This window comes from Corynebacterium accolens (assembly GCF_023520795.1).
GTDB classification, from domain to species: Bacteria; Actinomycetota; Actinomycetes; order Mycobacteriales; family Mycobacteriaceae; genus Corynebacterium; species Corynebacterium accolens.
This window is the reverse complement of the sequence record NZ_CP046605.1, coordinates 1,670,520-1,728,190: the sequence shown is the minus strand read 5'-3', so window position 1 is coordinate 1,728,190 and position 57,671 is coordinate 1,670,520. Positions and strand designations below refer to the sequence as shown.

The window sequence follows — 57,671 nt, the reverse complement described above, 5'->3', positions numbered from 1 at the left end:
GCTGGGCAGGAACGGGATGAGGTGCTCTGCCACCGCTACCGGGCCAACGCCCGGGCCGCCGCCACCGTGGGGAATGGTGAAGGTCTTGTGCAGGTTGAGGTGGGAAACATCGCCGCCGAAATCGCCCGGGCGAGCCCAGCCGGTCAGCGCGTTCATGTTGGCGCCATCGATGTAGACCTGGCCGCCGACCGCGTGCACCTTATCGCACACATCGCGCACCTCGGGGTCGAAGACGCCGTGAGTGGAGGGGTAGGTGACCATGATGCCGGCGATGTGGTTGCCGTGCTTTTCGATCTTTTCTTCCAAGTCCGCGACGTCAATGGAGCCGTCCTCGGCGGTCTTGACCACGGCGACGCGCAGGTTTGCCAGGGTCGCAGAGGCGGCGTTGGTGCCGTGCGCGGAGGCCGGAATGAGCACGACATCGCGCTCATTATCGCCATTGGCCACGTGGTAGCGGCGAATGGCCAATAGACCCGCCAACTCGCCCTGGGATCCGGCATTGGGCTGGATGGAGACCTTGGCATAGCCGGTAAGCTCGGCGAGCCAGCCTTCGATTTCTTCCACCAGCGCGCGCCAACCCGTCGTGGTTTCTTCCGGGGCATATGGGTGGATGCCAGCGAATTCTGGCCAGGAGATGGGCTCCATGGCCGCGGTGGGGTTGAGCTTCATGGTGCACGAACCCAGCGGAATCATGGAGCGGTCCAGCGCCAAGTCCTTGTCCGCGAGCTTGCGCAGGTAGCGCAGCATCTGGGTCTCGGAGTGGATAGAGTGGAAAATCTCGTGCTCCAGCGGCTCCTCGGCGCGCTGCAGGTTCTCCGGCAGGTCAAAGTTCGCTTCCGCCGGGCTGGCGCCGAAGGCCTCTGTCAGGTGTGCGACATCGCGGGCCGTAGCGGATTCACCGAAGGATACGGATACCTTGTCCGTGCCAATCGCGCGCACCAAGTAGCCCGCATCCTGCAGGTCGGCCTTGATCTTCTGCGCATCGACACCGGCGACGGTGACGGTATCGAAGAAGTCCCGAGCCGTAATCTCCAGTCCGGTATCCACGATGGACTGAGCGAAGGAGGAGGCCAAGCCGTGCACACGCTCGGCGATGTCCTTCAGGCCCTTCGGCCCGTGGTAGACGGCGTACATCGAGGCCACATTGGCCAAAAGGGCCTGAGCGGTACAGATATTGGAGGTCGCGCGCTCGCGGCGGATGTGCTGCTCGCGGGTCTGCAGCGCCAAGCGGTAGGCCGGGCGGCCATCTGCATCCTTGGAGACGCCGACGATGCGGCCCGGCATCTGGCGCTTGAGCTTATCCGTTACCGCCATGTAGGCAGCGTGTGGGCCGCCGAAGAAGAGGGGAACGCCAAAGCGCTGGGACGAGCCCAAGACGATATCGGCACCCAAGTTGCCGGGGCCTTCCAGAAGCAGCAGGGACAGTGGGTCAGTGACCACAGAGGCCAACGCGCCGCGGGTGTGCAGCTCTTCAATCAGGGCAGAGGGGTCGAAAATTTCGCCTTCGGTGCCGGTGTAGGCGATGACGGCACCGATGAGGTCTTCACCCACCAAGCCCTCGCGCACGTCCACGATCTCTACCTCGAGGTCAATGGCGCGGGCGCGCTCAGCGGCAACGGTAAGCACCTGCGGGTGGAGGCGGGAGTCCAGCACGACGCGGCGGCCCTTCTTTACCGCGCGCGACATCAGACCGACGGCCTCGGCTGTAGCGGAAGCCTCATCCAACAAGGAAGCATTCGCGATGGGCAGCCCCGTCAAAGACTCGATCATGGTCTGGAAGTTGAGCAAGGCCTCCAAGCGGCCCTGGGAAATCTCGGGCTGGTACGGGGTGTACGCGGTATACCAGCCGGCATCCTCAAGCAGGCCGCGGCGGATGACGGCCGGGGTCAGGGTATCCGAGTAGCCCTGGCCATAGAAGGGCTTCAGTACAGTGTTTTGATTGGCGAACTCCCGCAAAGCGGCCTGTGCCCCGTCTTCAGAGAGCGCTTCTGGCAGGTGGGGAAGTTCCTTAGCGCGGATCTTGGGTGGAATGGCGGCATCGACAAGCGCTTGCACGCTGTCGTAGCCCACCGTCCCGAGCATGGCGGACTGCTCGGCAGAATCCGGCCCTAGGTGGCGGGAGATGTAATCCATCTGTGAGGTCTCCTTCATCGGGTGCAATGGTCTTAACCGCCCCTAAGTATATGTTTAATAACCGGTAAAAACAGCGCCCTTGACAAACTTTTATGCAGTAACTCACCGATGAAAATGTGTCGTAGCCCGCTTACCTCCCACTTAGTGAAATATGTCCTGTAGTGCCGGGATAAAACTCCTCTGATATTTGTGCCGGAAGTTCTCCCGCTACACCCCCGCGGAGTACCCCAGGCACGACAAAACCTCCCGTCCCCTTCGCGTTGAAGGAGTGGGAGGTATGCCAGTTAGCTAACTGCTTTTAGATATCGAGGTCAGCCTCGAAGTCTGCAGTCTCCAGACGGTCCTTGATGGTGGTGATGAAGCGACCAGCGTCTGCACCATCGATGACCTGGTGGTCGTAGGTGAATGGCAGGAAGCACATCTGGCGGATGGCGATGGCGTCCTGGCCGTTCTCGTTGACCACGACGGCGCGCTTCTGGATAGCTGCGGTACCCAGGATTCCGGCCTGTGGCGGAACCAGGATCGGGGTATCGAGCAGGGCGCCCTCGGAACCGATATTGGTCACGGTGAAGGTCGCACCGGTCAGGTCATTCGGCTTCAGCTTGTTATTGCGGGCCTTATCAGCCAGCTCTGCAATCTGCTGCGCGATTTCCGGCAAGGACAGGTCCTGTGCCTTGTGGATGACCGGGGTGAGCAGACCCTTCGGGGTGTCTACGGCAATGGCGACGTTGACATCCTCGTGGTAGGTCATCTCCTTGGTCTCTGGGTCATAGGAGGCGTTCACGTTCGGGTGGGAAACCAGAGCCTCCGTGGTGGCCTTCACAATGAACGGCAGGAAGGACAGGTTGGCGCCGTACTTATCAATGAACGCCTGCTTGCTCTTCTTGCGCATATCCCAGATAGGAGTCATGTCGACTTCCTGCACGTGGGTAAGCTGTGCGGAAATCTGCAGCGCTTCCACCATCTTGGTAGCGGTGATTTCGCGGATACGGTTGACCTTCTTGGTGGTGCCGATAAGCTCCTGCTTTTCCGGATCCACGGACTTGGTGGACCAGCGTGCGCGTGGGGAGTCAGCAGTCTTCTTATCGTCGCCTGCCGATGCCTTCGCATCGCCCTCGCCAGCAGCGGCCAGGACGTCTTGCTTGCGGATGCGTCCGCCTACGCCGGTGCCCTCAATGGAGTTGAGGTCCACGCCGTGCTTATCAGCCAGCTTGCGCACCAACGGGGTGACGTATGGAACGTTATCGCCGTTGTTGACCTTGGCGGAGGTGTTCAGGGAAGAATCCTGCTTCGGCTCTTCCTTCTTCTCCTCCTTGGCAGGCTCGCCCTTGTCTTCCTTCTTCTCGTCAGACTTGGACTCTTCCTTCTTGTCCTCGGACTTGGTTTCTTCCTTGTCTTCGGACTTGTCGTCGTCGGAGTCGTCGGAGGATGGTGCGGCGTTTTCGTCGCCGACGCGGGCGATGGCTTCGCCGACCTCGATGGTTTCGTCTTCTTCGGCGAGGATTTCTACCAGGGTGCCGGCAACGGGGGAAGGAATTTCGGTGTCGACCTTGTCGGTGGAGACCTCGAGTAGTGGTTCGTCTACCTCGACGGTGTCGCCGACGGACTTGAGCCACTGGGTGATGGTGCCCTCGGTGACGGATTCGCCGAGCTCGGGCATTTCGACATCGGTGGTCTCACCGGAGGACTTAGCGGAGGAGTCAGACTTGGACTCTTCCTTCTTGTCCTCGGACTTGGTTTCTTCCTTGTCTTCGGACTTGTCGTCGTCGGAGTCGTCGGAGGATGGTGCGGCGTTTTCGTCGCCGACGCGGGCGATTGCTTCGCCGACCTCGATGGTTTCGTCTTCTTCTGCGAGGATTTCTACCAGGGTGCCGGCAACGGGGGAAGGAATTTCGGTGTCGACCTTGTCGGTGGAGACCTCGAGCAGTGGTTCGTCTACCTCGACGGTGTCGCCGACGGACTTGAGCCACTGGGTAATGGTGCCCTCGGTGACGGACTCGCCGAGTTCAGGCATTTCGACATCGGTGGTCTCACCGGAAGCCTTGGAGCTGGAACCGGACTTCTTCTCGTCCTTGTCTTCCTTTTCCTCGGACTTGGTTTCCTCCTTGTCCTCAGACTTGTCATCGTCGGAGTCATCAGAGTCATCGGAAGAGGAGCCAGCCTCGTCTTCATCACCGATGACGGCGATCACCTCGCCGACCTCGATGGTGTCGTCTTCTTCGGCCTTGATTTCTAGGATGGTGCCTGCAACGGGGGAGGGGATTTCGGTGTCGACCTTGTCGGTGGAGACCTCGAGCAAAGGCTCGTCCACCTCGACGGTGTCGCCGACGGACTTAAGCCACTGGGTAATGGTGCCTTCGGTTACGGACTCGCCCAGCTCGGGCATCTCAACGGAGTTCGCCATGAGTTTTAAGACTCCTCGAAAAGTTGGAAGTATTCTATCGCTACCGCACAATCTTACAGCGTGATGCCCGTCATCGTGCAGTAGTGGGGTTAGTAATACCCTCCATGCGGGTAAACTAGTGGGTTATGTTCAACCTCTTCCGCCGCAATAAGTCCCGATCGCCACTGCGACCGCCCCGCGGTCCGGGAGAAACTATCCGCCCAGAAGATGAACAAGAGCTCAAAATGTGGGCCGCCGATAAGGCATTTATTGAGGCATTTATCGAGCCAGAGACCGTGGTCAATGAAATGTCCGTGGTCGTTGTGGATGAAAAGGGTGAGTTTATTCGCCGGCGCATCGGCGGGCCGAAGGGGATTGGCGCGGTAGGAAAACTGTTGCAATGCGACGTTTTTGATGTCGAAGAAACCGGGTACCCCCAACGCATGCGCGAGCGCATGGAACGCCAACGCATCTTGCGTAAAAGGGAAGAACAGCGCCTTCGCCGCGCCCGCTTTGAGCGCGGCGAAAACCCTGATTCGGGGCAGGACTTAAGTTAATCGGCCTAGACGATGGTGGCGCCGGCCTTTCCTAACTTCGCTAGGGCGGCATCCCCGCGATCTGGATCAACAGGAGAGCAATACTCGCTTAAGACGCGGACGGAAAAGCCTTCCTTTAAAGCATCCGCCGCGGTTGCTTGCACGCAGTGATCCGTGGCAATGCCGACGATATCCACCGCGTCGATATCGTGCTCGCGCAGCCACTCCGCCAGCAATACGCCGTTTGCTGCGCCCTCAAAGCCGGAGTACGCGGCGGTGTATTCGCCCTTGCGGAAATATGCTTGCGCAGGCCCGATGGCCTCGTGCATCTGAGCCCCATAGGAATCGGCGACGCAGTGCACCGGCCAGGAATCGACAAAATCCGGGTCCTCCGCAAAGTGGGAACCCGGATCGATGTGCCAGTCCTGCGTGGCAACGACGGTGTCATACTCGGACTGCAAAGAAGAGATCTTCTCTGCAACCTCGTTGCCGCGATCGGTGCCAAGCGCGCCGCCTGGGCAAAAATCGTGTTGGACATCAACGATGATTAAAGCAGTGTTCATAACTCCGCTATTTTAGGCCCAGGCGGCTACGTGAGGTATTACTTTGATTCAGCAATCTCGCGTAGGGCAGCGATGACGGTGCGGGTGGGAACGCCCGTACCCATCTTTGGCGTATAGCCATAAGCGCCGGTGGTATTGAAGGAAGGCCCGGCGACATCGATATGTGCCCATTCGATGCCCTCGCCCACGAACTGCTTTAAGTAGGTGCCGGCGTATTCCATGCCGCCCTCGCGCTTGGCGTTGATATTGCGGATATCGGCGCTGGCGGATTTCACGGATTCATCGTGTTCTTCCAATAGCGGCATGGCCCAGGCATTTTCGCCGACCTCGCGGCCGATGCCCGCCATGCGGTCACGGAAGTCTTCCGAACCCATGACGCCCGCGGTGCGCTCGCCTAGGGCGACCATCTGGGCGCCGGTTAGCGTGGCGGTTTCGATGAGGAAGTCGGGCTTATCCTCGCTGGCGCGCGCGATGGCATCGGCAAGCACGAGGCGGCCTTCCGCATCGGTATTGAGAACCTCAGAGGTAATGCCGCCGTAGTGGGTTATGACATCGCCTGGGCGGGTGGCGTTATCGCCCGGCATGTTTTCTGCCAGCGGCAGGGTAGCGGTGATCTTCACCGGCAGGTTGAGCTTGGCCGCAGCGATGATGGAGGCGGCCATGGCGGCGGAACCGCCCATATCGGAAATCATGTCCCACATGCCAGAACCCGGCTTCAAGGAAATGCCGCCGGTATCGAAGGTGATGCCCTTGCCCACGAGCGCCACGTGCTTCTTCGCCTTCTTCGGGTTCCAGCTCAGGCGCACCAGGCGCGGCGGGCGAGCGGAACCGCGGCCAACGGCGGTAATGCCGCCAAAGCCCTGCTTCTGCAGCGCCTTTTCATCCAGGATTTCCACCTCGAGGCCAACTTCTTTAGCCTGGGCGGAGAGGAAGTCTGCATAAGACTCCGGGTACAGCAGGTTGGACGGGGTATTGACCAGGTCGCGGGCAATCACCACGGACTCCGCGGTGATCTTGGCCGCCTCGAACTCCTCGCGGGCGGACTTTTCTGCCACCACGGTAAAGGCGGCTGGCTGCTCGGAATCCTTGCCAGGCTTAGAGCGCAGCCCCTGGAATTTGTAGCCGCCCAAGATGAGGCCTTCTACCGTGGGAGCGATTCCGAAATCGCCCAAGGAAGTGGCTACCTCTTCCACCTTGGAAATCGAGCGTGCGGCGCTGCCGGCGGCGCGGCGCAAGGTTTCTGCATCGAGGTCCTCGGCATCGCCAAGGCCGACGGCGATGATGGAATCGACCTCTGCCTTCTTAGGCGCTGGGATGCGGGTGACCTCATTGGCCTTGCCGGTTGCTCCCACGGCGATAAGGGACTCGTATGCTTCGCGCAGCGCGGCCGACTTGAGCAGCGAGGTGCCCGGAAGCTCAATGCCCTCCTCGCCCTTAAATGCGGCGATGAGTAGGGCCTGCGCGTTCTTCGGGGCCTTCTTTTCTAGCTTAAGCTCCGGAAATGCCCCACGTGCGGGTCCAGTGTGCTGAGACATAAAGTCCTCCTTTTTAATTGGTACTAATGAAACTTCTGCCCATGATACCGCGCTAGAGTGAACATATTCCTACCCGGCTATAGATAAAAGGAGTAGATTGTGGGCATGCTTGATTACACGATCACCCGTACGAATCAACCAACGGCGGCAGCAGATTTAGATAAAATCCTGGCCAATCCCGGCTTTGGCCAGCACTTTACGGACCACATGGTTACCATCGATTGGTCCACGGACAAGGGCTGGCACGACGCGCAGGTCCGCCCCTACGGCCCGCTGACGATGGATCCAGCGAGCAACGTCTTCCACTACGGCCAGGCCGTCTTCGAGGGCATTAAGGCCTACCGGCAGCCCGATGATTCCATCGTTACCTTCCGCCCCGAGCAAAACGCGCAGCGTTTTATCAATTCGGCGCAGCGCTTGGCGATGCCCGAGCTACCGCAAGAAGAGTTCATCGAGGCGCTGCGCCAGCTGGTGGACATCGATAAGAGCTGGGTTCCAGAGGCAGGCGGGGAAGCATCGCTCTACCTGCGACCCTTTATGATTTCGACCGAGGTATCGCTGGGCGTGCACCCGGCCAATGCGTATCGCTTCATCCTCTTGGCCTCGCCCGCCGGTGCGTATTTCAGCGGCGGCATCAAGCCTGTTTCGGTGTGGTTATCTACCGACTTTGTCCGCTCCGCGCCGGGCGGAACCGGTGCCGCGAAATTCGCCGGCAATTACGCCGGTTCCTTGTTAGCGCAAGCACAAGCCGAAGAAAAGGGCTGCGATCAAGTGGTCTGGCTGGATGCCATCGAACGCCGGTATATCGAGGAAATGGGCGGGATGAACCTCATGTTCGTCTACGGTACCGGCAGCGACGCCGAGATTGTCACCCCAGCCCTTTCCGGATCTCTGCTGCCCGGCATTACCCGCCAATCCCTGCTGCAGGTCGCCGAAGACATGGGCTACAAGGTAACCGAGCGGCGCATCACCGCCGAAGAATGGCAGCGCGATGTGGAATCGGGCGAGATGACCGAGGCCTTTGCCTGCGGTACCGCCGCCGTCATCACGCCGGTGGGACGCGTGCTTGGTGAGGACACCGATTTCAGCGTCAATAATAATGAGGCCGGCGAGGTTTCCATGGCTTTGCGCGAGCGCCTAACCGGTATCCAGCGCGGCGCCGTGGATGATGCCCACGGCTGGTTGCACACTTTGGTCTAGCACGCCACAGTGAAACGCGGCGTGAGGCGGACCTGCGCCGCGCAGTTAGGCCTCTGCCTGCGTTGTGTCCGCAGTAACTTCTACGCCTAGCAATAATAGGGGTAGGGCAGCCAAGGCGCCGAGTGCCGGTACCGGTTCCATCTGTAAATCCAGCAGGGGCTCTAGCCGCAGCTTCTTTAAAGCCAGCCGGTGAGCCGGCTGCGGCGCGATATTGGTGGCAAGAAGCCAGTCGTGGATCCGCGTGTCGGTAGCGGCGCATGCGGCGGCGGTGGCGGTCAAGGGGGCATCGACAAGCAGGGGCGTGCGACGCCTAGCCGCCTGGGACATAAATCCCACCAGCGCGGCCAATACGGGGGAGCCACAGGCCTTTATGAGCTCCCGCCCAGTCAGGCCGCGCATCCGAAACATGGAATCGCGAATGGCCGCAACCTCGGCCTTCCAGTCCTCGACGCTCGGCTGCTTGCCGACGACCACCACCGGCTCCTCCTGCGCCATCACCCCCATGGCGGCCGCGGCAACCTGCGTGGTGTCGATGCCGCCCGGAATGAGCAGATCCGCACCGCCATCGATTTCCGCATCCGCCGCCTGCACGCCTAAGTCATAGGCCGTGGAGCAATCCGTCACCGTGACAGAAATAATGCTGGCCCCGACCCGCCGCGCCGCGGTCTCCGTGGCCTGGGGGATCCCTTCACCGTCCTCGGCGAAAATTACGGCCCGCACCCGCTGTGGCTCGGAAGCGGGGGATCGATCTTGGCAGGCGGCGAGCCACTGTGCGGCATCGCTTAGCCTGCCGTAGGGATAAAGCTGCGGGGAATCAGCCATGAGCGTGCTTCCTTAAACGTCGGCACCGCGCTCGACGCGCGGGCGAGGAATGCGCCACTTGCGGGGCTGGCTGGCGCGGGAAAATGCGTAGAATCCCAGTCCAAAGCCGGTGGCGGTGGTGCCGGGGAACTTCTTGCGAACCGCATTATTAGCACGGCGGCCCAGCCAGATGCCGTCGATGGCGAAGATGAGGATGACCACCATAGCAATCGCATTGATGAGGCCGGCGATGCTGGGGGCCGCATAAGTCACAAAGACCACAACGATAAGGGCAAGCGCCATCGGCATTACCCATTCCGAAAGCGTGCGGCGGGCATCGATCCAATCGCGCACGTAGGCGCGCTCTTCGCCCTGATCGCGGGCTGGGAGGAAGCGCGGATCGCCTTCGGCCATGCGCTCCTGGCTTTCGCGATTGCGCTGGTTGCGCTCCTTGCGCTCCTGTTTTTTATATTCTTTCCACTCGTCCTTGCTCATGGACTTTTTGAGTTCCTTGCGGCGCTTATAGCGCTGCGCATCGGATACCCCATGTGGATCGCGCTTCACGCCGCGCGCGATTTCTTGTTCCTGGCGCTTTGGCGTGGGACGACCCTTCGGCGGGGTATACCCCTTGCGGTGGGTTTCTTCCTGAACTTCTTCCTGCACGGGAGCGGGTTCAGGGGAGGTCTTGTCATCTTTTTGCCACGGAAGTTTCACGCTGATCAGACTACAAGGTTTCGACCCCAAGAGGGGAATAGGCCCGCCCACGGCGTTGTTATTACTATGGGCTACCTTTTCCCTCCTTGTAGATGCGGGTAGGGTAGTGGCTACGCAACCAAGACACATTTGAGGAGAAGTGATGACCGCTCCAGTTTCCGAAACCGGCGTCATTCTGACCGAGGCCGCAGCCGCAAAGGCAAAGGGCCTGCTTGATCAGGAAGGCCGCGACGATCTCTCCCTGCGCATCGCAGTACAGCCCGGCGGCTGCGCTGGCCTGCGCTACCAGCTCTACTTCGATGACCGCAGCCTTGATGGCGACAAGGTCGACGAGGTGGGTGGCAACAAGCTCGTCGTGGACAAGATGTCCGTGCCGTACCTTACCGGCGCCAAGATCGACTTTGCTGACACCATCGAGTCCCAGGGATTTACCATCGATAACCCGAATGCCACCGGCTCCTGCGCGTGTGGCGATTCCTTCAACTAAACAGAGGGATAAAGAAAAAGGGTGAGTGCTTCGCGGCGCTCACCCTCTTTTTATGTCTTTAAAGCTCTGCGTGGAGCTTTACCCAGTGCGGCTTAAAGCTTGACCGGGTACTCGCGCTGCTCGATCTGCGGGTCGATGCGCTTTTCCACAAAGATACCGTGCCAGATCATAAAGGACAGCACGGTCCACAGGCGGCGAGAGTGATCGGAAACGCCATCGCGGTGCTCCTTGAGCATCTCCAGAACTTCCTTCTTATTGAAGATGTCCTCCGTCTGGGAATCGTTGATGGTGTCTTGTGCCCAGCCGTAGAGCTCGTCGCCAGCCAGCCAGTGGCGCATGGGTACAGGAAAGCCCAGCTTCTTGCGGTTGAGGACGTGCGCGGGAACGATCTGCTCCATGGCCTTACGCAGGGCATACTTGGTGGTGCCGTGGGAAATCTTCAGATCGTGCGGAATGGATTCTGCGACCTTGAATACTTCCTTATCCAGGAATGGCACGCGCAGCTCCAAGGAGTTGGCCATGTTGATCTTATCGGCTTTGACCAAAATGTCACCGCGCATCCAGGTAAACAGATCAAGGTGCTGCATGCGGGCTACCGGGTCAAAGTCTTCCGATTGCGCATAGATGGGTGCGGTGACCTCGCGGTGATCCCATTCGCGCTTGGCCCATGGGATAACGCGCTGCATCTCCTCAAAGTTAAAGGACCGCGCATTGCCGTAGTATCGCTCCTCCATGGTCATGGAGCCGCGGTTAAGTAGGGACTTGCCCTTCATGCCATCAGGCAGTACGCGGGAGAGCTTGCCCAGGCCCTGGCGCAGGGGAGAGGGGATCTTCTCAAATGGCGCGAGGGACAGCGGTTCCTTATAGATGGTGTAGCCGCCGAAGAGCTCGTCGGCGCCCTCACCGGAGAGGACCACCTTGACGTGCTTGCGGGCCTCTTGGGCCACGAAGAAGAGCGGTACGAGGGAAGGATCGGCCACCGGATTATCCAGGTACCACATGATCTTAGGGATCGACTCAGCATATTCTTCCGGCGAGACGATCTTGACGATGTGCTCTACGCCGATAGCTGCCGCCGATTCTGCGGCCACGTCCACCTCGGAATAGCCTTCGCGCTCGAAACCAGTGGTAAACGTCAGCAGATCCGGGTTATGGCGCTTGGCCAGGGTAGCGATGGCGGTGGAGTCGATGCCGCCAGACAGGAAGGAACCCACGGTGACATCGGCACGCATGTGCTTAGCGACGGAATCCTCCAGCGCTTCTGCAATCCGGTCAAAGAGCTGTTGTTCTTCGCCTTCTGGAACCTGCTGGACCGGAAAACGCGGCATGAAGTAGCGCTCGGATACGACCTCGTCACCCGGCTTCAAGGTCACCGTGCAGCCGGATTCCACGCGGCGAATATTGGCGTGCAAAGATTCCGGTTCCGGCACGTATTGCAGGTCGACGTAGTGCTCGATGGCGCGGCGGTCAAGGTTGAGTTCTAGACCAATGTCCTCGGCCATGTCCAGGATGCACTTCATCTCGGAGGCAAAGACCGTGCCGGCGTCCGTAGTGGCATAGTAAAGCGGCTTGATGCCAAACTGGTCGCGCGCGGCAAACATGGTCTTGGTCTTGGTATCCCAAATGACGATGCCAAACATGCCGCGGAGGTGCTCGACGACATCCTTGCCCCAGTGGTGGTAGCCCACCGCAATGGGTTCGCCATCGCCTTCCGTATAGAAGGTATAGCCCAAGGCCTTGAGTTCTTCGCGGAGCTCAACGTAGTTGTAGATCTCGCCGTTAAAGGTAAGGGCATACCGCTCTGGTTCATCCTCAGGGCCCCAGCGCAGGGGCTGGTGGGAATGTTCCAGGTCGATAATGGACAGGCGGTTAAAGCCGAAGGCGGCGTCGCCATCATGCCAAGTACCGGCTGCGTCCGGTCCGCGGTGGTGCATGCAAGGAAGCGACCGCTCCAGCGCGTCGACATATTTGTCCACGTCACCGGTGGCCGCGAGCATGCCAAGAAGTCCGCACATGTAAAGATAGCTCCTTTTAATTAAGCGACTAGTGCTCGGTGTCCTACTTTACGGTGCATGGGGTGGAAACCAGAAAGCGCCACGGCTTGGAAGAAGCTGCGGAAAAGCTTAAATTCAGCTTCCCCGTAAGGGTGCGAACTTTCGGATGATGGCCGGAATTGTTCCCTGTGAGTTAAGGCACATGGCGAAGGCGCAGACTGGGGGTACGGTTGGAACATTGTGCAGGTGGGGCGGTAACCTACTGATTCGTGGATATTAATTGAGCGCGCTGGGTCTCCTTTAAAGCTTCAAAAAGGCTGGGAACCAAGCATTTATCCATTATTCTGATTGGGTAAGGGTGCTCTGTGAGTATTCGAGAAGTTTGTGTGGACAGAAAGGCAGAACACACGTGGGACAGCGTAATAAGCGCACCTTCGCCCGTAAGGCGGGCGTAGCTGGCGCACTTGCCCTAGGCGGTCTCGCCCTGGCTGGTTGTGACGTTCAGGCGCCAACTGCTGTAGAGAACCTCCTGGGATTCGGTTGGCCAAAGGGTGTGACCCCTGAGGCTGAAGCAATGTATAACTTCTGGATCTGGGTCTGGGTTGCAGCTTGGATCGTCGGCTTCGTAATGTGGGGCCTTTTCCTTACTGCGATCTTCCGCTGGAGCGCGAAGAAGGCAAAGCGCGATGGCAAGGGTGAATTCCCGCGCCAGACGCAGTACAACGTGCCATTGGAGATGGTGCTGACCATCGTTCCAATCCTGATCATCATGACCTTGTTCTTCTTCACGGTGCAGACCCAGCAGAAGGTCACCGCATTGGATAAGGATCCAAAGGTCACCGTTGACGTCACAGCATTCCAGTGGAACTGGAAGTTCGGCTACGCCGAGAACCGCGTCAACGGTGAGAACTACAACGGTGCGGACGAAGCGCGTCAGGCTGAAGCAGAAAAGACCGCCCATGACCCTGAGGGTGTGGACAACCCCAACCCAATTCACGGTAAGTCCAAGGGTGACCTTTCCTACCTCAACTACAACAAGATTGAGACCGTAGGCTCCACCGAAGAGGTTCCGGTTCTGGTACTTCCTTCCGATACCGCCATCGAGTTCCGTCTGGCTTCCGCTGACGTTTCTCACGCGTTCTGGGTACCGGAGTTCTTGTTCAAGCGCGACGTATACGCGCACCCTGAGGCCAACGCCCAGGAGCGCAGCTTCCAGATCGAATCGATTGATAAGCAAGGTGCCTTTGTTGGCCGCTGTGCTGAGATGTGCGGTACCTACCACTCCATGATGAACTTCGAGATTCGCGTTGTGTCTCCAGAGGACTTCAATGCCTACATGGACTTCCGCGAGAAGAACCCGAACGCCACCAACGCCGAGGCGTTGAAGGAAATCGGCCAGGATCCGTACGCAGTTACCACCCACCCGTTCTCCGGCGAGCGCGACACCGCCGATGGTGACAACTACGTTAAGACCGCGGCATAAGAGATAAGGACATTACACAATGCGTGCTACATCGAAAGTCTTTTACTCAATCGCGACCTACCTTTTCGTCTCGCTGATTGTTTATATCTTTGGCGTCACCCTCGTGAAGGATGATGGTTACCTCTACGGTGCCGAGTGGGTTGGCATCGTGGGCATGTTCCTCTCCGTCGTGCTCTGCCTCATGCTGGGCGGCTACCTGCACTTCACCGATAACCGCAGCGACGTTCTGCCGGAAGACTGGGAAGAAGCAGAGACCGAAGACTCCGCTGGTATCTTGGGCTTCTTCTCTCCAAGCTCCATCTGGCCGCTGGCCATGGCCGGTGCCATCGGCTTCTTGGGCCTGGGCGTCATCTTCCTGTACTACTGGCTCATCGCTTTGGGCGCCGTGTGCTTGATTGCTGCCTGCACCGGCCTGTCCTTGCAATACGGTCTGCCTAAGGAAAAGCACTAGAAATTATCTAGTCGCAGCCACTGCCTAAACTTCTCAGCCCTCCTCACCATTCCTCGGTGGGGAGGGCTTTGGCGATCTGCGTCGGAAATCGACGGGTAAAGTTCCCGCGGTTCCTAAATTTTTTTAGAGGAGGGGGAGAGGAGTTGCGTCCAGGTTTTAAGTGGGCAGCAAAAGCGCATCCCAGCACGTAAACGGCTATTTCTGCGGGGGTCAACCGAAAGTTGCAAAGCGGCCATTTTCCCCGAAAAGCACCGTGTGATTTATCTCTCTAAGAAACTTGCCGAAACCGGTTGCGGACGAAGGGCAGATCATCGTGCATCGGCTAGGTCGAGTCGTAGGAATTGCGGCTATAGCCGGAGTTTAAGTGTGTCACCTGCGTTGATGTCTCGTCGGATAAGAATACAAAAAGTTCCCAGGTATTTATTGTTGACGGATCTCGTTCGTTTCCTTATTGGTAGCTGGCAATTTGGTGAAATCCGAATAGAGAAAGCGGGGGGAATTGAAGTGACTTTAGGATCCAGAACGGCCATAATTACCACTGTGACGAGCGTAGTTTCTAACCAAGGTATGACAGCACCACGTGTTGCCTCGCTGAACCGACCCAATATGGTCAGCGTGGGCACCATCGTGTTCCTGTCTCAGGAATTGATGTTCTTTGCCGGACTGTTCGCGATGTGGTTCACCTCGCGAGCGAACGGCCAGGAAGGCGATTGGGCAGAGCACACTGCCCATATCAACCTGCCAATGGGCTTTCTCATTACTGCAGTGTTGATTTCTTCCTCCGTGACCTCGCAGTTCGGCGTGTTTGCCGCAGAAAGGGGTGACGTTTACAAGCTTCGACTCTGGTACACCATCACGCTGGTATTGGGTGTTGTCTTCCTGGGCATCATGGCGTTTGAGTGGGCTGAGTTGATTCACGCAGGCGTGACGGTACAGTCCAGCGTCTTTGGTTCGGTGTTCTACATCATCACCGGCTTCCACGCTGCGCACGTAACCGCCGGTTTGATTTCCTTTGCAATCATCCTGGCGCGTATCGCTAAGTCTAAATTCACGCCGGCACAGGCCACCGCCGCGATGGCAGTGTCCTACTACTGGCACTTCGTTGACGTTGTGTGGATCGGTGTGTTCACCGTTATCTACTTGATTCAGTAGTGTCGGCGACCCTCTCCCCAAAACAGTCCTCCCGTGTTCGAGTTATCTAAAGGAAAATGATGGATAACAATTCGCAGTCCGCGGCAGTGGAGCAGACCACTGCCTCGGCTAAGAAGACCCGCCGTCGCCGCAAGGCGAAGCGTACCCTTGCAGGTGGCTTTGCTTTGGCCATCGGTTTGACCGGCGCTGGCATCTTGGCCTCTGCCTTGACGCCTGACGCTCAGGTCGCTACGGCGGAAAAAGATGATCAAGCCCTCGTGCAAGAGGGTAAGGACATCTACGACACCGCTTGTATCACCTGCCACGGTGCCAATCTGCAGGGCATCGAAGGCCGTGGCCCCTCTCTCGTAGGTATCGGCGCCGGCTCTGTGTACTTCCAGGTTCACTCCGGCCGCATGCCGATGATGTCCAACGACGCACAGGCAGAGCGCAAGGCTCCTCGTTACACCGAGCAGCAGACCTTGGCGCTGGCCGCTTATGTCGCTGCTAACGGTGGCGGCGCAGACATTGTCTACAACGACGATGGAAGCATCGCCCAAGAATCCCTTCGCGGCGCCAACTACAACGGCCAAATTCAGGCCGAAGACGTTGCCAAGGGCTCTGAGCTTTTCCGCATGAACTGCGCATCCTGCCACAACTTCACCGGTCAGGGTGGCGCGCTGTCCTCCGGTAAGTACGCCCCGGAGCTGGCACCTGCTAACGAGCAGGAAATCTACCAGGCAATGTTGACCGGTCCGCAGAACATGCCAAAGTTCTCTGACCGTCAGCTGACTGCAGATGAAAAGAAGGACATCATCGCCTACTTGAAGTCTGCAGAAGAGACTCCGTCTCCTGCCGGTTGGGACCTTGGCGGTCTCGGCCCAGTGGCTGAAGGCCTGGCAATGTGGATTATTGGTATCAGCGCACTGTGCGCCGCTGCTATGTGGATTGGATCGCGCTCATGAGCAATGTGAAAAAGAATTACACTGACGCAGAGCTCGATAAGATGAGCAATGATGAACTTGCTGCACTTGGTACCGAGCTCGATGATGTCACCGTAGCGTTCCGCAAGGAGCGTTTCCCGGTTGAAGGTGACCCCGCGGAAAAGCGCGCGGGTCGCAATGTCGCCATTTGGCTCGCACTCTCCGTTATCGGCGGATTGGCTTTCTTGGGCGTCTACCTCTTCTGGCCTTGGCAGTACAAGCAGCTAGGGGAGGACGGCCTTGTCTGGCACACTCTCTACACCCCGCTGCTTGGTATTACCGCTGCATTGTCCATTTTTGGACTCGGCTTCGCCATCGTTCAGTACGTGAAGAAGATCCTGCCGGAAGAAATCTCCGTGCAACGTCGCCACGATGGTCCTTCCGAAGAAGTTGACCGCCGTACTCTTACCGCTCTCTTGAACGATTCTTGGAAGACCTCCACTCTCGGCCGCCGCAAGACCATCCAAGGTCTGCTCGGTGGTGCAGGCGTTCTCTTCGGCCTGACGGTTATCGCACCGCTTGGCGGCGCAATCCGCAATCCATGGAAGGTTCGCCACGAGCTGAACTACGCCGGTGACGGCACGCTGTGGACCTCCGGCTGGACGATGCACGAAAAGGGCGTCAAGCTTTACCTCGCTCGTGACACCGGCACCATCGCTGAGAAGCACTCCGGCGAGTCCGGCGAACACTACACCACCGAAGGCGTTACCCGCCTGGTGCGCGTTCGCCCCGAGGACTTGGCTGCCGGCGGCATGGAAACCGTCTTCCCGCTTGCGGAAGAAGACGTCAACGACGGTGACCAGTACGACGCTAAGCGCGACGTATACGAGCACCACATGCACTCCATCCACGGCAACCGCAACGCGGTGATGTTGATTCGTCTGCGCCACTCCGATGCGCAGAAGGCGATCGAACGTGAGGGTCAGGAAAACTTCCACCACGGCGATTACTACGCCTACTCCAAGATTTGTACTCACATTGGTTGCCCAACGTCGTTGTACGAGGCACAGACCAACCGAATCCTGTGCCCCTGCCACCAGTCGCAGTTCGACGCATTGCACTACGGTAAGCCGGTCTTCGGCCCGGCCGCCCGTGCTCTGCCACAGCTGCCCATCACGGTGGACGATGAGGGCTACCTTGTTGCAGAAGGCAACTTCATTGAGCCTGTCGGTCCGGCATTCTGGGAGCGTAAGTCATAATGAGCAATAAACTCGCCCAAATGGGCAACAACATGGACGAGCGCTACAGCGCCGCCGGCGTGCTAAGGACGCAGCTGAACAAGGTCTTTCCGACCCACTGGTCCTTCATGCTCGGTGAGATGGCGCTGTACAGCTTCATCATTCTTCTACTAACCGGTACATACCTGGCGCTATTCTTTGACCCTTCCATTACGAAGGTCATCTACGACGGCACCTACGCACCGCTGAACGGCGTTGAGATGTCGCGCGCCTATGCAACCGCACTCGATATTTCCTTCGAGGTCCGTGGTGGCCTCTTCGTTCGCCAGATGCACCACTGGGCAGCACTGCTGTTCATGATGTCGATGGTTGCGCACATGCTGCGCATCTTCTTCACCGGTGCATTCCGTCGTCCCCGCGAAGCTAACTGGATTATTGGTTGCACCCTTATCCTGTTGGGCATGATCGAGGGCTTCCTCGGTTACTCCCTGCCGGACGACCTGCTTTCCGGTGTTGGTCTGCGCATTATGTCCGCCATCATCCTGGGTCTGCCGATCATTGGTACCTGGCTGCACTGGGCCATCTTCAACGGCGACTTCCCGTCCGACTTGATGCTGGACCGCTTCTACATCCTGCACGTTCTGGTCATCCCTGGCATCATCCTGGGCCTCATCGCGGCCCACCTGATCATGGTGTGGTTCCAGAAGCACACCCAGTTCCCTGGACCGGGTCGCGCAGAGAACAACGTGGTTGGCGTCCGTATTATGCCGGTCTTCGCCACCAAGGCGATTGGTATGGGCATGATGGTCGCTGGCGTGCTGGCTTTGATGTCCGGTGTGCTGACCATCAACGCCATCTGGCTGCTTGGTCCGTACAACCCGTCACAGGTGTCTGCGGGTTCCCAGCCCGATATCTACATGCTCTGGACTGACGGTGTGGCGCGTGTCATGCCCGCTTGGGAGCTGTACCTGGGTAACTACACGATTCCTTCCGCCTTCTGGGTTGCGCTGTTGTGTGGCCTGATGGTTGTACTGCTTATCACCTACCCGTTCCTGGAGAAGAAGTTCACTGGTGACGATGCGCACCACAACCTTCTGCAGCGTCCACGTGACGTTCCTACGCGTTCCGCGATCGGTGCCGCAGCAATCGTGTTCTTCCTCCTGGTTACTCTCTCCGGTGGTAACGACCACGTTGCGCACTTCTTCCAGATTTCGTTGAATGCGATGACCTGGGTCGGACGCATCGGCCTGATTGTCCTGCCGCCGATTGCTTACTTCATGACCTACCGCATTTGCGTTGGTCTCCAGCGCTCTGACCGCGAGGTGCTCGAGCACGGTATCGCTACCGGTGTCATCAAGCAGCTGCCTAACGGTGCCTTCATTGAGGTTCACCAGCCCCTCGGCCCGGTTGATGAGCACGGCCACGCAGTACCGCTTGAGTACGCAGGCGCTCAGGTGCCGAAGCAACTTAACCACCTCGGTTACGCTGACTCCGAGATTCAGGGCACCTTCAGCCCGGACGATCCGGAACTCATGCGCCGCGTTCACGAGATTCACGAGGAGAACCACGAAGAGGAAGCGGAGATGTTCCGCCGCCTCAACGAGGCCAACCGCCGTGATGACGAGGAAAACGGTCGCATCTAACCTTTCCTTGGGTTAGCTCGATACACGCTCACTAAACGAGCCCGCTAAGCCACCAATACCTGGTGGTAAGCGGGCTCGTTTCAGTTTTGGGACCGTTGCTTTCTTAAGGAGTCCCGGGTTACTTTTGCTGGGCTATTGAGTGAGGAGTCGGCACATAATACAGGCAACCTGGGACCGTCTCTTTTAGGCGAAAATCGAATAATTGCCTAAGTCTTAGCAGAGCGCCTCGCACACGCCAGCGGTCTACCGAGGCAGTAAGAAGCTCGTCGCCCTCCGTATACAGGAATGGAAGTACCGACAAACGCCGGCTCACGCGGAAACGCCTTGTCTAGCGGTAGGGAATAGCGCCAGCCCTGTTAGTTAGCAGTAGGGTAGCCGTCCTAGGAGCATGCTTTTGCCACTGAACCTGGGATGGATGATTTCCGCGTATGGGCCTTTGAGCGAGCCCCATAGTCGGTATTTGTCTTTAAGCGTGGTCTACAGGGCTTCGGAATAGCTATTGCACACCCTCCAGCCCTAATATGTTCTTTTCCCTTTGCTCCACTTTCTTGGACACAGTTAGCACAGTTCTTAATTGCAGCTTTTCTGCTGTAGTCATCACCACTAGAAGCGTGAGCCTCATCTGGGGCCGTCGTCGCAGCTTTCCACTAATGCTAAAACTCTTCGAGTGTATCGTCTCCAAGAGCAGTCGCAGGATCCACGTTTGTATCGGCTTCGCCATTTCGCCTGGGTTAAATTCAGGGCGCTGTGCTTTGTACAGACATTTGGATTGGGAATCACCCAATCCAACAACGAGAGCGTTCCTCGAGGCGCGAGATATAGGCGTTATTCTCCGCCCTTAGATCCAGCAGTGAGGTTTTCGTTCGGGCTAGGCCTTTAAGCAAGCATTGCCGGCCGCTGCAGAGACTAGGCGGACCAAGGCCTTTTTATGGGGACTGACGCCGTACAAGCGGGGGACTGGGCTGGACCAATCCTTACTCGCCCGGTGGGTAGTGGAAGCGGCGTTACCGAACCGGCCCCAGTGCTTGGCAACAAGCCACGGGGTGGCCCCTTGGGGTCAGCGCGCAATTGGCTCGCGGGCTCAGTAGAATTCGGAGGGATAACGCTGGATAGGGCGGCCGGTTTTACGCGATCGGAAGGCGTTAAAGGACGAGGCTGATGGTACGAAAGTGATTGTTACGCATAGTGTGTGTTGAAAGTCACAAATAATAATTTTTGACCTTGTTGAAGCCCTCGTTCGTGGAAGAGCTAACTGCCGGAGGCGGGGTAAGCCTTGGCTATTGTCCCAGTGTAGGGCCCTTAAAAATCAGTAATAGCTTTATTGAATCTTCGATATGCCGGGTTTGTCTCGGCTTGGTCAAAATAAGATAACGAACGTGTAACAAAGCTAGATCCGGGGCAGTGAATGGACATTGATTGTGATGATTTCGTAACCTATTCGAGACATTGAGTTACCGCCCGAAAAGGTGCTCAATACGAAATGAAAATTTATAGCGTCGCATCTGGCTCCTCCTAGTGAGGGGCCGAGTGGAGGAAGGCCTAAAGGAACGGCCCTCCAATGAACACTAGGCCCCAGGGTCAGAGCTTTTCTACAAGGGAAAGTAGACGCGTAGGAAGATTTGGAGTTTTTCTCGTGGCAAAGCACCGTCGTCAGGGCACTGTAAATACCCGTCGTATCGCATCTACTGCAGCTATCGCTGCAACCGCAGCTGTCGCCGCCCCAGGCGTCGCTCAGGCTGCTGAGGTCGTTGTTCCTAATACCGACTACCGTTTCGAGGTTGCCGGTCTGGAAAACGTTCCGAACATTGACCAGGTACCGAACATTGACAAGTACGTCCCGTCCTTGGGTCAGGTTTCCAACCAGGGTGGCGACAACTTCGTTGCTGCTGCTGAGCAGCAGGCTGCTCCGGCACCGTCCACCGTTGGCCAGAAGGCTCTGGAAGCTGCACGCTCCGTCCTTGGCTCGCCGTACGTTTACGGCGCTGCCGGCCCGAGCGCATTCGACTGCTCCGGCCTGACTAGCTGGGCATACTCCCAGGCTGGCGTTCAGATTCCGCGCACCTCCCAGGCTCAGGCCGCTGGCGGTACCCCGGTTTCCTTGGACCAACTGCAGCCTGGTGACATCATTTCCTACTACGGTGGCGCTTCCCACGTCGGTATCTACACCGGCAACGGCACCATCATTGACGCGCTCAACTCCGGCACCCCTGTGCAGGAGCGCGACTTGAACTACATGCCGATCCACAACGCTGTGCGTTTCTAATTGGCAGTGAAATGACATGCCCTTCCCTTTGCAAAGGGAAGGGTTTTGTTGTGCAACAGCGGCCAAAACCCGCTATAGTAAATTCGATTTTTGAAAATTTTGAGTTGAAGGTCTTCTCGTGTCTAAACGTGTGCTCCCAGCCGCTGCACTAACTGCAGTCCTCGCTGTCACTACTCTTTCTGGTCTCCCGCAAGTTATCGCGCAAGAGGCGGAACCGAACCAAGAATCTGCCACTGAAAATGTTGACGATCTGGTGGATCGCGTCGGCGAGGTCGCCCGCAAGGTCTCTGCTAAGAACGAGGAAGTCAAAGAGCTAGAAGATAAGCTCGCGGCCAAGGAAGAAGAGGTCGCTCAGGCGGAGGAAGGCGCCGCCAAGGCCCAGGAACGCGTACACGACGCGCAGGGCGATGTCTTCACGCAGCAAGGCCGCGTGGACGATCTGGCACAGTCTCGCTACCGCGGCGACTCCCGTTCTGCCGTCTCGGGCGCTTTGGCAGCAGAAGACCCCGCAGACGCCGTAGAGCGCATGGGCTACTTGGGCGCGCTCTCGCGCAAGGCGCAGCGCACCCTCGATGCCAAGGCTGATGCCGCCTCGACGGCCGAAGCGGTTCAGCAGGAAGCCGCTGAGGCTGCGAAAAAGGTCCGAAAGGAAAAGAAGGATCTCGAAAAGCAGCGCGATGAGCTGGTAAAGCAAAAGGAGGCGCTGGAAGAGCAGCAGGCCGATATCGAGGCGCAGGTGGATGCGCTCAGCGATGAGCAGCGTGAAGCCTGGGAGGGACAATTCGGCGGCACGGATAAGCTGGACATCGACTTGGGTGAGATCGCCGATGGTGCTAGCTCTGCGGCTCTGTCCAAGCTGGGCTCGCCCTATGGTTGGGGCTCTGCCGGCCCGAATCAGTTCGACTGCTCCGGCCTGATGTACTGGGCCTACCAGCAGATTGGTAAGACCATTCCGCGCACCTCGCAGGCGCAAATCGCTGGTGGCACGTCCGTGCCGGTTGACCAGTTGCAGCCTGGCGATATCGTGGGCTACTACCCAGGAGTTACCCACGTCGGAATGTACATTGGCAACGGCCAGGTTGTACACGCCTCGACCTATGGTGTGCCGGTTCAGGTCGTGCCGCTTAACTCGATGCCTATTTCGGGGACTGCACGGTTCTAAGTGTCCCGCATACTGCTGGTAACGAATGACTTTCCTCCCAAAGTCGGAGGAATCCAGTCCTACCTGCGGGACTACCTAGAAGCGCTCAACCCAGACGATGTCGTAGTATTCGCTTCGACCCAAGAGCCGCCGGAGGACTATGACGCCTCCGTCGCCTACAAAGTCATTCGGTGGCCACATCGCGTGATGCTGCCCACCCCGGCAACCATGCGCCGCATGCAGGAGATCATCCGGCAAGAATCCATTGACGTCGTATGGTTCGGCGCGGCCGCACCACTGGCGCTGATGGGCAGGGCCGCGCGACAGGCGGGGGCGCGCCGCGTGGTGGCGACCACGCATGGCCACGAGGTGGGCTGGTCCATGGTTCCGCTGGCCCGCCAGTGCCTGCGGTTGATTGGCAATAACGCCGATGTCATTACCTATATTTCGGACTACACTCAGCGTCGCCTGCGTGGAGCGTTTGGCCCGCGCCCCGAGTGGGCGCACCTGCCTTCCGGCGTCAGCCTAGATTCACTTTCCCCCGCAACCCCTGCCCAGCGCGCTGCGGCAAAGGCGGAGTTTGGGGTAAATGGGCCAACCATCGTCTGCATTTCCCGGTTGGTCCCGCGCAAGGGGCAAGACCAATTATTGCGGGCGATGCCACAGATCAGGGAAGAATTCCCCAATGCGCAGCTAATGTTGATTGGTCGCGGGCGCTACCACGACGTACTGCAAGAATTGGCAGAGATATACTGCCCCGATGCGGTGATTCAGCCGGCCCCCAGCATTGAGACCGCCCTCCACGCCGCCGATGTTTTTGCCATGCCGGCCCGCACCCGGGGCGGCGGCTTGGACGTGGAAGGCCTGGGCATCGTCTATCTGGAAGCACAAGCCTGCGGGCTGCCGGTCGTTGCCGGTGATTCTGGGGGAGCACCGGAGACCATTACGGGGGAGACGGGGATCGTCGTCAAGGGCGCGTCCGTCGATGAGCTCGTGGAGGCCTTGAAGGCGCTCTTGCGCTCGCCAGAACTGCGTGATCGTATGGGGCAGGCGGGGCGCGGACATGTTGAACAGCACTGGAGCTGGGAGATCATGGGGCAGCGGCTGAGAAAGCTTATGGCTTGATGTGACCCTGGCCCGGTTGTCGGTATATTCTGATATCCATGCTTGAAAACAACTCCGCCGATCTTACTATCGGCTTCGATGTCGGTGGCACCAATGTGCGCGGTGGAGTAATCACTCGAGACGGGGAAATCCTTGCGAGTCGCACCATGCCAACGTCGGGGGATCCGCGCCAGCTTGACGATGACCTGGTAGCGATTGTCGAAGAGCTGCGCGCGGACTATCCCGTGGGCGCGGTGGGCCTTGCCGTGGCGGGATTTTTGGACCCAGAGTGCGAAACCGTCCGCTTCGCCCCGCACCTGCCGTGGCGGAATGCGCCCGTCCGGAGAAACCTCGCGGAGCGCTTGGGGCTGCACGTCCGGCTGGAGCACGATGCCAACTCCGCTGCTTGGGGTGAATGGCGCTTTGGCGCAGGGCGCGGCGCGAAGGATTGGGTATTTTTTGCCGTCGGCACCGGCATCGGCGCGACCTTGATGACCCATGACACCATCTACCGCGGCGCGTTTGGAACGGCCCCGGAATTCGGCCATATCGTGGTGGTGCCGAATGGCAGGCAGTGCTCGTGCGGCAAGCGAGGATGCCTAGAGCGCTACGCCTCTGGCACGGCGCTGCCGGATACCGCGCGAGAGCTGCGGCCAGACTATGAGACCACCTTGCCGCCTTACCCCACCGGCGAGCAGGTCGCACGCGCGGCCCGTGGGGGAGACCCACTCGGCATTGCGGTAATGGAGAACTTCGGTCAGTGGTTGGGCCAAGGCCTATCCATCGTCGCCGATGTGCTCGATCCGGAGCTCATTGTCATTGGCGGCGGCGTGTCCCAAGATGCGGATATGTACTTAGAGGAAGCCACCGCTGCCATGGGCCGGGATATAGTCGGCGCTGGGCATCGCCCCCTTGCTCGCGTTGCAACCGCGGAATTGGGCTCGGCAGCAGGTATGATTGGCGTAGCTGACTTGGCCCGCCGCGGCCACTAGAACGAGCGAAGGACGAGCTGGAGATGAAAAACAAGTGGTACTGGGCGTTTAAGCATATCTTTTTCGGTCCCGCCCTGCGTGTATGGAACCGCCCTTGGTCAGAAGGAATGGAAAAAATCCCTGCTGAGGGCCCCGCGATTTTGGCATCCAACCACCAAGCGGTGATGGATTCCTTCTTCTTCCCCTTGCTGTGCCCGCGCCAAATTACGTTCTTGGCCAAGGCCGAGTACTTCACCACCCCTGGGCTCGTGGGCGGCATGCAGAAGTGGTTCTTTAGCTCCGTCGGGCAGGTCCCCATTGAGCGCGACCATGAATCAGCCAGCCAAGCCATGCTCGAAACCGCACGGAAGATTTTGGGGCGCGATGATCTCTTTGGCATCTATCCAGAGGGCACACGTTCCCCAGATGGGCGTGTGTATAAGGGTCGTACCGGAATGGGGCGCATCGCGATGGAGACCAATCAGCCGGTCTATCCCATCGCCATGATCAATTCCCGCAAGGCCAACCCGATCGGATCGTGGATTGTCCGCCCCGCCAAGGTGGGCGTGCGCGTGGGAGACCCCATCTACCCGCACGATTGGGCGCGCGAACACGGCATGGATCCACAGGAGCACGAGACCATCCGTGCTTTTACGGATATGGTCATGAAGACCTTAGCCGAGCTCTCCGGCAATCCCTATGTGGATGTCTATGCGGCTGATGTGAAGGAATCATTAAAGGCCGGCCACGGGTACCCCGCCGGTGCGGAGATTAAAGGGAGGTAATTACAATTCCTCAGGCCCGCTTAGCGTGGCCGGATACCGCAAAAGGAATTTCTATCATCGGCGTGGTGCTCCTACACATCACGCTGAAGGTGCCAGGAGCCGAACAAACGTGGCTTGCAACTCTCAATACCTTTCTCGATCCCCTGCGCCTTCCCCTGTTCTTTCTGGTCTCCGGCTACTTCTCTTATAAAGTCTTTCGTTACAATTTCGCGGAGTTATTCACCCGCCGCCTCTGGTTCTTCCTCATCCCTTATCTGGTGTGGATGTCCGTAGAGCACTTGACCAAACAGCTGGAGTACCAGTGGGTTTTCGGTGACTCTTCCTGGGGCATGACCGACATGGTGTATAACCTCTTGCTCGGCCATACCATGGCGTGGTTTATCCATGCGCTCATTTTGTTCAACCTATTTCTGTGGTGCGTGCGCAAATTGCCTGCGTGGGCGGGCATCGGGCTGAGCTTTACCCCCGTTATTTTTATTGCATGGCAGGAACAGTTTCAGTTTATTAGCAAGGCCATCATGTTCCTGCCCATCTTCGTCGGTGCAGCCTACCTGCGGGAACCGATTACCCGTTTTGCCGCCGCGGCAGAAGAGGTATTCCACGGCTCGTGGACGGCGCGCAGCGTTGGGGCATATGCCGCGGCCATCGGCACGTACTGTGTTGGCCTGGCATTGCGCCACGCGTGGGACGGCAACGAAGAAGACATTGCTTTTAACTGGCCCCTATTGGGCGCGGACTTTTTGGAATGGGGAGATATCAACCTGTTAGTGCGCTTCGCGGAACAGGTGCTAGAGGTGCCCGCGGGAATCGTTGGGGCCGTGCTCATTAGCCACATTCCGTGGATTGCAGAAGGCGTGAAGTTCGTCGGCCGGCACACGCTGCCGATTTACCTCTCGCACCCCATCGGCCTGACCGTGGGCTATGGGTACTACATGGCGCATCATGACTATGTCATCTCTTTGGCTGGGTCGTGGCCGCTGGAAAACACGTGGTTCTGGATCGCCATGTGCTTTATCTTTACGGCCATTTCCTCCCTGGCGCTGTGGGCGCTGGGAAAGGTTCCTATCCTTGGCTGGACGCTGGTTCCGCCGCGGATCGATCGACGCCGCCCCGCCGTAGAGCCAATGGTAGCGAACAAACAACCAACAACACGGTGATGATGACGTAGTCATTGCCAACGATGTGCTGCCACCACGTCCAATCCAACTCCTGGTCCTCGGTATGCGGAACCTGCCAGTGGCCGCGGGCGAAAAGCGCCAGCCAGGTGAGCCCGGCGAGGACCCAGCGGCGGCTGGCCACCAGGTAGATGCCCGCTAATACCAGCCAGGTAAAGTGGTGCGACCACGATACGGGGGAGCACAGCAGCGATACGGAGGCCGCCAGCAGCATGAGCACAACCTGGTTACCGCGGGACAGGCGTTCCATGGCAAACCAGACGATCGCGATGACGACGAAGACGCCAACGAGCCACAGGGTTTCTGCGTTATCGGGGCTTAAGCGGGTAAATAGCCCGCGCAAGGATTGGTTGGCGCTATAGGCTAGGCCACCGATGCGCTCGGAATCGCGTAGGGTAGAGGTCCAATACTCAATCGAGCTATGCGAATTGGCGGCAAAGGCGATAAGGCCGGCGGCCACGAAAGAACCCAGGGTGGTAAAGAAGGCCTTCCACTCGCGGCGGACGAAGAAGACAGCCAAAAAGACCGCCGGGGTGAGCTTGATGGCGATGGCGATGCCGGTCAGGATGCCGCGGGCCTTTTTCACCCACAGTAAATCAATGACCACGAGTGCGGTGAGCAGGATATTGATCTGGCCGAAGCTAAAGGTCTGCGTAATTGGCTCGGCCAGCATGGCGGCAAAAAGCCCCCAGGCCGCCCATTGTTGGCAGTTGAGGGTGCGCAATACCAGCGCAATACAGACCCACAAGGCGAGCACGGAGAGGACCGTGATCACCACGGCGGCAGCGGTGAGGGGAATCCACTGGAGCGGGGCGAAGAGCAGGGCCGCAAACGGTGGGTAGGTAAAGGGGAGAGAGACGTTGCGGTCGGTGCCTACGAAATAGTCGCGATTATAAAGGTCGCTGCCGAATCCGGCCCCGCCTTCGCGGTACACATCGAGGTCAATGTGGTAAAAGGCGCGAAAATCACCGGCGAATAAGGCAGGAATATCGATAATCCACCACAGGGCGGCAAGCGCTGACAGGATTAGGGGAAGGGCGGTGGTCCACAGGGATTTATTATCGGTTCGGCTCACCTGCAAAATTTTACAGCGGCGCGATCGTGGGGCCAATTTCCCGCGCCCGTCGCCGCAGCGCTAGGCTTGTACAACGTGCGTTACTTCTATGACACCGAATTTATCGAGGATGGCAAGACCATTGAATTGGTCTCCATCGGCATCGTCGGTGAGAACGGAAGTGAATATTATGCCGTATCCACGGACTTTGACCCGTCCAAGGCCAACTCTTGGGTCAAGGAAAACGTCTTGGCCAAACTACCCAGTCCCCAGGATTCCGCATGGAAGCCGGCGAGCACCATCCGCACGGAAATCCTGGAGTTTTTAACGCGCAGCTCTACGCCCATTGAATTGTGGGCGTGGGTCGGCGCGTATGACCATGTGGTATTGGCGCAGCTGTGGGGCGATATGGCGAGCTTGCCCAAGCGCCTGCCGCGCTATACCCGCGAGCTAAAGCAGCTGTGGGAGTTCGCCGGGCGTCCTAGCTTGCCGGCCGTGCCTAAGGGTAATCATGATGCGCTTGTCGATGCCCGCCATAACCTCGCCAAATTCCGCGCCTGCACCGAGGTCTTGCCCTTGTCCAAGGGTAATAGAATCAATTTCTAGCAGTTAACTACCAAGCGACAGGCATTAAATGGTTAAATGGAAGAGTGAGTTGGACAGTAGATATTCCCCAAAGTGTTCTGCCTGATCTTCCGCCCTTGCCTGAGGGTATCGAGGAGGTCTTCCAGGACGTCATCAAGCGTGACGCAAAGCAGCAGCCCAGTTGGGATCCCACCCAAGCCGATAACGTGCGCAAGATTCTTGAGTCGGTACCGCCCATCGTGGTTGCCCCCGAGATTGAGAAGCTGAAGCGGCAGCTTGCCGATGTCGCACTAGGCAACGCCTTCCTCCTGCAAGGCGGCGATTGCGCCGAGACCTTTGAATCAAATACCGAACCGCATATTCGCGGCAACGTTAAGACCCTGCTGCAGATGGCCGTCGTTTTGACCTATGGCGCGTCTGTTCCAGTGGTGAAGCTGGGGCGCATTGCTGGGCAGTATGCCAAGCCGCGTTCCTCGGATACGGATGCGAATGGCCTATTAAATTACCGCGGGGACATCGTCAATGGCGTGGACCCCACCGATGAGGATCGCCGCCACGATCCTGCCCGCATGATCCGTGCTTACGCTAACTCTTCTGCCGCCATGAACTTGGTGCGCTCGCTGACCTCCTCCGGCACCGCGGATCTCTACCGCCTGCATGAATGGAACCGCGAGTTCGTCCGCAAATCGCGCGCGGGTGCCCGCTACCAGGACTTGGCCCGCGAAATTGAAAATGGCTTGAAGTTCATGAATGCGTGCGGCGTGCAGGATTCCACCCTGCACTCGGCGGATATTTACTGCTCGCACGAGGCGCTGCTCAAGGATTATGAGCGTTCCATGCTGCGCTTGGGCCAAGACGATAATGGCGATACCAAGCTCTATGACCTCTCTGCGCACCAGGTGTGGATTGGTGAGCGCACCCGTGGGCTGGATGACTTCCACGTTAATTTCGCCGCGATGATCGGCAACCCGGTGGGCATCAAGCTCGGGCCTGGCGCCACGCCTGAGCAGGCCGTGGAATACGCCGAAAAGCTAGATCCCAACCGCGAGCCCGGCCGCTTGACCATCATCTCCCGCATGGGTCACGACAAGGTTCGCAGCGTCTTGCCCCCCATCATCAAGGCCGTCGAAGATTCTGGGCACACCGTGGTCTGGCAGTCCGACCCCATGCACGGCAATACCTTTACCTCGTCCAACGGGTACAAGACCCGCCACTTCGACAAGATCGTCGACGAGGTGCAAGGCTTCTTCGAGGTACACCGCGATTTGGGCACCCACCCGGGCGGCGTGCACCTCGAGTTCACTGGGGAAGACGTGACGGAATGCTTGGGTGGAGCCGAGGACATCACCGATCTGGACCTGCCGGGCCGCTATGAATCCGCCGTGGATCCGCGCCTGAATACGCAGCAGTCCCTCGAGCTCTCGTTCCTCATCGCGGAGATGCTGCGGAACTAGGGCGCCACCTAGACCCAGAGGGACGGGGTTCCTTCGTAATAGGAGGAACCAAACCACCACCCGCTGATAGCGACCGCGCCGGTTGCCACCGCCACTGCGAGGAGAAAAACCAGCAGTGAGGCGGGATGGCGATTGGTCAGGGGCCGCTCGGCGGGTTCTTCTTCTGCCGCCTGTGCCGGCGGCTGCGCAGCAGACTGCGCTGCTGCTCCCACGCCCGCAGCGGGTGCTGGGTCGGGGACAGGAGCCGGGGCCGGGGACGGTGCTGGAGCAGGTGCCAGCGGCGGCTCGGGGGAATCGTCGACGGGCGCTTGGGGGACATCGAGGCGCGTTTCAAAGTCTGGCTGCGGCGGATCCGGCTCGGGCTCAGGGGGAATGACCTCGGTGGGCCCGCCGTCTAAATGCTCGGTAGCGCCTTGCGGGATGGTCCGCGTGGGCTCAAATACATCCGTAGCGCCGATGCCGGAATAATCCGTCGGCGTTTGTGCGGTGCGCGCGGCGGCCGCATTGCGGGGAACCGGGATGGTCACCGTGGGCAGATCCAATTCCCGGCAAATATCCTCGATGGCATCCAAAAACTCCCCGGCATCGGCAAAGCGCTCGCGGGGATCGCGGGCGGTGGCGGTGGCCACGAGGGCATCGACAAGCTTGGGCACGCCCTCAGCGCGCGTGGATGGGGCGGGAACATCATCGTAGAGGCGCGCGGTGGCGTGCGCGATCGGAGTATCCCCGGAAAATGGCACGGTTCCGGTCAGGAGCTCAAAGAGCACGATGCCGGCCGAATACACGTCGGTAGCGGGGGTTATATCCTCGCCGGTGACCTGTTCCGGTGCCAAGTACGAGACGGTGCCGACGATCATATTTGAGGTGGCTTGCGCATTCGTCGCACGTACCAAGCCGAAATCGCCCAATTTCACCCGGTGATGAGAGGTAATGAGCACGTTATCGGGCTTAATATCGCGGTGGATAAGCCCCGTGGAGTGCACCTCGGTCAAGCCCTGGAGCACGCTGCGCAGCGTCGATAAAGCGGCAGGGACGGTAAGGGGGCCGCCTTCGGCAAGCAGCTCGCGCAAGGTGCCGCCATCGATGAGCTCCATGATGAGGTAAATGGGCTCGCCGTCAGCGGAAAAATCATGAATGGCCACGAGGTTGGGGTGCTGCAACCGCGCCATCGCGCGGGCCTCGCGGGAAAAGCGCTTGATAAAAATCGGGTCATCGTCATAGCGCTCATCCATGACCTTTGCGGCCACTTGGCGGCCCAAGCGCATATCCACGCAGCGATAGACGGTAGACATACCGCCGCGGGCGATGGGGCGATCGATGCGGTAACGGTCTTCCAACACGTCACCAATTTCCAACCTAGTCATACCTCCCAGTATGGCCGATCCCCTAGGTCGCGTTAAAGTAGGTGGCGTGACTAACGCAGAAAACTCCCTGAATTCCTTATTGGCCGGCGAAGAGCTGCTCAGCATGCAGCAGGTGGCAGACAAGCTGGGCCTTCCCATCACCCGCGCCTATGACTTGCTCCAGGACCGCAAATTCATTGTCTGGGACTCGCCCGAAGGCAAGCGCGTGCCGCTGGCATTCTTCAATGACAAGGGGAGCATTGCCAAGCACGTCACGGGCGTTATCACCGTGCTTACCGATGGCGGCTATGACGACGAAGAGATCCTGCGCCACCTATTTACCGCAGATGACTCCCTGCCTGGCCGGCCCATCGACGCCCTGCACGGGCACCTGGCGCGCGAGGTTATTCGGCGGGCGCAGGCGTCTGCTTTTTAACCCAGCGCTTGGGGAGTTGAGGGCCTTTTTGGCTCACGCCATCGAACATCCATTGCGTTGCGGACCAGGACACAACGATGAGGCCAATGACCCAGAACCAGTTATAGAGCTGGTGGTTGCCGTCGCCGGAAAAGCTCAAGCTGATAAATAGCGCTACGCCGGAGGTAAACTTCAGCAGCCACAACGGCGGGCGGAAGGTGCCCATGAGCGTGAAGATGGAGGCGTAGTACCACGGCAGGGTCACCGAGTTGAAGACGAAGGCAACCTGGTAGGCCGCCGCGGTGCCCATAATGGCATCGCGGGCCGTGTGCCGGCTTAGCCACCACACGATGACCAACCCGATGAGCATGCACACCATCGCGATTGTGCGCAGGACGCCCAGGATGGCGTTATAGGATGCCTCCGGGTCAAAAATGTGGACCGCCGGGACGATGATGTCCGCGGCCAATGTCGGGCCCGCCAAGGGGTTAATCACCTTAGAATTGCCGCTGACCTGGGATAGCCAGCCCCATGAGGTGCCGGAGGCCCAGGTGATAAGCGCCACGGACGCGATGATTTCCACGGCAGCGATGAGCCCTGAGCAGACGAAAACCACCGCGGTGCGCGCCGCGGTAGAACCCTTGGGCGCGTAGCGGTGCAGCATCAGCCAGACGATGAAGGGGGCGGCAAAAATCGCGGTAGCCTTCATCGCCACCGCCGTGCCGACTAGCAGCAGCGCGGCGTGGAAGCGCTGGTGCAGCGCGGCCAAAAGCCCCAACGACACCAGGCCGACCATGAGGGATTCATTGTGCATGCCACCGATAAGGTGCAAGATGATGACTGGGTTGGCAACGCCGATCCACAGCGCGACCGCCGGATCCGCGCCGAGCTTTCGGGCGATCCGCGGGACCGTCCACGCAATAAGGACAAAGCCTGATAGCGAAAGCAGCTTATAGATGATGATGCCGACGGTGACATTATCGCCCACGACGGTGGTGACGATTTTGCCAATCCACAGGTGCAGCGGTCCATACGGGGTGGTGGTATTGCGCCAGTCTTGTGAGACCTCGAGCAGGAAGGGCCCGGGGTTGACGGCGGCGCCCTCGGTATAGGGGTCGAATCCATCGCGGACCATGGCGCCCTGCATGAGGTAGGAATACACGTCCCTGGAAGCCATAGGGCCGGCGAATAGCAGTGGGGTGACCCATGCGATAAGGATGCGTTGTAACTCGCGTACCCCTCCCTCCGGGCGCGGGTGTTTAAGCTGCTTGCGAATAATCATGCGCCCGGCAAGCACCCAGGCGGCGGCGAGGAGGAAAATGCCCACCCAATACAGCACCAACCCGAGGTTGCGCCCGTGACCATACGATAAGAATCCGATATTGAGCGCTTCGAGCACGCCGCCGCGGTTGCGGGTTGAGCCGCCAGAAAAAGACGAGAAAAGGAGCACGCACGAGGCCACGAGGCCCAGCGGGAGTGCGCGGGGGACTGGCAAGGAGTAGGTTTTGGCCACGGTGATACCTACTTTTGGCGCGTCGTCGCCTGAATGGCTAGGTGTTCTAGCGTTTCGGTGATCTGCGGATCCACATTCGCCGCACGCAGATGGGCCAACCCGGATTCCGTCAACGCGGTAATGCGGCGCTCAATCTCATCAGGGGCGCCGGAATCCGCAATGATTTGGGACAGGCGCAGCAAGTCCTGCGTATCGGAGGTGCGGCCGATGAATTTCCGCAGAGTAGCGGCGGCGCTGGGGTCGCGTTCATCGGCGCGCTGTAGCGCTAAGGCAAGAAGCTCCGTGCGCTTGCCCTCTCGCAGATCGTCGCCGGCGGGCTTGCCCGTAATTTCGGGATCCCCAAAGACCCCCAGTTGGTCATCGCGGAGCTGATACGCGATGCCGATATCGTGCCCATAGCCGCGGAAAGCCGAGATTAGTTGATCGCTTGCCCCCGCGATGGCAGCGCCCAAATGCAGGGGCCGTTCGATGGTATAGGCGGCGGTTTTATAGCGGTTGACGGAATTGCTCAGCGCCACCGATTCCGAACCGGCTGCCTCGAGGGAAATATCGAGCAATTGGCCGCCCAAGACCTCGGTGCGCATTCCCCGCCAGGGATCGCGCGCACGCTGCAAAGCCTCTGGGCTGAGCCCAGAATCCTGAAACATATCCTCGGCGTAGACCAGCGCAAAATCGCCCACCAAGATGGCCACGGACGTGCCAAAGAATTCCGGATCCCCTAAGAAATCGGATTCCCGGTGAAGGCGCTCTGCTTCCCGATGCACCGTCGGTTTCCCACGCCTCGTATTCGACGCGTCAATGATGTCATCGTGGATAAGCGCGCAGGCTTGGATGAACTCCAGCGAGGATGCCGCGCGCAGCATCGCCTCTGGGGATTCCGAACCACGGCCGGCGGCGAGGTAGCCCGCCCACGCATACATGGGGCGCACCCTTTTCCCGCCATCGAGGACGAATGATTCCAAAAAGCTCATAGCGGTACTGACCGGGGCGCCGATTTCTGCCACGTGATCCCGGCGCTGGTCCAAGAAGATGGCCAGTTTTTCGCGCACCGCGCCGGGGATATCCGCAAGCTCAGGAATATTCGTCATAGTCACACCTCCACACGATACCGCCTTGGGCCGAGAAGAAATAACACAGGTTTATAGCGGCAGGACCACTCCCAAAATGGCAAAGGGTCGGGGATCCGCGGGGTAGCGATGGTGGCGCACGACATCAAAGAAGCCCACAGACCGGTAGAGGCGAAAAGCCCCGTTGGCTTCCTGTGGTGCTTCCGGCGTTGACAATAAGGCAAATCGGGCAGGGATATTCCATAAGAGCCCTTCGAGTAGCTGCTTACCTAAACCGTGGCCTTGAAAAGACGGCAGCACGTGCACTTCAGCCACCTCAAAATAGCTGCGCAGCATGCCCCATTCGGACTCAGTTGGCCCGCCGTTGCGGCGCAGGGCGCGGCGCAGCTCGGAATCCCACCAAGTATCTGGTGAGCCCAAAAATCCATAGGCCACTCCCACGACGCCGTTGTCATGCGCAGCAATAAGCGCTGTAAACCCGGGCCGCATGGAATCCGCCCGCCAATTGTCCACGCTGCGCGAAAACGTGACCGGGTCATATCCCATGGCCTCGATGTAGATCTCCACGAGTTGGGGAGCCAGCATAGAGAACTCTTGCGGGGTTAAGCGGCGGATTTCGAAACTCACGGTATCTATCACACCAGATACGCATGTCCACCGGCGGACAAGGGTGGGGGCGGGGTTATTCCATCGAGCCCTAAGGGATTTCGAACTGTGTTCGATTTGTAGGCAGTTATGACTGGTAAAACTCTTGAGTAATTCGAACAGGTGAACTAGACTAGGGGGTGGATGTCCGGTTGGCTGCTTAAAGTGAGCGGCAATCGAACACGGTTAGTTATTAGCGCAGTACAGGAGAAAAACAATGGCACAGATTATTTCGGCAACGCAGTCCCGCTCTACCGGTCGCTTTGCTGGCAAGCAGGGCGCGAAGCGGGCCCACTTTCTTTTCCAGGCTCGCGAGCTTCTGGATCGGGCGAGGGGATATGCGGCGGATGGTCGCTTTGACCAGGCGCTGGAGGTGGCTTATCAGTCCGCATTGCGTACGGCGGGTGCGCGAGTAGCTGTATCGGTGGTCTCTCGCCGCCGGCGTCTGCCAACGAGCGCGTGGGACCGCTTGGCTTTGGTGGGGGCCGAGGAAAAGCAGTGGGCCGAGGCTTTTAAGTCCTACTCTCGTACCCGTGCCCGGGTGGCGTCTGGCTTGGATGCAACGCCGGATGAGGAATATGTCTACGGGTTAATGCAGCAGGCGGCGCAATTTTTAGATGAGAGTGAAGCCGAGACGATTCTGGGATCCTTTGCGGCATAGCAGCAGCATAGCGGCGCCATAATCACTGTTGAGGGGAATAACTACCTTTTGGGGAACATACTGGTTACTCTGGACGTTAGTATTGGTAGAAGATATATCGGCCGAAGCCCAGTCCCTAGTTGGAGGAATAGTGTCTCTTTCTGAGCAGGAGCAACGCACGCTCCGTGAAATAGAGGAATCGTTATTAGCGGACGATCCTAAATTTGGCGCTTCTGTGTCTGAATCTACCTCGATCGGCGGTTCCGGCGGCGCAGTTACGCTGCGTGGGATTGCGCTCATCGTGGTTGGTCTGTGCATGCTTGTTGGCGGCGTGGCCTTGGCGCAGCAAAGCTTGTGGTTTATTGCGTTGTCCATCGCCGGGTTCTTAGTCATGTTCGCTTCCGGCGTGTGGATGCTCCGGGGCGATCGGCCTGCTGGTGGCGGAAAGAAAAAGTCCACCAATGGGCGGTCAAAGAAGGCAGCCTCGTCTCGTAATAGTGGGGTAGGCAGCAAGCTGGAAGAAAACTTCCGTCGGCGCTTTGAAGAAAGCTAGCCGCGAACTTTCCATTTCCCCAGTCACCAGGAAGGGTGGCTGGGGATTTTTTACGCCTTACCAAAATTCCCCACTTTGCCCCACCTTCTGACCAAAACCGCGGCGCGGTGGGGGATTGTGGGTGGTAGAGGACAGTAGCAGGTCCAATATGCAGGCATTGCGCTGTAAGTGATGTATGAGGTGGGGCGATCTTGATGTTGTAAGTGGGGCTAAAGGGGTGGATTTTCGGGGTTGTCAAGGTGGGGCGCGGGATTTCTTCCCACCGGAAAAACACCCTTTTAACTGCGCATACTTTTTGTGTTGCTGAGAATATGGCGATTTAAGTGGGGCATGTGGGGGAAAGTGGGGTAGAGTGGGGCGCAGCGGAGGAATGGGGTTGAAAAACTCTCTTCTGACGTGAGGGAATCCGGAGTTGTCGAGTGAGGAAGGTGGACGCCGGGATGTTTCTCGGAACCTACACTCCGAAACTTGATGACAAAGGGCGCTTAACGCTTCCTGCAAAATTTCGCGACGAGCTCGCCGGTGGCCTGATGGTTACCAAGGGGCAGGACCATTCTTTGGCCGTGTACCCGCGCGAAGAGTTCGCCGAACGCGCACGGAAGGCTGCGGCGGTTTCTCGAACCAATCCGGAAGCGCGCGCTTTCATTCGTAACTTGGCTGCAAGTGCGGACGAACAGCGGCCCGACGGGCATGGTCGCATCACCTTGTCCGCAGGCCACCGTGAGTACGCGGGTTTGTCCAAAGAGTGCGTGGTGGTTGGCTCGGTAGATTTCCTCGAAATTTGGGATGCAGCCGCGTGGGCTGAGTATCAATCGCAAACTGAAGATGCTTATTCGGCAGCAGATGCCGATGACGTACTTGCGGGCTTGCTGTAAGCGCCCGCATCTCGAGTGCGTGTAAGGACTCTGTCCGAGGCGGATGATTCTGGTGTACTTCCCCGATATCAGAAACCTGCCTCGGACAGGGCCCTATATGCACTCGTCGTGCTTTCCACGATAGGAAGTCCTGCACAGCGGAAATCAGAAAGGGGGACGCGGGGAGACATGGCTACAACTAACCTTAATTACGATGTGGCGGATAACCACGGCCATGTGCCGGTCATGCGCGAGCGCATGGCGGAGCTCCTGCGCCCCGGGGTAGAGGCTGCGGGCTCGCAGGCTGTGCTTGTCGATGCCACCTTAGGTGCCGGCGGCCACAGCGAGTACTTCCTCCAGACCTTTCCGCAGGCACGCGTTATCGGTGTGGACCGCGATGAGCAGGCATTGCAGAATGCTTCGGCGAGGCTAGAGCCCTTCAGCCCGCGTTTTTGCGCGGTCAATGCACGCTTCGATGAGCTGGGTACCGCGATTGCCCAGGGCGAGGGCGATATCTTTGATGCTGCCCGCGCCCACGGTATTGCGGGAGCCCTCTTCGATTTGGGCGTTTCTTCCATGCAGCTGGATCAGGCAGAGCGCGGCTTTGCCTATAAGACGGACGCACCGCTGGATATGCGGATGGATCCGAGCCATGGACTTACCGCCGCTGATGTGCTCAATACGTATTCGCACGGGGACTTGGCGCGGATTCTCAAGACCTATGGTGACGAGCGTTTCGCGGGAAAGATTGCCTCCGCCGTGCTCAAGGAGCGCGAGAAGGAACCGTTTAGCACCTCGGGCCGCCTGGTGGAGCTTCTTTACTCGACCATCCCGGCGGCAACGCGACGCACGGGTGGACACCCGGCAAAGCGCACGTTCCAGGCGCTGCGGGTAGAGGTCAACCGCGAGTTGGAGGCCATTGAAAATGTGCTTCCCGTAATCACCAGTGCGCTTTCCATTGGGGCGCGCGCGGTTTTTATGAGCTACCAGTCTTTAGAAGACCGCCTCGTAAAGGCAGCATTCAAGGACCTTTCTACGTCCACCACGCCTGCTGGCTTGCCGATGGACCTGCCGGGCACCGCACCGGAATTCGCCACGGTCACCCGCGGAGCCGAAAAGGCATCCGCGGCGGAGGTAGAAGAAAATTCCCGCGCCGCGTCGGTGCGCGTGCGTGCCCTTGAACGTCTTGAAGGCACGCCAGAATTTTTACCACCGGGAGGCAAGAAATGAGCACCATCCCACGCCGAAACCAGCACATAACGGACAGCCGCGACAGAGAGGCCACTCGCAGCATGGGCGCCAGCCGAGACTTCACCACCGGAATCGACACAGGAGCGCCTACCGCTGTGCGCGAGCGCACCGCCACTAGGGCTACCGGGAACACGGCGCGGCGGACGGCTCCTAGCCGTACCCGGGTTCCGCACCGCGGGGCGAAGCGGCTTGGCTCGAAGCAGGTCGTCAGCTTCCGCGGACGGCGGGTGCAACAGCAGACGAAGCAGAATAATGCTTTTACCCGCGTTGCAGTCTTGGCCGTTACCTTGGTCATCGGCGGGGTAGCGCTGGCCATGTGGCTATCTGGTTTGTCCACCTCGCAGACGTTTAAAATTCAGCAGCTGACGGTGCAGGAATCGCAGTTGGATAACCAGATCGAGTCGCTCAACCGAGACGCAGAAAACTTAAGCTCCTCGGCGGATATTGCCCGCCGCGCGGATGAATTGGGCATGGCCGTGCCCAAGCAACCCGGCGTGACGGAGGTCGGCGGGGATGGTGAGATCATCGCCAAGCGCGAAGGCACCCCGGATACGGAAAAGCTTATCGATGTCAACGGTGAACCCATCCGCCCGGGCCAAGCCTCGAGCGACCCGAAGGATACGGAGGGGATGTCTGATTCCCTCAACGCCGTGCCGCGCGGACAGCAGCAACATGCCCGCGGCAACGATGCGGACGAAAACCGGGATGAGCAACGCGGAGGCGATGACGCCGATAATCGCGATAGCGCAGACGATAATCGCCCCAACCTTCCCGCCCGCGCGCCGTACACCAGCCAGGCTGATTAAACGGACAGAATAAGTGGTGAAATTCTCTGTGCTCGCGCGTGGTAGCGCGGGCATTGCCCATCTTGTAGGGCACAATCGATACACGCAAGAACCTGTGGCGGCGAAGGGAAGGTGACTGAGCACCGTGACTGCACCGAATAATGGTGGCAACCGTGGGTACCGTCCGCGGCCACGCCGTGCTGCTAGCTCTGTTGTGCCCCAAAAAGCGATCATGCGCCAGCGCCTGCGCATCATTTTGACCTGTGTTGTCGTCGCCACCGTCGCTTTGGGCGGCCGCCTTGCGTGGGTGCAATTGGTCTGGGGTCCGGACCTTGCGGCAAAAGCCGTCACTCAGCGCGAACGTGTCTATATTGACCCGGCCCGCAGGGGAGAGATATTGGACCGGGATGGCCAGCGTTTGGCCTATACAATGAAGTCTCGTTCCTTGACTGTCTCTCCCACGCGCCTGCGCGATGAACTCAAAGAGCAGGCGAAGATGGAAGCCACATCCGAGGGAAAACTCGAGGGCATGGATGAGAGCAAAAAAGATGAGTACCTCACCAAACAAATGGAGGACAAGCTCAAGGAGATGGCTGAGGGCATCCCGAAGATGATTGAGGATTCGGGTGCCTCTGCCTCCAAGGTCGATGCGAGCGATATTAAAAACAAGCTCAAGGCCGATACGCAGTACGAGGTCCTGGTCCGCAATGTGGACCCGGATGTCGCCGTAGAGATTTCCAATAAGTACCACGGTGTGGCGGCGGACCGGCAAGATATCCGCCAGTACCCAAACGGGGCGATTGCAGAAAACGTCGTGGGCAAGGTCTCTATGGATGGCCACGGCCAATTCGGCTTTGAGGCGGCCCGCGATACCGAATTAACCGGCATCGATGGGCAGTCCACGGAGGATGTCTCCACCGACGGGCAGGTTATCCCCGGCACCCTACGCGATGTCGTGGATGCCGTCGATGGCCGCGATGTCACCCTCACCCTGGATTTGGATCTGCAGACCTACGTCCAGCAAAAGCTGGAAAAGGCCAAGGCCAATTCCCAGGCAGAGGGTGCCGAGGCCGTGGTGCTTGATGCCGCGACGGGCCAGGTGCTCGCTATGGCTAATACCGATACGGTGGATCCGAATAAGAATATCGAAGACCAGCTCAAGGAGGGCAAGGACTTCGAGAACCGCAGCATTTCCCACCCGTATGAGCCGGGTTCCGTGGCCAAGATAGTGACGGCGGCGGCAGCTCTGCAAGAGGGCATTACCACGCCGGATGAGGTGCACCAGGTTCCAGGCTCCATCGACATGGCTGGCGTGACCGTCAACGATGCCTGGCCTCACGGCACCGAGCCGTATACCACCACCGGCATCTTTGGTAAATCCTCCAACGTGGGCACCTTGATGATCGCGGATAAGCTTGGGCCCGAGAAGTATGCGGAGTACTTGAAGAAGTTCGGCTTGGGCGCGACCACGGGCGTTGAGTTGCCCAATGAATCCGCCGGCACGGTGCCAGATCAAGAGCAGTGGTCGGGTGGTACCTTTGCCAACCTGCCCATCGGCCAGGGCCAGGCGTGGACGACGCTACAGATGGCGAGTGTGTACCAAGCATTGGCCAACGGCGGCGAGCGCATCGAACCGCGCATCATTGACGAGATCAAAGATCCCGACGGCGAGACGGAAAAGCTACCTGAGCCAAAAAAGACCCAGGTAGTGGACAAGGAAACCGCCAAGACTGCGGTGGATATGTTCCGCGCCGTCTTCCAAGATGACGATGCTGGCGTGCAAAACGGTACGGCTGCGAATGCCCAATTGGACGGCTACCAGCTCTCCGGCAAGACCGGCACCGCCCAAAAGGTGGATCCCAATTCCGGGGCGTATTCTAATTCCGCCTACTGGATCACCTTTGCGGGCATTGCGCCTGCCGATGACCCACGATTCGTCGTCGCAGTCATGCTCGATGAGCCCAAGTCCGGCGTGGAAGACAATGGCGGCGGCCAGTCCGCGGCTCCCATCTTCCGGGATATCTCTTCCTGGCTGCTCAATCGCGATAATATTCCCACCTCGAAACCAGCGCCGCGGATGACCCTGCGGGAACAATAGGAGCTTGAAATGTCTGTTTCCTTAGAAAAACTTGCGCAGCTTTCGCACGGACGCGTCATCGGTGATGGTACCGTTGAGGTCAGCGCGTGCGGCTTGGATTCCGCCAGCCTCCCCGAAGGCGCGTTATTTGCGGCCCTTCCCGGCACGCGCGTGCATGGCGCGCAGTTCGTCGGGGATACCAAGGCGGGCGCGGTGCTTACCGATGCCCCCGGGCTCGACCACCTCCGCCAGGCCAACGAGACCCGCCCGATCATCGTGGTAGACGATATCCGCGCCGTCTTAGGCCCGATTGCGGCAGAAATCTACGGACACCCCACCCGCGATCTCACGGTCTTGGGTATTACCGGCACCTCCGGCAAGACCACGACTAGCTACCTCCTCGAAGCTGGTCTATTGCAGGCCGGGCACTCCGTAGGCCTTATCGGCACCACCGGCACCCGCATCAATCGCACGCCGGTGCCTACCTCCTTGACCACGCCGGAAGCCCCACGGCTGCAAGAGCTTTTCGCCCGCATGAAGGAAGAGGGCGTGACCCACGTGGTCATGGAGGTCTCCTCCCACGCCTTGGAGCTCGGCCGCGTGCGCGGAACCAACTTTGCCGTGGCTGGCTTCAGCAACCTTAGCCAAGACCACTTGGATTTCCATCCCACGATGGAAGAGTACTTTTCGGCCAAGTCCCGGCTATTTTTGGGAGAGCAGGCCGCCCAGCGCGCGGTCATCTGCGTTGATGATGAGTGGGGCGAGCGCCTGCGCGGAATGGTGAAAGATGCGGGCGCCCCGGTAACGACGGTGGCAACGCGTACAGGCGATGCCACGATCTCCGCCCGGCAGACGGCTACTGAGGCTACCGGTGCACAGGAGGTTGACCTCAACCTAGATGGCACCGACTATTCCTTCCGGCTGCCGCTGCCCGGCGAATTCAATATCGCCAATGCCGCGCTCGCCCTAGGGATGGCTACTGCGGTGGGCGAAGACCCACAGGTCTTTTTGACCGGCGTGGAAAACGTCGCCGTTCCCGGGCGCATGGAAAGGATCGACCGCGGACAAGACTTCGTGGCCGTGGTGGATTATGCCCACAAGCCCGCAGCCATCGCGGCGGTGCTCGATACCCTGCGCCTGCAATTGGAGGGCACCTCCGGGCGCGTGGGCGTCGTCGTGGGCGCCGGCGGTGATCGCGATAGCACCAAGCGCCCGATTATGGGAGAGGCTGCGGCCACCCGGGCGGATCTTACGGTGGTGACCGATGATAATCCGCGCACCGAGGACCCAGCCGCAATCCGCGCGGCGGTCATTGAAGGCGCTCGCCGGGCTGCGCCGGATGCCGATATTCGGGAGCAGGGCTCGCGCGCACGCGCCATCGATGAAGTGGTGGATTGGGCGCAGCCGGGCGATGCCATCATCGTCGTCGGCAAGGGCCACGAGGTAGGCCAGCTCGTGGGCGAGCGCACCCTGCACTTTGATGACCGAGAGGAAATGGCGCGCGCCATTGAGGAAAAGCTGGCGGGAACGGCGCATCGCGATACTCTTAGGGATACGAAGGAGTAGTAATGATTCCACTTTCTATTGGAGATATCGCCGCGATAACCGGCGGTAGCCTGGATAGCGTTGATGATCCCGATGAGCGCGTGACCGGCTTCGTGGAGTTTGATTCGCGCAAGGTCACCAGCGGCAGCTTGTTCGTAGCCCTACCCGGTGCCCGCGTCGATGGCCATGATTTTGCCGAAAAAGCCATAGAGCAGGGCGCCGTAGCCGTGCTGGCCGCTCGGCCGGTGGGGGTACCAGCGATCATCGTCAAGCCCCAAGGCCGCGTGACCGGGGATGCCGCCAATGCCGATATTTATGCCAATGATGAGGATGGCTCCGCCGCCGCTGTGATTGGGGCATTATCCAATCTCGCGCGCGAGGTGACCTCCCGCCTCGCCGCGGAACAGGGCTTGGATATCGTCGGCGTTACCGGCTCCGCGGGCAAGACCTCCACCAAGGATTTGCTGGCTACCATCTTCCGCGCCGAGGGCGAAACCGTCGCCCCACCCGGCTCCTTCAATAACGAGGTGGGCCTTCCCTATACCGCCCTGCGCTGCGATGAGCACACGCGCTTCCTCGTGGCGGAAATGTCCGCGCGCGGGATTGGCCATATTCGCCATCTGACCGAGATCACGGCCCCGACGGTGGGCGTGGTGCTCAACGTGGGCACCGCGCACCTGGGTGAGTTTGGTTCGCGTGAAAATATCGCCCAGGCCAAGGGCGAGCTCATTGAGGCCCTGCCAGCCGCGGCAGACGGCGGGGTAGCGGTCCTGAATGCGGACGATCCCTTCGTCGCCTCGATGGCACCGCGCACGCAGGCCAAGGTGGTCTATTATTCCGCCAATCGCCCGCAAGCCGCGGATGCGCAGTACTACGCAACAGACATCGAGCTTGACGATGTCGCTCGCCCGTCCTTTACCTTCCACGCCCCCGGCGTGGAGCCGATGAGCATTAAGCTGCAGGTCTTTGGCAAGCACCAGGTCTCCAACGCCCTGGCCGCGGCCGCGGCGGCCATCGAATCGGGCGTGGAACCCACAGTTGCCGCGCGGGCGCTCAGCGGACACCAGACGAGCTCGGCGCACCGCATGGACGTGCGCACCCGCCGCGATGGCGTCACCGTCATCGATGACTCCTATAATGCCAACCCGGATTCGATGCACGCGGCGATTGCCGCTTTGGCCTATACCTCCGCGGCCCGCCCGGATGCCCGCTCCATCGCGGTGCTGGGGGAGATGGGCGAGCTCGGCGGCGAGGCCGTCGAAGCCCACCGCATCCTAGGATCGGTGCTCTCTAAGTACCACGTGAATCACCTCGTTGCGGTAGGAGAGGGAGCGCATACCGTAGCCATGGTGGAGGCCGCGCACGCGCACGGCATCCAGACCGAACTCTGCCCCGATATTGAGGCCGCCACGGCGGCCGTAGAAAATATCCTCCGGGTAGCCCCTGCCGGGGTGGAGGACTGGTCCGCGCGCGCGGCCAAGGACGTCGTCCTCGTGAAATCTTCGAATGCCCAGCGCCTGTGGCGCGTGGCAGAACAGCTCAATCGCCGTTAGTCCCTATCTCAAGGAGAAAGATCTCTAGCAATGACTCAGATCATTATCGCGGGCGTCGTTAGTTTCCTCGTCGCGATTTTTACCACCCCAGTTTTGGTTCGGTATTTTTCTGGCGTCGGAAAAGGCCAAGAAATCCGCGAAGACGGCCCGCAGCTCCACCTGCGCAAGCGGGGCACCCCGACGATGGGCGGTCTGGCGATCTTGCTGGCCATCACGGTGGCCTACCTCATCGTGGGAATCTATGCCCGCGCAACCGGCAACGGTGGATTTAGCCCCTCGGGGTTATTGGTCTACTTCTTGACCATGGGACTCGGCGGCCTGGGTTTTGCCGATGACTTCATCAAGCTGTTCAAAAAGCGCAACCTCGGCCTCAATAAAACCGCCAAGCTGGTAGGCCAGCTGGCCATCGCGCTCATCTTCGGCATCCTCGCCCTACAATTCCCGGATGCCAATGGGCTAACCCCTGCCTCGACCAACCTGTCCTTCGTCCGCGACTTCGATACCTTCGATATCGCCGTCGGCGGCGCCGTTATTGGCACCATCATTTTCTTGGTCTTTTTGTACCTGCTCATCGCCGCGTGGTCGAATGCGGTCAACCTGACCGATGGGCTGGACGGCCTCGCCGCCGGTACCACTGCCATGGTGATGGGTGCCTATACGCTGATTAGCTTCTGGCAGTTCCGCAACTCGTGCTCGATTTCCCCGGCCGCCGGCTGCTACGAGGTCCGCGATCCTCTTGACCTCGCGGTTCTCGCGGCCGCGGGCCTAGGCGGTTGCCTCGGCTTCCTGTGGTGGAATGCCGCACCGGCGAAAATCTTCATGGGCGATACCGGTTCGCTCGCGCTCGGCGGCCTCGTCGCCGGCCTTTCTGTGACCACCCGCACCGAGCTGCTGATGATCATCATCGGCGCCATCTTCGTCATCGAGACGGTCTCCGTGGTCATCCAGATCGTGGTCTTCCGTACGACAGGCAAGCGCTTTTTCCGCATGGCGCCCATCCACCATCACTTTGAAAATGGTGGCTGGGCAGAGACTGCGGTTGTCACGCGTTTCTGGCTATTAAGCGCGATGGCCGCGATGGCGGGCATCTGCATCTTCTACGGCGATTGGCTCTCTGCAGTCAGCTTTGGAAACCTGCAATAAAGTTTTGGCACTAGATACTTAAGGATTGAGGCACTCATCATGGCTGAGCTACCACCTTTTCTGCGCGGGCGCGTCCTCGTCGCAGGAGCCGGCGTCTCTGGCCGCGGGTGCGTGGCGATGCTCGCGCGCCTCGGCGTGGATACCACCGTCGCCGATTCCAATGCCGCTGCCCTAGCGGCCCTGGCGGAAGAGTTTGGCGTGGCTACGGTATCGACCGACGCCCCAGCACCGGGTGAGTATGACCTGGTGGTGACCTCGCCGGGATGGCGGCCCGATTCCGCCCTCTTAGATTCCTTCCAGGCCGCCGGCGTGGAGGTCATCGGCGATGTCGAGCTGGCCTACCGCCTCGACCGCGCCGAGGTCTTCGGCCCACCTCGCACTTGGCTGGTTGTCACCGGCACGAACGGCAAGACCACCACCACGGGAATGCTGACCAAAATCATGCAGGCCGATACCGCTCGCAGCGGGCTGCGCGCGCAAGCCGTGGGCAATATTGGCGTCTCGCTTTTTGATGCCCTGACCGCCTCCCCGCGGGTCGACATCCTGTGCGCCGAGCTTTCGTCCTTCCAATTGCACTGGTCCAACGAGCTTCGCCCAGATGTCGGCGTGCTGCTCAACGTGGCCGAAGACCACCTAGATTGGCACGGTTCCTTTGATGCCTATGCGAGCGCCAAAGCCAAGGCCCTGCGCGGCACCCGCGCCGTGGTGGGCAAAGACGATGCCGCGGCGGGCCGCTATGCCGCTGGAATCGACGGCGTATACGGCTTTACAGCCGGCGAGCCGGCCACTGGTGAGGTAGGGGTGAGCGCCGGGCGCTTGGTCTCCAGGCTAGACGGCGAGGACGCCATAGATCTCGCCTCCGCCGAGGGCATCGAGCCGGCGGGCCTTGCGGGTGTCCTCGACGCGGCGGCGGCCGCGAGCGTGGCCCGCTTGGCAGGCGCTAGCCCCGCCGCCATCCAGGAAGGCCTAGCAGCTTACGCGGTGGCCGGTCACCGCGGCGCAGTGGTGCACGAGCACGGCGGGGTGGCCTATATCGATAACTCCAAGGCCACCAACCCGCATGCGGCCGATGCCGCCCTAGAAGGCTTCAATTCGGTGGTCTGGGTCGCCGGCGGCCAGCTCAAGGGCGCGGATGTAGATGAGCTCATCGCTACCCACGCCGCGCGGTTGAAGGCGGCGGTGCTGGTGGGCATCGACAAGAGCATCATCGCCGAAGCCCTGGCCCGCCGCGCCCCGCAAACCCCGGTTGAGCTCATCGAGGATACCGATCCGCAGGCGGCAATGAATGCTGCCGTGGGCGCCGCCGAGCAACACGCCGAGGCTGGCGATACCGTCCTCTTGGCGCCGGCTGCGGCATCGTTGGATATGTACACCGGAATGGCCCAACGTGGCGACCTTTTCGCCGCGGCGGCGCGGGATATCGCCCGCGCGCATTAGACCTTTTTCATAATTAGGAGACTTCATGACGGCCACCTCCCCGCAGCGCCCCCGCGCAAAGAGCACGCGCGAGCGGATTAATGACGTGCGCGAACAAGCCCGCCAGCATCCCGGCCTGGATTATCTGCTTTTGCGCCTGATTATCTTCTCGCTCATTGGCATCGGCGTGGTCATGGTCTTTTCCTCGTCCATGGCCACGTCGCTGACAGAAGATGGCGGCGTGTGGAACCAGGCCCTGCGCCAAACCGCCATGGTTATCATCGGCTTGGGCGCGTTTTGGCTCGGCCTGAAGGTTTCCCCGCATACGCTGCGTAAATTTATCCCGTGGCTATTGGCCCTTTCCATTTTGCTGCTCATCGCGGTGCTTATCCCGGGCATCGGTACCGGCCGCGAGGAGGTGGGCTCCCAGTCGTGGATCTACATTGGCCCGATTTCCCTGCAGCCCTCCGAGCTGGCGCGCATCACGGTGGGCATGTTTGGCGCCTCGGTGCTCGCGGATAAGGAACACCATTCCCTCAAGCTCTCGGACCCGTTCATGATGTACTCGCTCATCGCGGGCCTCATGTTCCTGCTCATCGTGGGGCAGGGCGACTTGGGCATGGCCTTGTCCTTCGCCCTCGTTGTGGTCTTCACGCTCTTTTTCGCCGGCGTCAACAGGCGGGTGCCCATCATCATCGGCATCCTCTGTGTGCTGGGCCTGGTCGCCGTCTTCCTCATCGGCGGCTTCCGCTCCCACCGTTTCCACACCTATTTCGATGCCCTCTTTGGCAATATCTCCGATACCCAGGGCACGGGTTTCCAGTCTTACCAGGGCTTTCTCTCGCTTGCCGATGGCGGCTTCTGGGGCGTTGGCCTCGGCCAATCCCGCGCCAAGTGGTTCTACCTGCCAGAAGCCAAGAATGACTTCATCTTCGCCATCGTGGGCGAGGAGCTCGGCCTGTGGGGCGGCGCGCTGGTGATCCTCCTCTTCGCCGCTTTGGGATACGTGGGGCTGCGCACCGCCACCCGCGCGCAGAACCAATACCAATCCCTGCTGGCTGCGACGCTGACCATCGGCGTGGTGACCCAGGCGTTTATCAATATCGCCTATGTCGTCGGCTTGCTGCCGGTGACCGGTATTCAGCTGCCGATGATTTCCGCGGGTGGTACGGCCGCGATTATTACGATCGGCTCGATGGGCATCTTGTGCAACGTGGCCCGCCATGAGCCGATGCAGATTTCTGCCATGCAGAACTTCGGGCGCCCGCTATTTGATCGCCTCTTTTTCATCGGCGAGCCGGAGCCGCCGGCGGCGAAGAAGAAATCGCGGGGCCGTCACTCCCAGCCGCAGGGTCCCCGTCCGCGGGTGCGCGACGAGCGCTACGGCCGGCCGGTGACCGGAAGCGGGCGGAGGTATCCGCGCGCCGAGCACCGCCCGAGGCGGTAGGCGCTGGTAGCCTTTAGGCTATGAATTCCACGCCAATTTCCGTCGTCCTTGCAGGTGGCGGCACTGCAGGACATATTGAGCCCGCCCTTGCCGTCGGTGAAGCTTTGCGCGAGCGCTACGGCGCCCGGATTACGGCATTAGGGACCGAAAAGGGGCTGGAAAGCGATATTATTCCCGCCCGCGGCGTGGACCTGCGCCTGATTACCCCCGTGCCGATTCCCCGCAAGGTGAGCACCAACCTGGCCAAGCTCCCCGTCAAGCTTGCGCGGTCCGTCCGCCAGGCGCGCAAGGTCTTAAAGGACGTCGAGGCCGATGTCGTCTTTGGTACCGGTGGTTATGTCTCCGGGCCGGCCTATATCGCTGCAAAGACCTTAGGCATTCCCTTCTATGTCCTCGAGACCAACGCCCTGGCAGGCATGGCCAATAAGCTGGGCGTCAAGCTCGGCGGCATTGGCCTTAATGCCCACGCCAATTCGGGCATGGAGGGCGAGGTCATCGGCATCCCGGTGCGCCCCAGCCTGGCCGCGTCTGCCGCGGATAAGGACGGGAATACCGCCGCGGATGCCCGCACGAAGTGGGACTTGGCGCAGTTGCCCACCATCCTCATTACCGGCGGTTCCCAGGGTGCGGCCAGCATCAATGGCGCCGTGGCGGGCGCAGCAGAGGACCTCACCAAGGACTTCCAGCTGCTGCACGCCTATGGCAAGAAAAACGATCCGCCTAAGCCGCACCCGAACTACGCCGCATTGCCGTACATCGATGACATGGCCGGTGCGCTCGCTGCGGCGGACCTTGTGGTGTGCCGTTCGGGCGCGATGACGGTGGCAGAGGTCTCTGCCGCGGGCCTTCCCGCCATCTACGTCCCGCTGCCACACGGCAATGGCGAGCAAGCGCTGAACTCGCGCGAATTGGTAGAAGCCGGCGCTGCGGTGCAGATTGCCGATGCCGAATTGGGCGCCGATCGCCTCATCGAAGAGGTCCGCGCCATCCTCGATGATCCAGAGCGCCTGAAATCCATGACGCAGGCCGCCGCCCAGTCTAAGGCGGGGGATGCGGCGAATATCATCGCTGACCGCATCGCCACCCGCGTGCAGGACGCAGAACTGCAGGCAGGAAAGAAGGATAAGTAAATGACCGATCCCGCACAGTACGATCTCAGCCGCGTCCACCTCATCGGCATTGGTGGTTCCGGCATGTCGGGTCTTGCCCGCATCCTCGCCGCCCGCGGCGCCGTCGTGACCGGCTCCGATGTGAAGGACTCCACCCCGGTGGAGGTATTGCGCTCGATGGGCGCCAAGGTAGCCATCGGCCACGCTGCGGACAACCTCAAGCTTTCTGGCGAGCTGCCCACCACCGTCGTTACCTCCTTCGCGGCGATTCCGCAGGATAACCCGGAGCTCGTCGCAGCGCGGGGTAATAATATCCCGCTCATTCGCCGCTCGGATCTGCTCGCCGCACTGATGGAGGGCCACACCCAGGTGCTATTGGCCGGCACGCACGGCAAGACCTCGACAACCTCGATGGCCGTCAGCGCCATGCAGCACGCGGGCCTGGATCCCTCATTTGCCATCGGCGGCCAGCTCAACCGCGCCGGCACCAACGCGCACGGCGGCACCGGCGAGGCCTTCGTTGCCGAGGCCGATGAGTCCGATGCCTCGCTCTTGCGCTATAGCCCCGATATCGCCGTCATCACCAACGCGGAGCCGGACCACCTCGATTACTTCCACTCCGCGGACGCCTACTTCAAGGTCTTTGCGGACTTCGCGGACCTGGTCACCCCGGATACCGGTTACCTCGTCGTCTGCGCGGAGGACGAGCATGCCGCCGAGATAGGTGAGCAGGCACTTAGCCGCGGCATCAACGTCATCGGCTATGGCGGCGCGGAAAAGGCCCGCACCACCTCCGTTCCGCTTGCCGCGACGCTGACCGCGGAGGAGACCACCGCCGCCGGCATGGCGTGCACCGTGCAGCTTTCCCTGCCCGGCGTGGAGCAATCCGTGAGCTACCAGCTGCAGATCCCCGGCCACCACATGGTGCTCAACTCCATGGCGGCGCTGATCGCCGGCGTGCTATCCGGTGGCGAGCCCAGCACCATCGCGGAGGGGCTTGCGGATTTCAGCGGCGTGCGCCGCCGCTTTGAATACCGGGGCAGCGTGGATTGGCAGGGCGGCAGCGTCCGCGTCTTTGACGATTATGCCCACCATCCCACCGAGGTCGCCGCGGTGCTGCGGGCCGCGCGCGCCAAGGTCGCGGCCGAGGGCAATGGCGGGCGCGTCATCGCCTGCTTCCAGCCTCACCTGTACTCGCGCACCATGGAATTCGACGCTGAGTTTGCCCAGGCGCTTGCGCTTGCCGATGCCGCCGTTGTACTCGACATCTACGGCGCCCGCGAGCAACCCGTGGAAGGCATTACCTCGCGCATTATCACCAATAAGATGCCAGAAGAGATGGAGGTTATCTTCGAGCCAGACTTTTCCGCCGCAGCCAAGGACGTGGTCTCCATCGCGCAGCCGGGCGATATCATCTTGACTATTGGCGCCGGTTCCATCACCCTCGTGGCCGCGGAAATCCTCGATGAATTGCGAGCCCACTAGTGCGGGTGTCGAAGAAACTCATTTTCGGCATCATCGGCGGCCTGCTCGCCCTCGTGCTGGTGGTGGGCGCCGCGGTATGGGCACTGCCCATCTTCAAGGTGAAAAACTTTGAGGTGGAGGGCGTGCACCAGCTCGATGCCGCCCAGGTACAGGAGGCCGCGGGCGTGCCCGAGGGCGAAAACCTCTTGCGGGTGGACGCGCACGAGGCCGCCAGTGGCGTTGCGAGCCTGGACTGGGCGGATTCGGTGACGGTCTCGCGCGATCTGCCCTCGACCTTGACCATTTCCGTGCAGGAACATAAACCCGTCGCCTTCGTGAAGCGAGACGACACCACCTACCTCATCGATGACAAGGGCGAGGAATTTACTTCCGCAGAGCCGCCTGAAGGTGCGGTAGAACTTACCGGGGACATCGACAGTGGCTCCTCCGAGGCCCAAGACGCGGTGGCTGCCATTGCCGCACTGTCTGATGACGTGCGCCACCAAGTCGCCACCCTCGAGGTCACCGATTCCTACTCCTTGCAGTTCACTACCAAGGATGATCGCCGCATTTTCTGGGGTGCGAGCGATAAAAATAACGATGATAAGGCCCGCGCCTTCGCCACCGTGCTGAAGATGGAGGGCCGAGAATGGAATATTTCTAACCCCGAATTGGTCACTACCCGCGGATAGGGTAGATACCTCGGTGGAGGCCTCGATAGACCCGAAAGTTTCCCTGCCGCGCCGCGCCCGAAGCGTATGCGCTGCAGGGTCTTTTATTTTCTCTTTTAGGTGGTGTCAATGGTGCGGAAGTGGCGGACAAAACCGCAGGCCAGCAACCCTAAAGTGGTACTTGAGAGTCCCGACACGCGTAAAATGAGCATGAAAATTACAGGTGTGTCGTTAAAGATGGAGGGGAACGCGATTCACGCTCGTGAAGCGCATACAATCCTCGTTTAATGCACGTGCAGACTTAAAGTAGCGAAAGGTGAGACCTGCTCACATGATCTCTTCCAACAACAATCTCGCGGATATCAAGGTCGTCGGCGTCGGCGGCGGCGGCGTCAACGCCGTGAACCGCATGATCGAAGAAGGCTTAAAGGGCGTCCAATTCGTCGCCATCAACACCGACTCCCAGGCGCTGATTTTCTCTGATGCCGATACCAAGCTCGACATCGGCCGCGAGGCCACCCGCGGGTTGGGCGCAGGCGCTAACCCTGAGGTGGGCAAGACCTCCGCGGAAGACCACAAGTCCGAAATCGAGGACGCCCTGCAGGGCTCCGATATGGTCTTCGTTACCGCCGGCGAGGGCGGCGGCACCGGTACGGGTGCCGCACCTGTAGTCGCTTCCATCGCGAAGAAGATGGGTGCGCTGACCGTGGGCGTTGTCACCCGCCCCTTCAAGTTCGAGGGTGCGCGGCGTACCCGCCAGGCCATGGCCGGCATCGAGGAGCTGCGCGAGGTCTGCGATACCCTCATCGTTATTCCAAATGACCGCCTGATGCAGCTCGGTGGGGAAGAGCTTTCCATCGTGGAAGCCTTCCGCGCGGCCGATGAGGTTTTGCACAATGGTGTCCAGGGTATTACCAACCTGATCACCATCCCGGGCATGATTAACGTCGACTTTGCTGACGTTCGCTCCGTCATGTCTGACGCCGGCTCCGCCCTGATGGGCATCGGCTCCGCACGGGGCGATAACCGCGCCATGACCGCCGCCGAGCAGGCCATCAATTCGCCGCTATTGGAATCCACGATGGAAGGCGCCAAGGGCGTGCTGCTGTCCATCGCCGGCGGCTCCGACCTGGGCCTGCACGAGGTTAACTCCGCGGCCTCCATGGTCGAGGAGCGCGCCGATGAAGACGTCAACCTCATCTTCGGCACCATCATCGATGACACCTTGGGCGATGAAATCCGCATCACCATCATCGCCACCGGTTTCGACGCCGAGGCCAATGCCGCCCAGGCAGCTTCCGCACAGCGCGCCCCCGAGCAGCGCAAGCCCGGCTCGCTCTTTGATAACCGCGACCGCGAGTCCGGCAACTCCGCCACCCCGGCACCTGCCCAGCCCGCTGCCGATGACTACGCACCGCGCCACTCCTATGAGCCGCGCGCCGGCCAGGGTGGCGTGGAGGACCGCCGCGCTGATGAGCGCCGCGTAGACGATCGCCGGTACGACGACCGCCGCGTGGAAGAACGCCGCCCCGAGGAGCGCCGCAGCGAGTCCACCGGCCTGTTTACCAACTCCGATCGCTTCCGCGAGGAGCGCCGCGAAGACTACCGCCTGTCCCGGCCAAGCCAGCGCCGCGATGATGATGGCGATGATGATCTCGATGTGCCGTCCTTCATGCGTTAAGCGCAAACCGCTACGCTGGTGTGCATGCCAGTAAACGAGGAACATCGCACCAGCCGCCCCGTCCGCATGGTTTTTACTAGCCGTGCAGGCGGGGCGTCTGCATATCCCTATGAGTCTTTCAATCTTGGCGGCCACGTCGGCGACGAGCCAGCCAACGTCGCGGCCAACCGCGAGCGCCTCTTGCGCGTGACCGGGCTCGAGAACATCGTATGGATGGAACAGCTCCACACCAATACAGTCACCGTCGTCGATGGCCCGCACGAGTCACCGGTTCCAGCCACGGATGCGGTGGTGACCACGCAACGCCGGCTTGGCCTTGGCGTCCTCGTCGCCGATTGCACTCCCGTGCTGCTTGTCGATGTCCCCGCCGGCGTCATCGCCGCCGCCCACGCCGGCCGGCTCGGCGCCCGCAACGGCATCGTGGTCAATACCGTGCGCGAGATGCAGAAACTTGGCGCTCAGCCGGAGCGAATCCAGGTGGTCATGGGACCCGCCGCATCCGGGAAAAACTACGAGGTGCCAGAAGAAATGGCCAACGATGTCGAACGGCGCCTTCCCGGCTCGAAGTGTAGGACCGCGAAAGGGACGTGGGGCATCGACGTGCGCGCTGGGCTTATCCGCCAATTGATGGGCCTGGGCATTACCAATATCGATTCGGATCCGCGCTGCACCATTGAGGACACGGATTTCTTTTCTTATCGCCGCGAAGGAACCACCGGCCGCCAGGCCGGTGTGATTTGGTTGGAGGCTAATCATGAGTAACCGGAAACAAGAACTGGCAGATAATCTTGCCGCAACGAAGGAACACATCAGCGCCATTGCCGCCGAGCACGACCGCCCATCACCGCAGCTATTGGTCGTGACCAAGTTCCACCCCGCAGAGGATATCGCCCTTCTAGCGGAGCTCGGGGTGGAAGATGTAGCGGAAAACCGCGAGCAAGAAGCCCGGGCAAAGGCGCAGGAGCTAGACCAGCTGCGTTTTCACATGATTGGCCAGATTCAAACCAAGAAGGCCAACCACGTCGCGCGGTGGGCTACTAGTGTGCATTCGGTGGATTCGGTGAAGCTGGCCAACGCGCTGGACCGCGGCGTGAGCCTGGCAAAAGAACGCGGCCAGCGAGAGAACAACCTCCCAATATTCATTCAGGTTTCTGCCGATGGCGATACCTCCCGCGGTGGAGTAGTCCGCGAGGAACTGGATGAGGTCATCGAGGCCGTCGAGGCGGCGGAGCACCTAGAATTCGCCGGGCTCATGGTGGTTCCTCCCCTCGATGCCGATGCGCAGGAGGTATTTTCTACGGTGCGCGCAGACGTGGATCGCTTGTCCGAGCGCCTTGGCCGGCAGCTCAAACTATCGGCTGGGATGAGCGCGGATATGGATGCGGCGATTGCCGCGGGGACGGATATTGTGCGTGTCGGAACCAGCATCATGGGAAAGCGCCCAGTAGGTTAAAAATATCGCAAAAGCGCATTTCACAGCGTAAATCACATGAGTCACATCATTCACATTTGCGCGCTTGAACTTGAACAAATTTAGGTCAGAGGGAGACCCAAAAATGTCATTCATTGATAGGACGAAGAATTTCTTCGGGCTTGGTCCGATGGATTTCGAAGAAGACGACGCCTACTACAACGACGAGCCGCGCTACGCGGGCAACGGAGCTGCCACTTCTGCGGCCTACGCCCCGCGCCGCGCCCTGCAGGCTTACGAGCCGGCCCCAGCGCCAGCGCCCGTCGAGGAGAAGTTCGTTCCGACTATCGTGGCAATCTCCCTGACCTCGTTCAACGATGCCGCCAAGGTGGGCGAGCCCTTCCGCGATGGCGATGCAGTGGTCTTTGAGCTTACCGATGCCGAGCGCGGCACCGCCAAGCGCTTCATCGACTTCGCCGCAGGCCTCTGCTTCGGCCTGGAAGGCCGCATGCTCAACCTGTCGAAGGGCATGGACACCCAGCGCAAGGTATTCGCCGTCGTGCCTAAGTCCGCCGATATTGCCAAGCCTGAACTAGAGCGCGCCGCCGGTCTGCGCTAGGTTCGCGGGCTAGGTAAAACGACGCACATCCCATTAACCCCCGTACGGTGCGCAATGCGCACGTGCGGGGGACTATTCGATAGGCTGAGTAATCGTGACTGAAATTGGAATTATTCTCATCTTCTTGGTGAGGGTTTATACATGGGTATTGATCGCCCGGATTATTATTGAGATGATTCAATCTTTCTCGCGGCAATTCAACCCGCCGCGCTGGTTTATGATCATCGCTGAGCCTCTTTTCGCCATCACGGATCCGCCGGTCAAGGCGCTGCGCCGGGTCATTCCTCCGCTGCAGATGGGTGGAATCGCGCTAGATGTTTCCGTCTTAGTGCTGTTTTTCATCCTGTCGTTCCTGACGCTTTTCCTGCAGGTAATTTTCTTGTAGGACGACCCCGCATCACCCCGTAACCTGTGGTAGACATTGAGAGTCAGCGTTACGTCCATTATTGTGGACTTTCGGTTACAATAAAATGCGATAATCCGTATCATGAACCACATATAACTTTGTGGGGAAGGTTTAGATAAACTGGAACCGCAGCTCCTAAGGCCCTGGAACCTCCGGGGTTCTATCAACTCGAAGGGGAAGACAAGTCATGCCACTGTCACCAGCTGATGTACACAACGTCGCGTTCAGCAAGCCGCCGATTGGCAAGCGTGGCTACAACGAGGATGAGGTAGATCAGTTCCTCGACCTCGTTGAGGACGCCCTTGCCCAACTGCAGGATGAGAACGAAGACCTGCAGGCGCAGGTGAGCGATCTTAGCTCAGGCGCCAAGGCCGGCGGAGCAGGGGCTGGTGCCGCAGCCGCCGCAACCTCTGGTGCAGATGAAGAAGCTCTGCGCAAGGAGATTGAGGCCAAGCTGCGTGCTGAGTATGAAACCAAGTTGGCAGATTCCAAGTCCGAGGTCTCTCGCGCTAAGGAAGAAACCAAGAAGGCCCAGGAGCAGGTAAAGGCCGCCCAGGCCGAGGCCGCAAAGGTCAAGGAAAGCGGTGCCGATGCCACCGCAGCGGGTGCTACCGCCGCCGCTAATACTGCCGAGCTTAAGGCTGCTCGCGACGAGGCAGCAAAGGCCAAGAAGGAAGCCGAGGAGGCTCGCGCAGAGGCCAAGCAGGCCAAGGAGAAGCTGGAGTCTTCCCAGCGCGAGAACGAGAACCTGAAGAAGTCCGCTTCCGCCGCTGGTTCCTCCAACTCGGCCGCCTCCAGCGCCGCAGCGGCCGCCGCAGGTGCTGGTGTAGCACAGGGCGCAGATGGCTTGGCTACCCCGGATACGCACATGCAGGCAGCCCGCGTGCTGGGCTTGGCCCAGGAGATGGCGGACCGCCTGACCTCTGAGGCACGCGCAGAGTCTGAATCCATGCTGACCGAGGCCCGCACCGCCGCCGAGAAGCAGCTTTCCGATGCCGACTCTCGTTCCAAGGCACAGCTTGCCGAGGCGCAGAAGAAGTACGACGCTCAGGTGCAGGATGCAGAAGCCCGCTCCAAGAAGCTGGTTTCTGAGGCAGAGTCCAAGGCTCAGCAGACCGAGTCCGATGCTTCCTCTCGCGCCGAGGCCCAGATTCGTCAGGCAGAGGAGAAGGCCGCATCGCTGCAGGCCGATGCCGAGAAGAAGCACACCGAGGTCATGAATACGGTCAAGCAGCAGCAGACCGCCCTGGAGGCGCGCATCTCCGAGCTGCGCACTTTCGAGCGCGAGTACCGCACCCGCTTGAAGACCCTCCTCGAGTCCCAGCTGGAAGAGCTCGAGACCCGCGGAACCGCCGCACCAAACGGCGATGCCGGCAAGAACTAAGTAGCCGGTTGGCAGTAACTAAGCCAAAATAGTTACCCGTAGCGCCCACGCCTCTAGGGAGTGGGCGCTATTGTGGTTTTATCCACCTCGCTATGATTGTTCCCATAGCTACTTTTACCCCCTCTGAGAGGAACTGACATGCTCGTTGCTGCCCTCGTCCTTGCCCTTGTGGCTTTCGTGGCTTTGGTGATGTATGTCTTAAACACCGCCGATTGGGCGTTGTACCTCGTCTTTATCGCAGCGGGCTCCGGCATCGTGTTGTTTATTATCGATTGGGCGCGCAAGTACCGTGCGGATAATAACGCCCTTGAAGAAGACCTGTCCCAAGGCTGGAAACAGAACTAGGCCCAGAGCCGTCCAGGATCGCTCAGCCTTGATCCGGCTGGGTCAGGCTGGGGTAGATTCGGCCATGTTCCGTCAGAACTATTAGCTCCCGCCATTGCGGCATGCCAAAGTAGGCGCACGGCGGCGCCTCGTCTAGCCGGTGGGGTCCAACGCCAGTGCCAGCCGCACTAACCGCACCACCCCAACTGCCCGCACCGCCCGCAATCATTCGCACCATCTGCGGTTTACCGGATCGCGGTTTCCTAGGATCCCTCGGAACCCGCGTCCGGTTCCTGAATCCCGTTCCTGCGGCGGTCCCCTCCGAGGACCCGCCACGAACCCCCGTATAAGATCTAACTAATCTGGGGGCTCCCACCTGATCGTCCCATTCCGGCGAACGAGGTGCCCGCGCAGTGGCGGGGCATTGGGGTCATCGTCGTTGACCCCGTTGTGGTAGGCGCAGGCTGTGGATAAGTTACCTATGTTGGTCAACCCACCGTGCAACCACGGCTCCAAATGATGAATCTGACATTCGTCTGCGGGCTTGTTGCACCGCGGCCATGGGCAGATTGGGTTTTCTGCAGCGGCCATCAGGCGTTGTTTCGCAT

Annotated in this window: 52 protein-coding genes (2 of these 52 cut by a window edge); 39 read left to right on the top strand and 13 right to left on the bottom strand. The window is 60.0% G+C overall.

The genetic code is table 11. The features are described 5' to 3' along the window. A protein-coding gene (gene gcvP, locus CACC_RS08230; protein ID WP_035108429.1) for an aminomethyl-transferring glycine dehydrogenase crosses the window boundary here: on the bottom strand, nt 1-2,133 show its 5' portion. The gene continues 711 nt to the left of window position 1, outside the view; only the first 2,133 of its 2,844 coding nucleotides appear in the window; its start codon is at nt 2,131-2,133; its stop codon lies beyond the left edge, outside the window. Between the two features lie 298 nt (nt 2,134-2,431). Further along, entirely contained in the window at nt 2,432-4,537 is a 2,106-nt protein-coding gene (gene sucB, locus CACC_RS08225; protein ID WP_249852939.1) for a 2-oxoglutarate dehydrogenase, E2 component, dihydrolipoamide succinyltransferase, read from the bottom strand. A 125-nt stretch (nt 4,538-4,662) separates the two neighbouring features. Between sucB and CACC_RS08220 the strand changes: the two genes are divergently transcribed. Next, nucleotides 4,663-5,073, top strand: a complete 411-nt coding sequence (locus CACC_RS08220) for a hypothetical protein (protein WP_035108430.1) — start codon at nt 4,663-4,665, stop codon at nt 5,071-5,073. 5 nt (nt 5,074-5,078) lie between these two features. On the opposite strand, the gene CACC_RS08215 is transcribed toward CACC_RS08220, so the two are convergent. Then, nucleotides 5,079-5,615 (bottom strand): isochorismatase family protein, encoded by a 537-nt coding sequence (locus tag CACC_RS08215; protein WP_005278330.1) that lies wholly within the window; start codon nt 5,613-5,615, stop codon nt 5,079-5,081. Nucleotides 5,616-5,653: 38 nt separating this feature from the next. Next, a complete protein-coding gene (locus tag CACC_RS08210; protein WP_005278336.1) occupies nt 5,654-7,150 on the bottom strand; it encodes a leucyl aminopeptidase in 1,497 nt (498 codons plus the stop codon). 105 nt (nt 7,151-7,255) lie between these two features. On the opposite strand from CACC_RS08210, the gene CACC_RS08205 reads away from it, so the two are divergent. Continuing rightward, nucleotides 7,256-8,350: a branched-chain amino acid aminotransferase gene (locus tag CACC_RS08205; protein WP_005278339.1), complete on the top strand. Its 1,095-nt coding sequence runs from the start codon at nt 7,256-7,258 to the stop codon at nt 8,348-8,350. A gap of 45 nt (nt 8,351-8,395) precedes the next feature. On the opposite strand, the gene CACC_RS08200 is transcribed toward CACC_RS08205, so the two are convergent. After that, nucleotides 8,396-9,172 carry a nicotinate-nucleotide--dimethylbenzimidazole phosphoribosyltransferase gene (locus CACC_RS08200; RefSeq protein ID WP_005278341.1) on the bottom strand — a complete coding sequence of 259 codons (777 nt, stop codon included), beginning with the start codon at nt 9,170-9,172 and terminating at the stop codon, nt 8,396-8,398. Between the two features lie 12 nt (nt 9,173-9,184). Next, nucleotides 9,185-9,865: a DUF3043 domain-containing protein gene (locus CACC_RS08195; RefSeq protein WP_005278343.1), complete on the bottom strand. Its 681-nt coding sequence runs from the start codon at nt 9,863-9,865 to the stop codon at nt 9,185-9,187. A 142-nt stretch (nt 9,866-10,007) separates the two neighbouring features. Here CACC_RS08195 and CACC_RS08190 point away from each other — a divergent pair, with 142 nt between their 5' ends. Beyond that, nucleotides 10,008-10,352, top strand: a complete 345-nt coding sequence (locus CACC_RS08190) for a HesB/IscA family protein (RefSeq protein WP_005278345.1) — start codon at nt 10,008-10,010, stop codon at nt 10,350-10,352. Between the two features lie 92 nt (nt 10,353-10,444). On the opposite strand, the gene asnB is transcribed toward CACC_RS08190, so the two are convergent. After that, entirely contained in the window at nt 10,445-12,367 is a 1,923-nt protein-coding gene (gene asnB / locus CACC_RS08185; RefSeq protein ID WP_249852938.1) for an asparagine synthase (glutamine-hydrolyzing), read from the bottom strand. Between the two features lie 388 nt (nt 12,368-12,755). Between asnB and ctaC the strand changes: the two genes are divergently transcribed. The 12 genes from ctaC to CACC_RS08125 all read left to right on the top strand — a co-directional run bounded on the left by ctaC (nt 12,756) and on the right by CACC_RS08125 (nt 26,636). Then, the gene (ctaC, locus tag CACC_RS08180; RefSeq protein ID WP_005278347.1) at nt 12,756-13,829 is read left to right on the top strand and encodes an aa3-type cytochrome oxidase subunit II; all 1,074 of its coding nucleotides are present in this window, start codon (nt 12,756-12,758) and stop codon (nt 13,827-13,829) included. Nucleotides 13,830-13,848: 19 nt separating this feature from the next. After that, nucleotides 13,849-14,280, top strand: a complete 432-nt coding sequence (ctaF, locus tag CACC_RS08175; protein WP_005278348.1) for an aa3-type cytochrome oxidase subunit IV — start codon at nt 13,849-13,851, stop codon at nt 14,278-14,280. A gap of 540 nt (nt 14,281-14,820) precedes the next feature. Further along, complete coding sequence (gene ctaE, locus CACC_RS08170) at nt 14,821-15,432, top strand: aa3-type cytochrome oxidase subunit III (protein ID WP_369707792.1); 612 nt, start codon at nt 14,821-14,823, stop codon at nt 15,430-15,432. A 56-nt stretch (nt 15,433-15,488) separates the two neighbouring features. Continuing rightward, complete coding sequence (gene qcrC / locus CACC_RS08165) at nt 15,489-16,376, top strand: cytochrome bc1 complex diheme cytochrome c subunit (protein WP_005278352.1); 888 nt, start codon at nt 15,489-15,491, stop codon at nt 16,374-16,376. After that, entirely contained in the window at nt 16,373-17,593 is a 1,221-nt protein-coding gene (qcrA, locus tag CACC_RS08160; RefSeq protein ID WP_005278354.1) for a cytochrome bc1 complex Rieske iron-sulfur subunit, read from the top strand. The genes qcrC and qcrA overlap by 4 nt, the downstream gene beginning before the upstream one ends. Beyond that, complete coding sequence (gene qcrB, locus CACC_RS08155) at nt 17,593-19,215, top strand: cytochrome bc1 complex cytochrome b subunit (protein ID WP_005278357.1); 1,623 nt, start codon at nt 17,593-17,595, stop codon at nt 19,213-19,215. Before qcrA ends, qcrB begins: the two co-directional genes overlap by 1 nt. A gap of 1,633 nt (nt 19,216-20,848) precedes the next feature. Next, the gene (locus CACC_RS08150; protein WP_005278362.1) at nt 20,849-21,478 is read left to right on the top strand and encodes a C40 family peptidase; all 630 of its coding nucleotides are present in this window, start codon (nt 20,849-20,851) and stop codon (nt 21,476-21,478) included. A 118-nt stretch (nt 21,479-21,596) separates the two neighbouring features. Then, nucleotides 21,597-22,640 carry a C40 family peptidase gene (locus CACC_RS08145; protein WP_035108431.1) on the top strand — a complete coding sequence of 348 codons (1,044 nt, stop codon included), beginning with the start codon at nt 21,597-21,599 and terminating at the stop codon, nt 22,638-22,640. Then, nucleotides 22,641-23,744, top strand: coding sequence for a glycosyltransferase family 4 protein (locus CACC_RS08140; RefSeq protein ID WP_005278372.1), 1,104 nt, complete (start codon nt 22,641-22,643; stop codon nt 23,742-23,744). A 38-nt stretch (nt 23,745-23,782) separates the two neighbouring features. Further along, nucleotides 23,783-24,715: an ROK family protein gene (locus CACC_RS08135; RefSeq protein WP_005278375.1), complete on the top strand. Its 933-nt coding sequence runs from the start codon at nt 23,783-23,785 to the stop codon at nt 24,713-24,715. A gap of 23 nt (nt 24,716-24,738) precedes the next feature. Beyond that, a complete protein-coding gene (locus CACC_RS08130) occupies nt 24,739-25,479 on the top strand; it encodes a lysophospholipid acyltransferase family protein (RefSeq protein ID WP_005278376.1) in 741 nt (246 codons plus the stop codon). 62 nt (nt 25,480-25,541) lie between these two features. Then, nucleotides 25,542-26,636 carry an acyltransferase family protein gene (locus tag CACC_RS08125; protein ID WP_005278379.1) on the top strand — a complete coding sequence of 365 codons (1,095 nt, stop codon included), beginning with the start codon at nt 25,542-25,544 and terminating at the stop codon, nt 26,634-26,636. Here CACC_RS08125 and CACC_RS08120 read toward each other — a convergent pair. Continuing rightward, entirely contained in the window at nt 26,542-27,729 is a 1,188-nt protein-coding gene (locus CACC_RS08120; RefSeq protein ID WP_005278383.1) for a glycosyltransferase 87 family protein, read from the bottom strand. The two genes, CACC_RS08125 and CACC_RS08120, sit on opposite strands and share 95 nt — an antisense overlap. Before the next feature lie 75 nt (nt 27,730-27,804). On the opposite strand from CACC_RS08120, the gene CACC_RS08115 reads away from it, so the two are divergent. Together CACC_RS08115 and CACC_RS08110 are read left to right on the top strand one after the other, a co-directional pair. Further along, nucleotides 27,805-28,314, top strand: coding sequence for a polyadenylate-specific 3'-exoribonuclease AS (locus tag CACC_RS08115; protein ID WP_023028997.1), 510 nt, complete (start codon nt 27,805-27,807; stop codon nt 28,312-28,314). 44 nt (nt 28,315-28,358) lie between these two features. Then, nucleotides 28,359-29,747, top strand: coding sequence for a class II 3-deoxy-7-phosphoheptulonate synthase (locus CACC_RS08110; protein WP_005283913.1), 1,389 nt, complete (start codon nt 28,359-28,361; stop codon nt 29,745-29,747). A gap of 8 nt (nt 29,748-29,755) precedes the next feature. Here CACC_RS08110 and CACC_RS08105 read toward each other — a convergent pair whose 3' ends face one another. Further along, nucleotides 29,756-31,111, bottom strand: a complete 1,356-nt coding sequence (locus CACC_RS08105; RefSeq protein WP_005278389.1) for a protein kinase domain-containing protein — start codon at nt 31,109-31,111, stop codon at nt 29,756-29,758. A 10-nt stretch (nt 31,112-31,121) separates the two neighbouring features. On the opposite strand from CACC_RS08105, the gene CACC_RS08100 reads away from it, so the two are divergent. Then, nucleotides 31,122-31,526 (top strand): Rv2175c family DNA-binding protein, encoded by a 405-nt coding sequence (locus CACC_RS08100; RefSeq protein WP_005278391.1) that lies wholly within the window; start codon nt 31,122-31,124, stop codon nt 31,524-31,526. On the opposite strand, the gene CACC_RS08095 is transcribed toward CACC_RS08100, so the two are convergent. Genes CACC_RS08095 through CACC_RS08085 form a run of 3 tightly spaced genes read right to left on the bottom strand, consistent with a single transcriptional unit; the run spans nt 31,495 to nt 34,712 of the window. Beyond that, on the bottom strand, nt 31,495-33,018 hold the full coding sequence (locus CACC_RS08095; RefSeq protein ID WP_005278393.1) for an alpha-(1->6)-mannopyranosyltransferase A: 1,524 nt from the start codon (nt 33,016-33,018) through the stop codon (nt 31,495-31,497). The two genes, CACC_RS08100 and CACC_RS08095, sit on opposite strands and share 32 nt — an antisense overlap. Nucleotides 33,019-33,026: 8 nt before the next feature. Further along, nucleotides 33,027-34,106, bottom strand: coding sequence for a polyprenyl synthetase family protein (locus CACC_RS08090; RefSeq protein WP_005278395.1), 1,080 nt, complete (start codon nt 34,104-34,106; stop codon nt 33,027-33,029). A gap of 51 nt (nt 34,107-34,157) precedes the next feature. After that, nucleotides 34,158-34,712: a GNAT family N-acetyltransferase gene (locus CACC_RS08085; protein ID WP_034658166.1), complete on the bottom strand. Its 555-nt coding sequence runs from the start codon at nt 34,710-34,712 to the stop codon at nt 34,158-34,160. 235 nt (nt 34,713-34,947) lie between these two features. On the opposite strand from CACC_RS08085, the gene CACC_RS08080 reads away from it, so the two are divergent. From CACC_RS08080 to CACC_RS07980, 21 genes are all read left to right on the top strand, one after another. Beyond that, nucleotides 34,948-35,391 (top strand): SAV_6107 family HEPN domain-containing protein, encoded by a 444-nt coding sequence (locus CACC_RS08080; RefSeq protein ID WP_005278401.1) that lies wholly within the window; start codon nt 34,948-34,950, stop codon nt 35,389-35,391. A 130-nt stretch (nt 35,392-35,521) separates the two neighbouring features. Continuing rightward, nucleotides 35,522-35,923: a DUF3040 domain-containing protein gene (locus CACC_RS08075; RefSeq protein WP_023030482.1), complete on the top strand. Its 402-nt coding sequence runs from the start codon at nt 35,522-35,524 to the stop codon at nt 35,921-35,923. A 440-nt stretch (nt 35,924-36,363) separates the two neighbouring features. Further along, complete coding sequence (mraZ, locus tag CACC_RS08070) at nt 36,364-36,798, top strand: division/cell wall cluster transcriptional repressor MraZ (protein WP_034654127.1); 435 nt, start codon at nt 36,364-36,366, stop codon at nt 36,796-36,798. Between the two features lie 168 nt (nt 36,799-36,966). Further along, nucleotides 36,967-38,007 (top strand): 16S rRNA (cytosine(1402)-N(4))-methyltransferase RsmH, encoded by a 1,041-nt coding sequence (gene rsmH / locus CACC_RS08065; protein ID WP_005278406.1) that lies wholly within the window; start codon nt 36,967-36,969, stop codon nt 38,005-38,007. A 62-nt stretch (nt 38,008-38,069) separates the two neighbouring features. Continuing rightward, nucleotides 38,070-38,834, top strand: a complete 765-nt coding sequence (gene ftsL, locus CACC_RS08060) for a cell division protein FtsL (RefSeq protein ID WP_244262142.1) — start codon at nt 38,070-38,072, stop codon at nt 38,832-38,834. Between the two features lie 211 nt (nt 38,835-39,045). Then, nucleotides 39,046-40,911 carry a peptidoglycan D,D-transpeptidase FtsI family protein gene (locus tag CACC_RS08055; protein WP_005278408.1) on the top strand — a complete coding sequence of 622 codons (1,866 nt, stop codon included), beginning with the start codon at nt 39,046-39,048 and terminating at the stop codon, nt 40,909-40,911. 9 nt (nt 40,912-40,920) lie between these two features. Continuing rightward, entirely contained in the window at nt 40,921-42,456 is a 1,536-nt protein-coding gene (locus CACC_RS08050) for a UDP-N-acetylmuramoyl-L-alanyl-D-glutamate--2,6-diaminopimelate ligase (protein ID WP_005278409.1), read from the top strand. A gap of 2 nt (nt 42,457-42,458) precedes the next feature. Next, complete coding sequence (locus CACC_RS08045) at nt 42,459-43,988, top strand: UDP-N-acetylmuramoyl-tripeptide--D-alanyl-D-alanine ligase (protein WP_005278410.1); 1,530 nt, start codon at nt 42,459-42,461, stop codon at nt 43,986-43,988. A gap of 30 nt (nt 43,989-44,018) precedes the next feature. Continuing rightward, nucleotides 44,019-45,131, top strand: a complete 1,113-nt coding sequence (gene mraY / locus CACC_RS08040) for a phospho-N-acetylmuramoyl-pentapeptide-transferase (protein ID WP_005278411.1) — start codon at nt 44,019-44,021, stop codon at nt 45,129-45,131. Nucleotides 45,132-45,170: 39 nt separating this feature from the next. Then, nucleotides 45,171-46,568: a UDP-N-acetylmuramoyl-L-alanine--D-glutamate ligase gene (gene murD, locus CACC_RS08035; protein ID WP_005278413.1), complete on the top strand. Its 1,398-nt coding sequence runs from the start codon at nt 45,171-45,173 to the stop codon at nt 46,566-46,568. Nucleotides 46,569-46,593: 25 nt separating this feature from the next. Further along, nucleotides 46,594-47,994, top strand: a complete 1,401-nt coding sequence (locus CACC_RS08030) for an FtsW/RodA/SpoVE family cell cycle protein (RefSeq protein ID WP_005278424.1) — start codon at nt 46,594-46,596, stop codon at nt 47,992-47,994. A gap of 20 nt (nt 47,995-48,014) precedes the next feature. After that, nucleotides 48,015-49,124 carry an undecaprenyldiphospho-muramoylpentapeptide beta-N-acetylglucosaminyltransferase gene (gene murG / locus CACC_RS08025; RefSeq protein ID WP_005278426.1) on the top strand — a complete coding sequence of 370 codons (1,110 nt, stop codon included), beginning with the start codon at nt 48,015-48,017 and terminating at the stop codon, nt 49,122-49,124. After that, on the top strand, nt 49,125-50,588 hold the full coding sequence (gene murC, locus CACC_RS08020) for a UDP-N-acetylmuramate--L-alanine ligase (protein ID WP_005278427.1): 1,464 nt from the start codon (nt 49,125-49,127) through the stop codon (nt 50,586-50,588). It abuts the gene before it with no gap. Next, complete coding sequence (locus CACC_RS08015) at nt 50,588-51,259, top strand: cell division protein FtsQ/DivIB (protein ID WP_005278429.1); 672 nt, start codon at nt 50,588-50,590, stop codon at nt 51,257-51,259. Before murC ends, CACC_RS08015 begins: the two co-directional genes overlap by 1 nt. Nucleotides 51,260-51,569: 310 nt before the next feature. Next, on the top strand, nt 51,570-52,919 hold the full coding sequence (ftsZ, locus tag CACC_RS08010; protein ID WP_005278433.1) for a cell division protein FtsZ: 1,350 nt from the start codon (nt 51,570-51,572) through the stop codon (nt 52,917-52,919). 24 nt (nt 52,920-52,943) lie between these two features. Next, complete coding sequence (gene pgeF / locus CACC_RS08005) at nt 52,944-53,681, top strand: peptidoglycan editing factor PgeF (protein ID WP_035108432.1); 738 nt, start codon at nt 52,944-52,946, stop codon at nt 53,679-53,681. Further along, complete coding sequence (locus CACC_RS08000; protein ID WP_005278439.1) at nt 53,674-54,372, top strand: YggS family pyridoxal phosphate-dependent enzyme; 699 nt, start codon at nt 53,674-53,676, stop codon at nt 54,370-54,372. Before pgeF ends, CACC_RS08000 begins: the two co-directional genes overlap by 8 nt. Before the next feature lie 103 nt (nt 54,373-54,475). Continuing rightward, entirely contained in the window at nt 54,476-54,949 is a 474-nt protein-coding gene (locus tag CACC_RS07995; protein WP_005278442.1) for a cell division protein SepF, read from the top strand. A gap of 94 nt (nt 54,950-55,043) precedes the next feature. Then, nucleotides 55,044-55,334, top strand: a complete 291-nt coding sequence (locus tag CACC_RS07990) for a YggT family protein (protein WP_005278444.1) — start codon at nt 55,044-55,046, stop codon at nt 55,332-55,334. Between the two features lie 208 nt (nt 55,335-55,542). Then, entirely contained in the window at nt 55,543-56,739 is a 1,197-nt protein-coding gene (locus CACC_RS07985; RefSeq protein WP_005278446.1) for a DivIVA domain-containing protein, read from the top strand. A 138-nt stretch (nt 56,740-56,877) separates the two neighbouring features. Further along, the gene (locus CACC_RS07980; RefSeq protein WP_005278448.1) at nt 56,878-57,084 is read left to right on the top strand and encodes a hypothetical protein; all 207 of its coding nucleotides are present in this window, start codon (nt 56,878-56,880) and stop codon (nt 57,082-57,084) included. A 336-nt stretch (nt 57,085-57,420) separates the two neighbouring features. On the opposite strand, the gene CACC_RS07975 is transcribed toward CACC_RS07980, so the two are convergent. After that, nucleotides 57,421-57,671, bottom strand: partial view of an HNH endonuclease signature motif containing protein gene (locus tag CACC_RS07975; protein WP_005278450.1) — the 3' portion only. It continues 748 nt past the right edge of the window; only the last 251 of its 999 coding nucleotides appear in the window; the start codon falls outside the window, past its right edge — the gene reads right to left on this strand; the stop codon is at nt 57,421-57,423.

Bases quoted from the DNA above. Each gene is read 5' to 3' on its own strand.
- rsmH (WP_005278406.1), top strand. From the start codon at position 36,967: ATGGCTACAACTAACCTTAATTACGATGTGGCGGATAACCACGGCCAT.
- CACC_RS08030 (WP_005278424.1), top strand. From the start codon at position 46,594: ATGACGGCCACCTCCCCGCAGCGCCCCCGCGCAAAGAGCACGCGCGAG.
- murG (WP_005278426.1), top strand. From the start codon at position 48,015: ATGAATTCCACGCCAATTTCCGTCGTCCTTGCAGGTGGCGGCACTGCA.
- CACC_RS08090 (WP_005278395.1), bottom strand. From the start codon at position 34,106: ATGACGAATATTCCTGAGCTTGCGGATATCCCCGGCGCGGTGCGCGAA.
- CACC_RS08000 (WP_005278439.1), top strand. From the start codon at position 53,674: ATGAGTAACCGGAAACAAGAACTGGCAGATAATCTTGCCGCAACGAAG.
- sucB (WP_249852939.1), bottom strand. From the start codon at position 4,537: ATGGCGAACTCCGTTGAGATGCCCGAGCTGGGCGAGTCCGTAACCGAA.
- CACC_RS08080 (WP_005278401.1), top strand. From the start codon at position 34,948: ATGGCACAGATTATTTCGGCAACGCAGTCCCGCTCTACCGGTCGCTTT.
- asnB (WP_249852938.1), bottom strand. From the start codon at position 12,367: ATGTGCGGACTTCTTGGCATGCTCGCGGCCACCGGTGACGTGGACAAA.
- CACC_RS08190 (WP_005278345.1), top strand. From the start codon at position 10,008: ATGACCGCTCCAGTTTCCGAAACCGGCGTCATTCTGACCGAGGCCGCA.
- ftsZ (WP_005278433.1), top strand. From the start codon at position 51,570: ATGATCTCTTCCAACAACAATCTCGCGGATATCAAGGTCGTCGGCGTC.
- CACC_RS08215 (WP_005278330.1), bottom strand. From the start codon at position 5,615: ATGAACACTGCTTTAATCATCGTTGATGTCCAACACGATTTTTGCCCA.
- CACC_RS08045 (WP_005278410.1), top strand. From the start codon at position 42,459: ATGATTCCACTTTCTATTGGAGATATCGCCGCGATAACCGGCGGTAGC.
- CACC_RS08055 (WP_005278408.1), top strand. From the start codon at position 39,046: ATGCGCCAGCGCCTGCGCATCATTTTGACCTGTGTTGTCGTCGCCACC.
- CACC_RS08130 (WP_005278376.1), top strand. From the start codon at position 24,739: ATGAAAAACAAGTGGTACTGGGCGTTTAAGCATATCTTTTTCGGTCCC.
- ftsL (WP_244262142.1), top strand. From the start codon at position 38,070: ATGGGCGCCAGCCGAGACTTCACCACCGGAATCGACACAGGAGCGCCT.
- CACC_RS07995 (WP_005278442.1), top strand. From the start codon at position 54,476: ATGTCATTCATTGATAGGACGAAGAATTTCTTCGGGCTTGGTCCGATG.
- murD (WP_005278413.1), top strand. From the start codon at position 45,171: ATGGCTGAGCTACCACCTTTTCTGCGCGGGCGCGTCCTCGTCGCAGGA.
- mraZ (WP_034654127.1), top strand. From the start codon at position 36,364: ATGTTTCTCGGAACCTACACTCCGAAACTTGATGACAAAGGGCGCTTA.
- CACC_RS08050 (WP_005278409.1), top strand. From the start codon at position 40,921: ATGTCTGTTTCCTTAGAAAAACTTGCGCAGCTTTCGCACGGACGCGTC.
- CACC_RS08105 (WP_005278389.1), bottom strand. From the start codon at position 31,111: ATGACTAGGTTGGAAATTGGTGACGTGTTGGAAGACCGTTACCGCATC.
- mraY (WP_005278411.1), top strand. From the start codon at position 44,019: ATGACTCAGATCATTATCGCGGGCGTCGTTAGTTTCCTCGTCGCGATT.
- CACC_RS08205 (WP_005278339.1), top strand. From the start codon at position 7,256: ATGCTTGATTACACGATCACCCGTACGAATCAACCAACGGCGGCAGCA.
- qcrC (WP_005278352.1), top strand. From the start codon at position 15,489: ATGATGGATAACAATTCGCAGTCCGCGGCAGTGGAGCAGACCACTGCC.
- CACC_RS08200 (WP_005278341.1), bottom strand. From the start codon at position 9,172: ATGGCTGATTCCCCGCAGCTTTATCCCTACGGCAGGCTAAGCGATGCC.
- ctaF (WP_005278348.1), top strand. From the start codon at position 13,849: ATGCGTGCTACATCGAAAGTCTTTTACTCAATCGCGACCTACCTTTTC.
- CACC_RS07985 (WP_005278446.1), top strand. From the start codon at position 55,543: ATGCCACTGTCACCAGCTGATGTACACAACGTCGCGTTCAGCAAGCCG.
- pgeF (WP_035108432.1), top strand. From the start codon at position 52,944: ATGCCAGTAAACGAGGAACATCGCACCAGCCGCCCCGTCCGCATGGTT.
- murC (WP_005278427.1), top strand. From the start codon at position 49,125: ATGACCGATCCCGCACAGTACGATCTCAGCCGCGTCCACCTCATCGGC.
- CACC_RS08100 (WP_005278391.1), top strand. From the start codon at position 31,122: ATGGCCGATCCCCTAGGTCGCGTTAAAGTAGGTGGCGTGACTAACGCA.
- CACC_RS07980 (WP_005278448.1), top strand. From the start codon at position 56,878: ATGCTCGTTGCTGCCCTCGTCCTTGCCCTTGTGGCTTTCGTGGCTTTG.
- CACC_RS08135 (WP_005278375.1), top strand. From the start codon at position 23,783: ATGCTTGAAAACAACTCCGCCGATCTTACTATCGGCTTCGATGTCGGT.
- CACC_RS08210 (WP_005278336.1), bottom strand. From the start codon at position 7,150: ATGTCTCAGCACACTGGACCCGCACGTGGGGCATTTCCGGAGCTTAAG.
- qcrB (WP_005278357.1), top strand. From the start codon at position 17,593: ATGAGCAATAAACTCGCCCAAATGGGCAACAACATGGACGAGCGCTAC.
- qcrA (WP_005278354.1), top strand. From the start codon at position 16,373: ATGAGCAATGTGAAAAAGAATTACACTGACGCAGAGCTCGATAAGATG.
- CACC_RS08220 (WP_035108430.1), top strand. From the start codon at position 4,663: ATGTTCAACCTCTTCCGCCGCAATAAGTCCCGATCGCCACTGCGACCG.